The following is a 55,544-nucleotide window of genomic DNA, read 5'->3' as shown; positions in this document are numbered from 1 at the left end:
GTGGCGCCCCCCCCCCCCCCCCCGCCCCCGCGGGGGCCCGGCCCCCCCCCCCCCCCCGGGGGGGGGCCAGGTCTGACATTCGGACACGATCTGGACAGTCGGGCCAGTCGGAATTAGCTGGCAGCGGGCCATGCTAATACCATGTGAGAGATCATTGGAAGTTGCTAAGGCTGAGGCCGTGTCTGAATGTCAGACCTGACCCCGGCTGTGCGGCTGTGTTTAAAGTCGCTAAGGCTGAGGTCGTGTCCGAATGTCAGACCTGACCCCAGCTGTGTTCACTGTGCTTAGCGCATGCCTTCGATCATCACCTTCAGCTTGATCGAATCGGCCACGAACGCGCGGATGCCTTCGGCCAGCTTTTCGGTCGCCATCGCATCTTCATTGAGCATGAAGCGGAACGTCTTTTCGTCGATCGCGATCTTCTCGATATCGGCGCTGTCGTCCTTGACCAGCTTCCGCTCGAATGGTGCGTCGCTGTCGGCCAGCTTTTGCAGCAGGTCCGGCGAGATCGTGAGCAGGTCGCAACCGGCCAGTTCGAGGATCTGCGACGTGTTGCGGAAGCTTGCGCCCATCACTTCGGTGGCGTAGCCGAACTTGCGGTAGTACTGGTAGATGCCCTTGACCGACTGCACGCCCGGATCGTCGGCGCCCTGGTAATCGGTGCCGGTCGACTTCTTGTACCAGTCGTATATACGGCCGACGAACGGCGAAATCAGCTTGACGCCCGCTTCGGCGCAGGCCACGGCCTGGCACAGCGAGAACAGCAGCGTCAGATTGCAGTGGATGCCGTCTTTTTCCAGGATCTCGGCGGCGCGGATGCCTTCCCAGGTCGAGGCGATCTTGATCAGCACACGCTCGCGCGACACGCCGGCCGCTTCGTACAGCGCGATCAGTTCGCGGCCCTTGGCCACCGTGGCCTCGGTATCGAACGACAGCGCGGCGTCGATCTCGGTCGACACGCGGCCCGGCACGAACTTGAGGATTTCCACGCCAAAGGCGATCAACAGGCTGTCGATGATGCCGTCGATCGACGCGTCGGGCGCGTTGGCGATGGCTTTTTCGAGCAGCGGACGGTATTCCGGCTTTTGCACGGCCTTCAGGATCAGCGACGGGTTGGTGGTCGCATCCTGCGGCGTGTACGCCTTGATCGACTGGAAGTCGCCGGTATCGGCGACGACGGTGGTGAATTGCTTGAGCTGTTCGAGTTGGTTCATGGTGGTCTCTTGAATATGCTTAGAAATCGGTGCCCGCGACAAACGCGGCCAGCATGGCTTCCAGGCCGGCGCGGTCTTCGTCGCTGAAGCGCTCGAGCTTCGGGCTGTCGATATCGAACACGCCGATCAGCCGGTCATCCTTGAGCACCGGGATCACGATCTCGGACGCCGACGCCGAATCGCAGGCGATGTGGCCCGGGAATGCATGCACGTCGGCGACCACGATGGTCTCGCGTTTGACGGCCGTGGCGCCGCACACGCCGCGCCCGAACGGGATGCGCGCGCAGGCGGGCTTGCCCTGGAACGGGCCGACCAGCAGATCGTTGCCTTCGCCTTTTTTGGACGGCACGGTGAAGTAGAAGCCAGCCCAGTTCAGGTCGGCGATGGTGTCGTAGACGAGGGCCGAGAACTGCGACGCATTGGCCGTCAGGTCGCGTTCACCTTCGAGGATGCTCGTGACCTGGCGTACCAGCAGGTCGTAATCGGGGCGGTCGCTGCGTTCTGGATTGATGTGCATGGCGTTGCCATTTGGCGGTCAATAAAGGAACTATTTTAGCCCAATGGCTTCGCTTGCGGTTGCGTGCACCCCGGGTTCAGCGCCTGAACGTGGCCAGCGCCCGTTGAAGGACCGGATCAGTGCCGGCGCGGACCGACTTCACGGTCGGGAAGGCTTCGATGTCCGGCGCCAGGCCGCGGCCCACCAGCTTGCCCCCGTCAGGCAGCAGATCGCGCTTGTAGCAAATGCGTCCCCACCCGCCGCCCGGCAACTTGATCCCGATCGGCTGCCCGGTGCTGCCGGCGGTCGTGGCGCCGATCGTCGTGCCGCGTTCGAGCGCGTTGAAGGCAAGGACGAAGTCCTCGGCAGCCGAAAAGGTTTGCTCGCTCGTCAGCACGACGACGGGGCCGGCGAAGATCTTGCCGAACCGGTTGCGCGCGGGTGCTATCGCCGGCATGGGTTCCCACGTCAGTGTGCGTGACGATTCCGTGCTGGCGATGCTGGGGCCGCGCACGAAACTGAGCGCGCGTGGAATCGGCTGGTTGGTCAGGCGCTGCAGGATCGACTCGCCATGGGCGGTGGAGCCGCCGCCATTGCCACGCACGTCCAGGATCAGCCCTTTGGCACGCATGATCTGCGGCGCGTGCATCGCGAACGCGATCACGCCACCGTCGCTTTCGAAGTGGTCGAGCGAGAGATAGGCGATGTCGCCAGCGAGCATGCGAAACGCGAACGGTTCACGCTTGCCAGGGGCGTCTGCGCTGCCGCGCGCGATGGTTTCTTCGCGCTGGCGTCCGGTGCCGTCACGCAGCGTCAAGCGCACCGGCACCCCGGCGTCGCCCGTCAGGAGCTGATAGGAATACATGCGCAGCGCGCGGTCCTGCGCGGTCGAACTGCTGACGTACGGCGCGACTTTTTGCTCGGCATACTGTTTGACCGGCATGCCGTCGATGGCGACGATTTCATCGCCGACGCGCAAGCCCCCAGCCAGTGCGGGATCGTGTACGGCGATGACCAGGACCGCATCCTTCACCAGCGCCGTCATGATCGGCGGACGCGCGTACAGCCGGTCCTTCAACTGATCGGGCGGGAAGATATTGGTGTGGCCGTCGCGCAGCAGCGGCGCAAACTGCATCAGCACCTGGTAATACGCGGCGGTGGTGTCGGCCGCGATCACCTTGGGCAAAAATTCCAGGTAAGCCTGGTTCCAGTCGAGAGTGGGCGCATTGTCGAAGTGGACGAAGTACTGCCTGGCGTCGGCCCAGAATTGGGTGAGGCCGGCGATGCGTTCTTCGACCGTGAGCCGTTCGCGGTAGGTCGAGCCGGCGCCGAAGTCCTTCAGCATGCGCAGAGGCGTCGACCATGTCGCCCGGATGGCTTGAAAGCGCGGCTCTTCCCGCAAGGCTGCAAACGCCTCATCGGCCAGTATCGGCTTGGTGGCGTCGCCAAGCCAGCCATAGCGTCCCATGGTTTCCAGCGCATCGAGCGCTTTGTCGGTCTGGCCCAGCCGGGCGTAGACCACGGCCAGGTCGCGCTGGACATCGAGGCCGCGGAAATACAGATAGCGCGAGCCGGTGCCCAGATCGCGCGTCAGCGGCGTGTCGAGCCAGTCGACCAATCCTTCGAGCCGTTGCGCCGCCTGCTCGAGGGCGACCCGGTCCGATTTGTCCTTGAGCTGCGTGCTTACTTCGTTGCGCACCGTCTGGGCGTAGTCGTAGCCGGCTTGCGCCGGCGACGGTGCGGCGCGGTCGTCAGCGCCGGCAGGCAGCGCGAGGCAGGCGCACAGCAGGGCGGCGAGGGACAAACGTGGCATGCGATTCCTTGTGACGGCGGGCGAGCCGGCCAGTCTACAAGGGTGAAAGGGGGGAAAGGCTCACCCATTATCACGTGAGGGCGCTTAGCCAATAAACGAATCGAACTGCATGTCGAACTCCTGCAGCGCCTTCTGGGCGTTCTGCATTTTCTTGCGAAACTCCGGCCCGCGCCGCAGCGCCAGGCCCACTGCCAGCACGTCGATCACGACCAGGTAGGCCAGGCGCGCCGAGATCGGCGTGTACGGGTCGGTCGCAAACACCAGGTCGATCGGGATCAGTAGCGTGGCCATCTCGGCCAGCGGGGTCCCCGATGGCGCCAGCACGATCACCTGCGCGCCGCCCGCCTTGGCCAGCTTGGCCGACCGGGTCAGTGCCGGGTTGTTGCCGCGCTGCGAAATGGCGACCACCGCATCGCCTTCGCGCAGCAGGGCCGCGGCGATCGAGTGAATCGCCGGGTCGGTGTAGGCCACCGTCGGCACGCCCGAGCGGAAGAACTTGTGCTGCGCATCGGCTGCCACGAAGCCGGACGTGCCCTGGCCGTAGAACTCGATCTTGTTGGCGCGCGCCAGGATTTCGAGGGCCTGCTGCACCAGCTCCGGCTTGAGGTTGTTGCGCAGGTCGAGCAGCGTGTTGATCGAGCGGCTGCAGATCTTGTTGATCAGGTCCGACGCCAGGTCGTCCTGGTGCGGCGCCTCGTTGGCGCCGGGCAGGGCCAGCGCCAGGCCTTGCGCCAGCTTCAGCTTGAACTCGTGCCAGCCGTCGTAACCGAGCGTGCGGCAAAAGCGCACGACGGTCGGCTCCGATACGCCCGCGTTGCGCGCGAGCGCCGTGATGTTCTGGCTCACGGTGCCCGATGGCGCGGCCAGCACTGCGAGCGCCACCTTGCGCTCCGATTTGGAGAGCGTGTCGAGCTGGGTGCGGATCGAGTCGAGCAGCATGGGTTGGCCTCAGTCTTCGGGCAGCGATTCTTCGCGCCATTGCAAGCCGTCGCGCCCGATCAGGGCGCTGGCCGCAGCCGGGCCCCAGGTGCCGGACGTGTACGGGGCGGGGGAGGTGTCGTCCTGCTCCCAGTGTTCCAGGATCGGTTCGACCCATTCCCACGCCGCTTCCAGCTCGTCGCCGCGCATGAACAGCGTCAGTTGGCCGCGCAGCACGTCGAGCAGCAGGCGCTCGTACGCTTCCATGCGAGGCGACGTGAACTGCTCGCGGAAATCGAGTTCGAGTTCGGCCTGTTTCAGGCGCATCGAATCGCCCGGCGTCTTGGCCATCAGATTCATCGACAGTCCTTCATCGGGCTGCAGGCGAATCACCAGGCTGTTGGGCTGGAAGCTCGACGTCGGCTGGTTGAAGATCGAATGCGGGATCGGCTTGAAGCGCACGACGATTTCGGCCAGGCGGTCGGACATGCGCTTGCCGGTGCGCAGATAGAACGGCACGCCGGCCCAGCGCCAGGTGTCGATTTCGGCCTTCATCGCCACGAAGGTCTCGGTGCGCGAACTCTTTGGCGCATCCGGTTCGTCGCGGTAGCCGGGCACCGGCTGGCCGTCGATATAGCCCGAGCGGTACTGGCCGCGCACGATATTGTGGGTCAGCGTCGTCGGCGTGAAGCGTTTCAGCGAGCGCAGTACCTGCAGCTTGGCGTCGCGCACCGCGTCCGGCGCGATCGAGGCCGGCGGCTCCATCGCCACGATGCACAGCAGCTGCAGCAGGTGGTTCTGCAGCATGTCGCGCAGCGCGCCCGAGTTGTCGTAGTAACCCATGCGGTTGCCCACGCCGATCTTCTCGGCGATGGTGATCTGCACGTCCGAAATCCATTCGCGGCGCCACAGCGGCTCGAACAGGATGTTCCCGAAGCGCAGGGCCAGCAGGTTCTGCACGGTCTCCTTGCCCAGGTAATGGTCGATGCGGTAGATCTGCGATTCGGCGAACACCTTGCCCACGTCCAGGTTGATCTGCTTGGCCGAGGCCAGGTCGCGGCCCAGCGGTTTTTCGAGCACCACGCGCGAATTGGGCGTGGCCAGGCCCGTGGCGGCCAGGTTGTCGCAGATCTTGGCGAAGATCTGCGGCGGCGTGGCCAGGTAGTACACGCGCGTGAGCGACGCATCGGCGCGCAGGGCCGCGACCAGGTCGCCGAAGGTGCTCGCGTCGGTGGCGTTCAGTGCCACATAGGTGATGCGGCCGAGGAATTTGTCCCAGTTGGCACCAGACGGCGCTTCCTTGATGTGCGGCTTCGAGTTGGTCTCGACCATGTGCAGGAATTCTTCCTGCGTGGCGTCGTCGCGCCCGACGCAGATGATGCGGGCACTGGCCGGCAGGTCGCCGGCCACGTCGCGCGCGAACATGGCAGGCAACAGCTTGCGCATCGCAAGGTCGCCACTGCCGCCAAAGAATACGAGGTCGAAATCGGGAATCGCCATAATGGGTCGGATCTGCGTCAGTAAAAGGGTTTTGTAAATTTACTACATAATTTATGTAGTATCAAGAAAATCTACTACGTTCGCGCCCTATGACGACCTATGGTGCCATATTCGCCGCGCGCGCAGCGCAGGCAGGCGTGTCACCCGCGGGGCAGGGGTACCTGCCATGTACTTTGCTGCGCATGCACCTGCTGGCCCAGCCAGTCGGCGAACGCGCGCACGGTCGAGGCCAGATGCCGGTCTTGCGGATAAATCAGTGACAGCGGAACGGGCGGCCCCTGGACTGCCGGCAGGACGCGCACCAGGCGGCCGGCTTTCAGGTGCGGCATCGCCACGTAACTGGCGACCCGGATCAGCCCCAGCCCTTCCAGGCCGCAGCCCAGATAGGCGTCGGTGTCATTGACGATGAGCCGCGCGCCGGCCGCAATCGTTCGCTCGGCGCCATCGACCGTGAAGCGCCAGTCGGTCGCGCGGCCGGTGGCGGCTGACTGGTAGCCGATGATGTCATGCCCATCGAGCGCATCGAGCGAGTGCGGCGTGCCGCAGCGTGCCAGGTAATCCGGCGAGGCGCAGGTGATCCAGTCGAAGCTGCCGAGATGACGCGCCACCAGCAGCGCCGATGACGCCGGCGTGCCGGCCCGCACCACGCAATCGACGCCTTCCTGAACCAGTTCGACCGGGCGGTCGCCCAGCGTCAGGGTCAGGTCGATGGCCGGATACCGGGTCTGGAATTCGCGCAGGACCGGCAGCACAACGGCCCGTGCAAACGAGGAGGTCATGTCGATGCGCAGCCGTCCGCGCGGTGCGGCCGTGCCGTCGGACAGCGCTGCCTCCACCCCTTCGATGGCACTCAGGATGCGCTGGCAGTGGTCGTAATACAGGCTGCCGTTGGGCGTGACGTGCAGGGTGCGCGTCGTGCGCTGCAGCAGCCGCACGCCCAGGGACGCCTCGAGTTCCTGGATCGCGCGGCTGATCGTCGAGCGCGGCACTGCCAGGATGTTGGCGGCGCCGGCAAAACTGCGTGCTTCGACGACGCGCGAAAAAATCTGCATTGCCCGTAACTTGTCCATCGTTCCTGCCTCGCTGATCTGCCCCGATCGTCGATTATCCCACCCATCACAATTCTGAAATGCCGGCGGGCGGGCTTACGCGCGGGAGGGCAGGTGACCATACTTCACGCCTTTGATCACGACAGGAGCTCGCATGACGACCCACGACAATGCAAACAATGCCCCGCACACGCTGGTGCTTGGCGCCGGTGAACTCGGCATGGCCATCCTGCGCCATCTGGCGCCGCGCCAGAAGGCTGCGGGGCGCGCGCTGGCCGTTCTGGTCACGCCCGGCTCGATCGACGCGCCAACCGCGCGCCAGCGGCAGGATCACGCCACGCTACGCGCGCTGGATGTGGCACTGGTGCCGTTCGACCTCGCACAGCGCAGCGAAGAAGAACTCGTCGCCTTGCTGCGCCCGTTCGACACCGTCATCAACTGTACCGGCTTCGTCGCCGGCCCGGGCACCCAGCTGCGGCTGACCCGGGCGGTGCTGGCTGCCGGCGTGCGGCGGCATATTCCATGGCAGTTCGGGGTCGATTACGACATTGTCGGCAAGGGCAGTGGCCAGCCCGTATTCGACGAGCAGTTCGACGTGCGCGGCATGCTGCGCGGGCAGGACCGGACCGAGTGGATCATCATCTCGACCGGCATGTTCACCAGTTTCCTGTTCGAGAAGACGGCCGGCATCGTCGACCTGGATGCCGGCATCGTGCGCGGCCTGGGTAGCTGGGCCACGCAGGTGACGGTCACCACGCCCGATGACATCGGCCGGTGTACCGCCGCGATCCTGTTCGAGATGCCCCGCATCGCGAACCAGGTCGTGTATCTGGCCAGCGACACCGTCTCGTACGGGCAGCTGGCGGACATCGTCGAGCAGGTGACCGAGCGCGCCGTCGAACGTACCTTGCTGACCCGCGAAGCGCTGCAGGCCGGTCTCGCTGCACAGCCAGACGACGCAAAGGCGCGCTACCGCCTCGCCTTCGCGCGCGGCGACGGGCTGGCCTGGAGCAAACAGAATACCTACAACGAGCAGCATGGTATCCCGACCTCGGACATCCGCACCTGGCTCACGCAGTTGTCGCGCCGCGCAGACAATCAGCCCTCTGGCATCCATGATGAATGACAGCCCGGTCGAATGGGACTATAGTTTCCACAGGTAAATACCGCAGCCGTTCGAGCTGAGTACGAGGGAGACATGATGGGGTGGATGCAAAGTCTGGGACGGGCGCTGTCGCCGTTCGGTGGACGGGCCGTGGGTGGCAGCGTTGGCGGCAGCATGCGCGCGCTGGTGGTCAAGGCCCGCGATGGCAGCATCCGCACGGCGATCAATGCCGCGCGCCTGCGCAAGGAAGTCGATCAGGCGCAGGCCCAGGCCGCGCGCCAGCACCAGGCGGCCGGCGCGCTGGCCGCCGCAGCGCGCGAAGTCACCGACCTGTCGGCCGATGTCAATGCCGGTACGCTGCGCATCGCCGACACCGCCCAGCGCAACCTGCACACGGCGCGCGAGTCGATGGATGAACTGACACGCCTCGAAGCGCGCATGCGCACCATCGAGGCGCAGGTGCATGGTTTTTCGGACACCGTCTCGCAACTGGTCGGGCACCTGCACGAGATCGGGGAATTCGGCACCGTCATCGAGAACGTCGCCAACCAGACCAATCTGCTGGCGATCAATGCCGCGATCGAGGCGGCGCGCGCCGGCCCGGCCGGGCGCGGGTTCGCCGTGGTGGCGTCCGAAGTGCGGCGCCTGTCGCAGGTGGTCAACGCGGAAGCCGTCAAGATCGCGACCGCCAGCAGTGCGATGCGCGGGCTGGTGGCATCGACCTCCAGCGCGACGGCAAATATCCTCGATGGCGTGAACGTCTCGGCGCGCGAAGCCGGCAGCGCGGCGAGCCACCTGACGACGTTCGTGGCCGATTTTGAGCGCATGACCGCGACCGTGGACCAGATGGCGCTGGCGATGCAGTCGCTCGATGGCGTCAACCAGCAGATCGGGGCGCGCGTCGGCGAGGTGGCGAGCAACGCATCCGGGGCGGCGGCAACGATGCAGGATGCGTCGCGCCGGGTGGACGAGGTGCGGCTGGCCACCGAGGAGCTGCAAGGCGTGCTGGCGGGTTTCCGCACCGGCGGCACGCCGTTCGACGCGCTGGTCGACGCAACCACCGTGCTGCGCGAAGAGGTGCTGGCCTGTCTGAAGCGGCATGCCGCGGGCGGCGCCAACGTGTTCGACCAGAATTACCAGCCGATCGCGCAGTCCGATCCGCCACGCTTCACCACGTCGTACGACCGCATTGTCGAGCGCGACCTGCAAATCCTGTTCGACCGCGTGCTGACCGATTTGCCGGGCGCCGCCTACGCGCTGGCCGTGGACAACCGCGGCTTCGCGCCGACCCACAACACCAAGTTCTCGCGCCCGCCCAACGGGCAGCGCGAGCACGACCTGGTGTATTGCCGCAACAAGCGGATCTTCGACGATCCGGTGGGTATCCGGCTGGCGAAGAACCGCGAGCCGTTCCTGCTGCAGACCTATCTCCGCGATACGGGTGAGGTGATCAACGATCTGTCGATGCCCATCGTAATCGACGGGAAGCACTGGGGTGCGGTGCGGATCGGCTACGATTCGGCCCGCATGATGGGCTGAGGGGGGGCTGCTTCTATCTGCCGGTTCGCGATATAAGCATAGGCAAAATCGATATTGGCAACGTAATTGGAGGTTTGTTAAGCTTCGCGTCCCTTCGGCGGTCGAGGTACCGCCGTCACCGACCAGAAGAAGAGAAGCCCCCATGAGCTGCAAGCACCATCACGCCAACCCGCATCGCGCGGTCCTGATCCTGAGCCTGATCGCGACCCTCGCACCGACCGCCGCGCTGGCCCAGGAGACGCCGCCGCCGGCGCCGGCCGCCCAGGACGTGCAGACGATCGTCGTCACCGGCACCCGTTCACTGAACCGCCGCACGCTCGATTCGGAGTCGCCCGTCGACGTCATCGGCAACAAGGAACTGCTCAGCACCGGCTCGGGCGAGCTGGCCACCGTGCTGTCGCGCCTGCTGCCATCGATGAATTTTCCGCGTCCGAGCGGCGCCGACGCCAGCGACGCGGTGCGCCCGGCGCAGCTGCGCGGCCTGTCGCCCGACCAGACACTGGTGCTGGTCAACGGCAAGCGCCGCCACACATCGGCCGTCGTCAACGTCAACGGTACGCTGGGCCGCGGCTCGGCCCCGGTCGACCTGAATGCGATTCCGCTGGCGGCGATCGAGCGCATCGAAGTGCTGCGCGACGGCGCCGCGGCCCAATACGGCTCGGACGCCATCGCCGGCGTGGTCAACATCATCCTGAAGCGCGGCGCCAAGGGCGGCGAAGCGGAAGTGGTGTATGGCCAGTATGACGCGGGCGACGGCGAGCAGGCCACCGTGCGCGGTTCGGCCGGCTTCGACCTGGGCCAGGATGGCTGGGTGCGCATCGCCGTCGAAGCGGCCGACCGCAACGCCACCAACCGCTCGTTCGCCGATCCGAGGCCGTCCGCCGGTCCACGCCAGGGCCTGAGAACCCAGCGCTACGGCGACCCGGACAGCCGCCCGCGCACGCTGTTCGTCAACAGCGAAGTGCGCATCAACGACGACGTCGACTGGTACGCCTTTGCAAGCTACGGCGAGCGCGACACCTCGTCGGCGGCGACCTTCCGCACCGCGTTCACCGACAACACCCGCACCACGCTGCGCTCGCCCCTGTACCCGGAAGGCTTCCAGCCGCTGCTGGGCAGCACCTCGGTCGATGCCTCGATCGTGACGGGCCTGCGCGGCGTGGCCGCCGGCTGGCGCTGGGATGCGAGCCTGAACCACGGCCGCAACCGCTTCACGCTCGACGTGAATGACACGGTCAACTACAGCCTGGGCGCGGCCAGTCCTACCAGCTTCTATGCGGGCGAACTGACCTCGAAGCAAAGTCTGGCCAACCTGGACGTGGCGCGCGAGATTCCCGTGTCGTTCATGAGCGGCCCGCTGACGGTGGCCCTGGGCCTGGAAGCGCGCCATGAATCGTACGAAATCGGCGCGGGCGAAGCCGGTTCGTACTTCGGTTCCGGCGCGCAGGGCTATTCGGGCTTCCGCCCTGAGAATGCAGGCGAAAACAGCCGCAACAACAAATCGGTGTACCTGAACCTGGAAGGCGACATCACGAGCGCACTGTCGGGCGCCCTGGCGCTGCGCCATGAACGTTACAGCGATTTCGGCAGCACGAATTCGGCCAAGGCATCGGCACGCTATGCGTTCACGCCAGCCTTCGCGCTGCGCGGCACGGCATCGAACGGTTTCCGCGCGCCGTCGCTGGCGCAGTCGTTCTACACGATCACCACCACCAATACGCTGCTCGTGAACGGCGCCAGCGCGCTGGTGGAGACGGGCACGTTCCCGGTCGGCAGCGCTGCCGCCCGTGCACTGGGCGCGCAGCCGCTCAAGGCCGAAAAGGCGCGCAACCTGAGCATCGGTGCGCAGTGGCAGCCAACCCGCAACTGGACCACGACGGTCGACCTGTACCGCATCGATATCGATGACCGCATCGTGTTCTCGTCGAACCTGCAACTGGCCAATGCACCGGCGCTGTCACGCGCGCTTGCGGCCCAGGGCGTGTTCGTCGGCGCGGCGCGCTACTTCACCAACGCGGTCGACACGCGCACCAAGGGTGTCGACGTGGTCAGCACCTACCGCCTGAACTTCGCGCAGGGCGCGCGCGCCGACCTGACGCTGGCCTACAACCATAACGACAATGAGGTGCAGGGTGTGGCGGCGTCGCCAGCCGTGCTGTCGGGGCAGGGATTGTCGCTGGTGGACCGCCAGAGCATCAACCGCCTGACGGTGGGTTCGCCGAAGGACAAGCTGGGCCTGACGGGTGACTTTACGCAGGGTGCGTGGAATGGCCGCGCCGTCGTGACGCGTTACGGCGAATTCACGGTGCCGCAGAACGATCCGGCGCTGGACCAGAACTACGATCCGCAGTGGGTGCTCGATCTGGCAACGAGCGTGCGCCTGAACCAGTGGCGCCTGACGGCCGGCATCGACAATGTGACCAACCGCTATCCTGCGCAGGTCACGTCGCGGGCCAACCTGAACGTGAACGGCACCCAGCCGTACAGCGTGTGGGCGCCGAACGGCTTCAATGGCCGCTACTTCTATGTGAAGGCCGGCTACACCTGGTAAGCAGGTGCGGGCCCGGGTTCAGATAGCGTACTCGGGCTCTTCGCGGCCGGCGACATCGAGCCGCACCGACAGTACCTTGCCAGTGTGCGGATACTGCGCGATTTCTTCGCTCGACCGGCCCTGGCTGGCGCTGGTGATGTACAGCATGCGCAGGTCGGGCCCGCCGAAGCAGACCGACGTCGGGCAGCGCACGGGCAGTTTGATCTCACGCAGGATCTCGCCGGTTGGCGAGATGCGCAGCACGCGACCGCCTTCGAACATCGCGACCCAGTACATGCCTTCAGAGTCGATTGTCGCGCCATCGGGCCGGCCGCCGTAGTCCGGCGCCGTTTTATCGGTCGGGAAGGTGAGGATCGTGCGGCGGTTGCTGTGCTCACCGGTGGCCACATCGAAGTCGTAGCAGTCGATGCGGTGCGTGGTGGTATCGGCATGGAACATCGTGCGGCCGTCCAGGCTCCAGGCCAGGCCGTTCGAGTTGGTCATGCCGCCGCGCCAGGCGCAGCGCAGGTTGTCGCGCGCGAGTACGTACATCTCGGCGGCCGGCTGGTCGCGCGGCTCGTACATGGTGCCGATCCAGAACCGGCCCGCCGGGTCGACGCGGCCATCATTGAAGCGCACCTTCGACGTATCGTAGGGCGCGTCGGCGATCGGGGTTTCCGCGCCGTCGGTCGTGTTCAGGCGCAGCAGGCGCTCGCGTGTGGCCACGACCAGGAAATTGTTGTCGTCGATGGCCAGCGCCGACGGGTTCGACCCCATCTTCCAAGAGCTGAATTTGCCGCTGGCCGCGTGCAGGCGGTTGACGGTCAGGCCTTCGATGTCAACCCAGTACAGGGCCGACTCGACTTCGTGCCAGATCGCCGATTCGCCCACCAGCATCGGCGCATCGTGTACCACTTCAAATTTTTCGGTTGCCATAGTCTTCTTTCGCGTCGCAGGTGCTTCAGCCGGCGTAGGGTGGACGGCTATGCCGTCCACGCGTTCAAATCAAGCTGATTTTGTGGTGTACCAAAGATCGTTGAACGCGTGGACGGGGAACCCGTCCACCCTACAGGATTACGATCAGACGGCGGCTTTCGCGCGCGCGATCAAGCCGTTGGTGGAACTGTCGTGCAGGTTGGGTAGCGGCTCGCCCGCCAGCTCGGCCTCGATCTTCTTGGCCAATACCTTGCCCAGCTCGACGCCCCATTGGTCGAAACTGTTCACGTCCCACAGCACGCCCTGGACGAACGTCTTGTGCTCGTACAGCGCGATCAGGGCGCCCAACGTGGTGGGCGTCAGGCGCTCCATCAGGATCGTGTTGCTCGGGCGGTTGCCGGGGAAGGTCTTGTGCGGCGTGAGGCGCTCGACTTCGTCTGCCGGCAAGCCTTGCGCCATCAGGTCGGTGCGCACTTCGTCGGCGGTCTTGCCCTTCATGAAGGCTTCAGACTGCGCGAAGCAGTTCGCCAGCAGGGCAGTGTGGTGGTGGTCCATCTCGTGCGCCGGACGCAGGGCCGCGATGAAGTCCATCGGCGTCACGTCGGTGCCCTGGTGCAGCAGCTGGAAGTAGGCGTGCTGGCCATTGGTGCCGCACTCGCCCCAGATCGCCGGGCAGGTTGGCGTGTCGACGGGCTGGCCGTCGCGCGTGACGCGCTTGCCGTTGCTTTCCATGTCGAGCTGCTGCAGGTAGGCCGGGAAGCGGTTCAGGTCCTGGTGGTACGGCGCGATCGAGACCGAGCCGCACTCGAGGAACTGGCGGTTCCAGAAGCCGATCAGGCCCAGGAGCGCCGGCAGGTTCTGCTCGAGCGGCGCGCTGCGGAAGTGTTCATCCATGTCGTGGGCGCCGGCCAGGAAGTCCTTGAAGTAGCCGAAGCCCACGGCCAGCGCGACCGGCAGGCCGATCGCCGACCATACTGAATAGCGCCCGCCAACCCAGTCCCAGAACGGGAACATATTGGCCGGGTCGATGCCGAAGGCCTTGATCGCCTCTGTGTTGGTCGATGCGGCGACGAAGTGTTTCGCCAACGCCTCTTCAGGCGCGTGCGCCAGGAACCAGCGGCGCGCGGTCTGCGCGTTCATCATCGTCTCGGTGGTGGTGAAGGTTTTCGAGGCGACGATGAAGAGCGTCGTTTCGGGATCGACCTGGCTCAGGGCGGCGTCCATGTCGTGACCATCGACGTTCGAGACGAAATGCATGCGCAGACGCGGATGCGCGTAATGGCGCAGGGCCAGCACGACCATCTTCGGGCCAAGATCCGAGCCACCGATGCCGATATTGACGATGTCCGTGATCGGTCTGCCGGTGTGGCCCAGCCATTCGCCGCTGCGCACCGCGTCGGTGAAGGTCTTGATGCGATCGAGCACGGCGTGGATGTCGGCATTGATGTCCACGCCGTCGACGACGTGCGACGCACCGCGCGGGGCGCGCAAGGCGGTGTGCAGCACGGCGCGGCCTTCGGTGTTGTTGATGCGCGCGCCCAGGAACATCGCATCGCGCCGCGCTTCGACGCCGCGCTCGCGCGCCAGCTGCATCAGCAGTTCAAGCGTGCGCCCGTCGAGGCGATTTTTTGAATAGTCTAGGAACAGGCCTGCAGCCTCGTCACTGAATCGCTCGAAGCGCTGCGGGTCGGCGGCAAACAGATCGCGCATCTGCCACGTGGTGGCAATGTCGGCGTGCTGGGCGAGGGCCTGGAAGCTGGCGGTACTGGTCAAGGATGGCTGGCGCATGGGGTCCGGGGTGCGTGGCACAATGTTGTCGTTAACAGATTATCGAATAATACAATTATCTGCGCGTAAATTCACTACATAAAAGCGCGTGTGCGCCGCCAGGATACCAACGAACGGCGCTTTTCGGCACGCGCCTCCACGCTCATCCATACAGCATCGGGCATCGCTGAAGAGCGCAGCGGTCCAAATTGTAGTAAAATTTCAGATACTAAATTCAGGAAGGAACGAACATGGCGCTCCACCCCGTAGTCGAACAGGTTACCAATCGCATCATCAAGCGCAGCGGCCCGTCGCGCGCAGCCTATCTGGCGCACCTCGAGGCGGCCCGCATCCAGGGCGTGCAGCGCGGCGCGCTGTCGTGCACGAACCTCGCCCACGGGTTCGCCGCGTTCCCGGCTAACGACAAACTGAAGCTGCGTGAAGTCAAGCAGCCGTCGGTGGCGATCGTTTCTTCCTACAACGACATGCTGTCGGCGCACCAGCCGTTCGAGAGCTATCCGACCATCATCAAGGACGCCGTGCGCGAGATCGGCGCCGTGGCCCAGTTTGCCGGCGGCGTGCCCGCCATGTGCGATGGCGTCACGCAGGGCCAGCCGGGCATGGAACTGTCGCTGTTCTCGCGCGACACCATTGCCATGGCCACCGCCGTCGGCCTGTCGCACAATATGTTCGACGCCAGCCTGTACCTGGGCATCTGCGACAAGATCGTGCCGGGCCTCCTGATCGGCGCGCTGCACTTCGGTCACATTCCGGGCATCTTCGTGCCGGGCGGCCCGATGACGTCGGGTCTGTCGAACAAAGAGAAAGCGCGCGTGCGCCAGCTCTACGCGCAGGGCAAGGCCACGCGCGAAGAACTGATGGAATGCGAAGCCGCGTCGTACCACGACGCCGGCACCTGTACCTTCTACGGCACCGCCAACAGCAACCAGATGCTGATGGAAGTCATGGGCCTGCACCTGCCGGGCGCCGCGTTCATCACGCCGGGCACCGAACTGCGCGATGCGCTGACCAGGAGCGCAGCGCGCCAGGCAGTGGCGATCTCGCAGCAGGGTGGCACCTACATGCCGATCGGCCGCATCGTCGACGAGAAATGCATCGTCAACGCCATCGCCGCGCTGCACGCGACGGGTGGCTCGACCAACCATACGCTGCACCTGGTGGCGATCGCACGCGCGGCCGGTATCGTGATCGACTGGGACGACTTCGACCAGCTGTCGAAGGTCGTGCCGCTGCTCACGCGCATCTACCCGAACGGCGAAGCGGACGTGAACCACTTCCAGGCCGCCGGCGGCCCGGGCTTCATCATCCGCGAACTGCTGGACGCTGGGCTGGCGCACGAAGACGTTAATACGGTGCTGGGCCACGGCCTGCGCGCCCACTGCAAGGAGCCGTTCCTGGGCGAAGATGGCAAGACCATCTGGCGCGACACGCCGGCCCAGAGCGGCGACGAGACCGTGCTGCGCCCTGCATCGAACCCGTTCAGCCCCAACGGCGGCATGGTGCTGGTGCAGGGTAATCTGGGCCGCGCCGTGATGAAGATCTCGGCCGTCAAGCACGACTACCACGTGATCGAAGCACCGGCGATCACGTTCGATTCGCAGGAAGATTTCATGGGCGCCTACAAGGCCGGCCAGCTCAATCGCGATTTCGTCGCCGTGGTGCGGTTCCAGGGCCCGCGCGCCAACGGCATGCCGGAACTGCACGCCCTGACGCCAGCCCTGTCGAACCTGCAGGATGCCGGCTTCAAGGTGGCGATGGTGACCGATGGCCGCATGTCGGGCGCGTCGGGCAAGGTGCCGGCCGCGATCCACGTGTCGCCGGAAATCCTGGCCGGCGGTCCGCTGGGCCTCGTGCGCGACGGCGACATCATTCGCGTCGACGCCACCACCGGCACGCTGCAGGCGCTGGTGCCGGCGGACGAGTGGGCTGCGCGCAAGCAGGCCACGACCGATTTGAGCAAGAGCCACATCGGCATGGGCCGCGAACTGTTTACGATGTTCCGCGCCTCGATCAGCGCCGCGGAGCAGGGCGCGGCGACGTTCCCGCTGCCGTCGCCGATCCCCACCATCGTGCCGCTGCACGAAGGCCTGGACGCCAATGAGGTCGTGCCGGGTTCAGACGAAGACTTTCTCTTTAGGACGCAGAAATGACCTTACTTGAAATTATGCGCTCGGCGAGCGTGATCCCTGTCATCGCCATCGACGATCCGGCCCACGCCGTGCCATTGGCCAGGGCGCTCGTCGCCGGCGGCATCCGCGTGCTCGAAGTCACGCTGCGCACGGAGCACGGCCTGGGCGCGATCCGCGCCATGAGCGAAGTCGAAGGCGCCATCGTGGGCGTTGGCACGCTGACGTCGCCCGAAGAATTCGTCGCCTCGCGCGACGCCGGCGCCGTATTCGGCGTCTCGCCAGGCCTGACGCCAGCGCTGATCGCCGCCGCCAAATCGAGCGGCCTGCCACTGCTGCCGGGCGTCATGACGCCATCCGAAGTGATGGCCGCGCGCGAAGCGGGCTTCCGCCAGGTCAAGCTGTTCCCGGCCATGCAGGCAGGTGGCGTGGGCATGCTCAATGCGATCCGCGGCCCGCTGTCGGACATGACGTTCTGCCCGACCGGCGGCATCACGATCGAGACCGCCCCGGCCTTCCTGGCCTGCAAGAACGTCGCCTGTGTCGGCGGTTCGTGGCTCACGCCGAAGGACGCGATCGAGGCCGGCGACTGGGCCCACATCACCGCGCTGGCCAAAGCCGCCGCGGCGCTGCGCGCCAGCTGAGCGGCGGCGGGCGACACATCGTGCGCTCGTCCTTTCGCCCCCTGAGCGAAGGTGAAATCAGATTGGCGTCGCTGCTGTTCGGCGACGCCATCGATGTCACCCGCGTGCGGATCCACAACCGCCGCTACATGCCGTTCCAGCCACGGAACTGCTGCATGACGCCCAACGGCAGCATGTATTTTCACCATTCCTGTTTTCTCCCCGACTACGCACGCGGCGATCCGCCTGCGATCCACTGGTTCGTGCACGAGATGGTGCACGTCTGGCAGCACCAGCTCGGGTATCCGGTGCGCCTGCGCGGGGCATTCCGGATCGGGCTATCCTATGGCTACACGCTGACCGAAGATGCGACGCTGGAGGACTTCAATATGGAAGCGCAGGGGGATTTGCTGGCGGATTACTTCGTGCTCAGGCACTTGCGCCGGCCGGAGGCGATGCGGCAGCAGCGCTACCGCGACAGCCTGGCGTTGTACGAGAAGGTACTGGCGCTGTTTCTGGCCGATCCCGCCAGCCGCGCCAGTTTGCCCCGTGGGCCGGCGCGCTGGCTGGCGGCATGATGCGCCCATTTTCCTTGGGCGCGATGCTGGCCGCCACGGTCCTGTGCGCGCCCGCGCTGGCCAGCACCTGCTTCGGTAATAACGGGGCAGGGCGCATCGAAGGCGCGGTCGCCTTGCCGCTTGCGGGCGCCATCTTCGCGGCCTACTCGGAACTCGGTCTCAAGCTTGGCCGCACCTGGGTTCATGCGCAGGTAAGTGATGTGGTGCTGGGCGCGTATTCGACACTTTCCCGTAGCACGCCGGACGTGCAGTACGTCTACGGCGAGACCGGCCTGCGCAACGGCGGCCCGATGCCGCCCCATCGCACGCACGAGAACGGGACATCGGTGGACTTCATGGTGCCGGTGCGCGGCCGGGATGGGCGGCCAGCGCCGTTGCCGCGTACCGCGCACAACCACTATGGGTACGATCTGGAATTTGACGACGCAGGCCAGCTTGCGGACTTGCGCATCGACTTCGCCGCCATTGCCGCGCATCTGGCGCAGCTGGATCTGGAAGCACGGCGCCATGGCTTCGGTATCGCGCGCGTCATTCTGGAGCCGGCCTACATCCCGCGTGTACTCGCCACACCTGCAGGCCAGCGTCTCAAGTCGCTGCCGTTCATGAAGACCAGGCCCTGGGTTCGGCATGACGAGCATTACCATGTCGATTTTGCGGTCAAGTGCGTCGGGTAGATCGACGGCGGGAGCTACCGTTGCCAGTTGCGCCATCGAACCGCTCGCCAGCCTGCCTCGCTCAGAACGTATGCCGCAAACCGATATTGAAAGCCCTGTCGCCTGAGCCAGTCTCGGCATTGTTACCCACCGTATAACCAGCCCCGTTCCGGTTGTCGATCATGCCGTACGAGGTATACGCACTGGTGCGCTTGGACAACGCATGCACATAACCCACCGCATACTGCGCTGCATCCTGGTTCAGCGCGGTCTTGTCATTCTTGCGGATATACGAGGTCATGATGGTGCCGGCTGGGCCAACGGGGATGGTGACGCCGACCAGCGTGTCGTCGCCGCGCAGGCTCGGTCGGAACACCTTGCCGTAGGGGAGTGGCGTTGCATTGTTCAGTGGCGCGCTGTTGAGCCCTTTGTCGTTGCTGTAGGCAAAGAAAACCTTGACCACCTTGAAGTCGACGTTGGCCACGAACAGGGTGTTGCGACCGCTGTCGGTACCGGTGAGGGTGGCGCTGTCGTTGTTGCGATGGTTGTGCGCCAGCCGGGCGTTGACCGGCCCCTTGGCATAGTTGATGCTGACGTTGTACTGGCTGCCGGCTTCGCTGTCGCCGGCGGTCTCGCCCAGCGAGTACAGCAGTCCTGCGCTGAAGCCATTCTTCACCGGCGTCGTGTAGATGATCGAGTTGTTCGCGCGCAGATTGGCACCCGCGACCGGGAACAGGTTCTTGGCGCTGCCCGACAGGCCGCTGCCGAATGGATCGCCGACCTGACCGAGGGCGTTGTAGGTCAGCGTGTACTGGCGCCCGACCGTCAGACTGCCGGCGTCCTTGCTGGCAAGTCCCACGAAGGACTGGCGGTTGAAGGCCTGGGTGGACGAGGCCAGCGCACCGGTGTCGATCGAGATCCCGGCCTCGAGCACGAACAGCGCCGAGACGCCGGCGCCCAGTTCTTCCGATCCCTTGAACCCCAGACGTGAGGCGGACGCGACGCCGCTGCTGACTTTGGTGACGTTGCCGGCTGCGCCGCCGCGTTCGGACACGATGCCGGCGTCGGCGATGCCATAGATCGTGATATTGGATTGGGCCGTGGCTGCGCCGCTGGCAGCAAGCAGCATGACGATTGGCATCGCCGAGAATGGTTTCATGTTTGTCTCCGTGTATTTTTATGGGGTACAGCGTGGCGGCTCAGTCGAGTTCCATATCGAGCAGCATTGAGCTGAGCGATTTGCCATGCGCGTCCAGGGCCAGCGAGCGCGTCACGCCCCCGCCCAGCGCCTGCTGCATGACGAAATTCATGGCGCCCAGTTGCGGCAGCAGGTAGCGGGTCACCTCGCCGTGCACGATGCCGGCAAAATGCAGGCGTACCCGTTCGGCGGTGACCTGCTGTTCCAGCAGCGCGTAATCGGCCGCGTGAAACGCGATCAGCGACAGGTTGGAAATGTCGCCCTTGTCGCCGGCGCGCGAATGCGCGATGTCGCGTAGTTTCATGTCAGGTTTCCTCGAAGTGGATCGTCGCGCTGACCTGCGCGGCAGGCAGCAGCGTGGAGCGGATCGCGATCACCTCGCGCGCCGACCGGGTGGCGCCGCCGCCGCCCGCCGGCCCGCAGGTGTACAGGGTTTCGACTTCGTTGCCGATGCGGATCGCTTGCTGCAGGCTGTCGGTACGGCCGATGACGCGCAGCCGCACCTCGCGCGGTTCGGCATCATGGGGCCCGTCGCGGTCGCCATGCAGCGCATTCACGCCGATCAGGTCATAGCGCACTTCGGTCAGTGCGACGCCCGTCAGTGCGAACCGTTCGGCGACAATTGCCTGCGCCAGGCGCGCGCGCGCCAGTGCGCCTGGTCCCGCATACGAGATCTGGCCTTCGCCGATGTAGCTGTCGATGTAGCCGATCGATACTTTCAGCATGCCGCTGCACGGATGGCCGCTGGCGCCCTGCAGGCTGACGCGGTCCGGTGCGCACTCGGTGATCGTCACCGCCGAGAAATCGGCCACGACGTCCGGCGTCTGGTACGCAGCCGGGTCGTGGATTTCGTACAGCAGTTGCTCGGTGCAGGTGGCGCGCGTCACGTAGCCGCCCGAACCGGCCACCTTGGTGATGTCGACGCTGCCGTCCTCGCCGATCACGGCGAGCGGGAAACCCAGCCGCGCCAGGCTTGGTACGTCCTTGACGCCGGGGTCGGCGAAGTAGCCGCCGCACACCTGGCCGGCGCATTCGAGCAGGTGCCCTGCGAGCGTGCCCTGGCCCAGGCGCTGCCAGTCGTCCATCGCCCAGCCGAAGGCGTGGATGGCCGGTGCGAGCACCAGCGCCGGGTCGGCGATACGGCCGGTGATGACGATGTCGGCGCCTTGCGCCAGCGCGTCGACCAGTGGCTGCGCGCCCAGATACGCGTTGGCCGACAGCAGCCGGCTGCCCAATGCCGCCACCGGTTCGCCGGTGTCGTCGAGGTAGTCGCCCTGGCGCAGCTGCTCGAGGACGTCGTCGCCCGTGATGGCGGCGATTTTCAGGTGGCCAAGGCCGAGCGAGACAGCGATCTGCCTGGTTTTGGCGGCCGCCGCGAGCGGATTGGCCGCGCCCATGTTCGTGATGATCCTGATGCCCCTGTCTGCGCAGGGCTTCAGTACTGCCAGCATGCGCGCTTCGAGCAGTGGGTCGTAACCGAGCGCCGGATCTTTCATCCGGGCTTGCTGGGCGAGGGCGATGGTGCGTTCGGCCAGGCATTCGAACACGAGGTAATCGAGGTCGCCATGCTCGGCCAGTTCGAGCGCCGGTTCGATGCGGTCGCCCGAATAGCCGGCGCCGCAGCCGATGCGTAGGGTTTTCATGGTGCAGTCTTTCGAAAGGGTCAGTGGGTTCGTCAGAACGGGAACAGCCCGATCAGCGCGGCGACGCAGGTCATGAATACCGTGGTAGCGAACAGGTAGGGAATCGTGAAGCGCTGGTGTTCCCCGAGGTCGATGCCGACCAGTCCGACCAGCAGGAACGTGGCCGGCGTCAGGGGGCTGACCGGGAAGCCGGTGGTCATCTGGCCCATCAGCGCGGCCTGCGCCAGCTGCACCGGCGGCACGCCGAGCGCCGTGCCGGCCTCGGCCAGTACGGGCAGCACGCCGAAGTAGAACGAATCCGGATCGAAGATCAGGCTCAGTGGCATCGACACCAGGCCGGTGACGAACGGCAGGTGGCTGGCCAGGCTGGCCGGGATGCTGGCAGCGAGCAGCTGGGCCATGGCGGTGAGCATGCCGGTGCCTTTCATGATGCCGGTGAAGACGCCGGCCGCGAACAGGATGCTTGCCATCATCAGGGCCGCCTTGGCATGCGCATCGACGCGGTTACGCTGTTCGGCGACGTCAGGGTAGTTGATCAACAGGGCCAGCACGGTGCCGAACATGAAGCAGGCCACCGGATCGAGCACGTTGGAGATCATCGTGCCCAGAACGACAATCACGAGCAACACGTTGGGGATGAAGCGGCCCGGCCGGCGCAGCTTCAGCTGGGCTTCGTCGATTTCCTGCACATGATAGTCGGGGGCGCCGGAGCCAGAGCCCGCACTGGCCAGCATGGCGCCGGTCAGGCCCAGGCGCCGCTGTTCGCGCACACCCATCATCCAGGCGCAGCCAAAAACGAACAGCATTCCCGCGATCTGCACCGGCACCATCGGCAGGTAGAGTTCGGACATCGGCAGATGCAGCGCCGCCGAAGCGCGCAGTGTCGGGCCGCCCCACGGCAGCGCATTGGCCACGCCGGCCGACATGGCGACGACGCAGGCCAGGATGCGCTTGTCCATCTGGAGCTTGATGTACAGCGGCAGCATCGCGGGCACCACGACCAGGAAGGTCACCGCGCCGGAGCCGTCGAGGTGGACGATTGCCGCCAGCACGGCGGTGCCGAGCGTGATGCGGGCCGGGTGGTTGCCGACGATCTTCAGGATGCGGTTGACGATCGGATCGAGCATGCCGGCGTCGGTCAGCACGCCGAAGAACAGGATGGCAAACACCAGCATGCCGGCGATCGGCGCGATGGCCTTGATGCCATTGGTGATGTACGTGCCGATCTCGGCGCCGAAACCGCCGATGAGCGCGGTGAGCACCGGGATCGCAATCAGCGCGACAAGGGCGGACATCTTCCTGCCAAGGATGACGAACAGCAGGGCGAAAATAGTAAGAAAGCCGAGGAAGGCCAGCATGAAAGTCTCCAATTTATTGTATGTGCTGATCGATGCAGCACTTGAGGCCATTCTGGGGGGCGTTGGTTTTTGTTGTAAAATGGATTTTTCCGATTGATTGTGCGGCTTTTTCGATGAGTGGCCTGTGCGATGCTTCCAAATATCTCCACCAAGCAGTTGCAGGCGTTTCTGGCACTCGAGCAGCACCGGCATTTCACCCAGGCGGCCGAGCGTTGCCACCTGTCGCAATCGGCGTTCAGCGCGGTGATCCAGAAGCTCGAAGCGACCGTCGGCGCCAAGCTGGTCCAGCGCGACACGCGCAACGTCACCCTGACCACCGAAGGCGAACTGTTCGTGGAAGTGGCGCGCGCCTTGCTGGCCGACCTCGACGCGGCCTTCACCGACATGGGCGACTTCATTGCGCGGCGCAAGGGCAGGGTGGCGCTGGCCGTGCTGCCATCGCTGGCGGCCAATGGCATACCCGAGGTCATCGCGCACTACAAGGCCACCTATCCCGGCATCACGGTGCAGCTGTTCGATGCATTGTCGGACCAGTGCCTGCACCTGCTGCGCCAGGGCAGGGTCGATCTGGCGCTGACGGCGCCCGGTGCGAATCTGGCTGAATTTTCAACCCGCACCCTGTGCAGTGATCCGTTTTTCTTCGTCTGCCGGCGCGACCATCCACTCGCGCGCAAGCGCAAAATCCGGATGCCGGATCTGGTGGGCTGCGAACTGATTCACCTTGCGCCATCGACCAGCGTGCGCCAGCACGTCGACCAGCTGACGCGCGGTCTGGATGTGCGCCATTCCGGTCTTGAGGTCGAGCACCTGGCCACGGTGGCGGGTTTGATCGGGCAGGGACTCGGGGTGAGCCTGGTGCCGGAACTGACGCTGTTCCAGTTCCGCAGCCTGGACCTGATCGCCATTCCACTCGATGCGGCGGCCGTGGTGCGCCCGATCCTGATCGTCCAGCGCAAGGACCGGGCGTTATCGCATGCCGCCCAGGGCATGCTTGAATTGATCGAAGCGCGGCTGTCTGCCAATGGCAGGCAGCGTGGTGCGAAGCCGGTCGATGCGGGGTTGCGACTCTAGCCAACGCGCCGCGGCAAGCCAGGGCGGCTTGCCGCGGCAGACGCCATCAGGCGATGGCGACTTCGTGTTCCTTGATCAGCTTGGCACCGGCACGTGCCGGCGTTGGCGCACGCAGCACCAGCGAGCGGCTACCATCAGCGCGCGGCGCGTCGCCATGCCCCACATTGAACACGCTGACCAGTTGCGCCAGCGCTGTCGCCTGCTCCTGCAACGCCGCCGCCGCCGCTGCTGCCTCTTCGACCAGCGCCGCATTCTGCTGCGTGACGCCATCCATCTGCGTGATGGCTTCGTTGACTTGTTCGATGCCAGTGGTCTGCTCGGCACTGGCCGACGCGATGTCGGCCATGATGTCGGTCACACGCCCGATGCCCTGCACGATTTCCTGCATCGTCACGCCGGCTTCGTCGACCAGGTGCCCACCGGCCTCGACCTTCGTGACCGAGTCGCTGATCAGGCCGCGGATTTCTTTCGCTGCAGCGGCCGAGCGCTGCGCGAGGTTGCGCACTTCGCTCGCCACCACCGCAAAACCACGACCCTGTTCGCCAGCACGCGCCGCTTCGACGGCGGCATTCAGGGCCAGAATATTGGTCTGGAACGCGATGCCGTCGATGACGGCGATGATGTCGCCGATCTTCTTTGATGACGCGTTGATCGACGCCATCGTGGACACCACCTGCGACACCACCTCGCCGCCATGCGCGGCGATCTGGGAGGCGTTCCTGGCCAAGACATTGGCCTGGCGTGCATTGTCGGCGTTCTGGCGCACGGTGCTGGTGAGCTCTTCCATCGAGGACGCGGTTTCTTCCAGCGAGCTGGCTTGCTGTTCGGTACGGGAAGACAGGTCCATATTGCCGGATGCGATCTGGCGCGATGCGGTGACGATGTTTTCAGTACCGGCGCGCACTTCGGTGACGGTCTTGTGCAGGCTCCCGTTCATCGTCCGGAGTGCGTCCAGCAGGTCGCCGATTTCATCGCGTGAATCGACCCGGATATCGGCCGTCAGGTCGCCGGAAGCAACCCGGCGCGCCAGCCCCACGGCGCGAACGAGCGGAATGGTGATGCTTCGCGCCAGCAGCACACCCAGCACGATACTGACGATCAGTGCGACCAGGGCCAGTCCGATCAGGAAGCGTTGCGCTGACTGGTCAAGCAAATTGATGCGATCATTGGCTGCCTGGAACAGGCTCTGCTGGTAGGCAGCGACTTTCAGGACGCTGTCGAGATAGGCGCGCATCTCGGGCATCACTTTCTGTTCGAAATGCGCCTGAGACTGCGGATTGTCCTGACCCAGCTCATGCTTCAACTTGAAAGCGGTGTTGCGTGCCGCGAGATATGCGGCGCGGCGCGTTGCGACGGCGGTAATCAGTGTCTTGCCTTCGGCACTGTCCACGAGCGATTCCAGTTCTTCCTGCACCTTGCTCACATTGGTGCTGACCACCTTCATTTCCTGTTCATGGTACTTCTCGTCTTCAGCAGAAGGGCTCCTGAACCGGGCAATGGTGCTGACCCGGTTGACTGCAACACCCTGGCTCCAGTCCTTGGCCAGCATGTATTTGTGCGAGGCTTCCGCCATGTCGACTTTGGCATCCTTGATTCGAGATAGTTGCCAGACTGCGTTTCCTGCCATCGTGATCATGAGGCTCACGATGATGGCCAATGTAATACCCAGACGCGTTGAAATCTTGAGATCGTTGATTTTCATTTTTTTATTCCATTCCTGACGATAGGAGACACGATCCAGGTTGCGCTTGCGTATATTTTTGTAAATACGCTGCAACCGTGTCACAGGATAGGCTCAGTGCTTGTCGTAAAACAGGAATGAGGAAAAAATGGATAGAATTGTTGCTGTAAGTAAACGAAACAATGTGTGAGTATTACGCTTTCCGTCGCAATGCCCATGCTGGCGTTGTCGAAAAATACATAACTGGATCACCGCCAGGCACGGGATGCCACGCACAATCGCCGCAGCAAGCCAGGGCGGCTTGCTGCGGCAGACACCATCAGGCGATGGCGCCTTCGTGTTCCTTGATGAGCTTGGCCCCGGCACGTGCCGGCGCCGGCGCACGCAGCGCCAGTGAGCGGCTGGTGCCAACGCGCGGTGCGTCGCCGTGTCCCAGATTGAACACGCTGACCAGCTCGGCCAGCGATGTCGCCTGCTCCTGCAGCGCCGCCGCCGCGGCTGCCGCTTCCTCGACCAGCCCCGCATTCTGCTGCGTCACGCCGTCCATCTGCGTGATGGCTTCGTTGACCTGCTCGATGCCGGTCGTTTGTTCGGCGCTGGCCGACGCGATCTCGGCCATGATGTCGGTCACGCGCCCGATGCCCTGCACGATTTCCTGCATCGTCGTGCCTGCCTCACCGACCAGGCGGCCACCGGCATCGACCTTCGCGACCGAGTCGCTGATCAGGCCCCGGATTTCCTTCGCCGCAGCGGCCGAGCGCTGCGCAAGGTTGCGCACTTCGCTGGCCACGACCGCAAAGCCGCGACCCTGTTCACCGGCGCGCGCCGCTTCCACGGCGGCATTCAGGGCCAGGATATTGGTCTGGAAGGCGATGCCGTCGATGACGGCGATGATGTCGCCGATCTTCTTCGACGAGGCGTTGATCGACGCCATCGTGGACACCACCTGCGACACCACGTCACCGCCATGCAGCGCGATCTGCGAGGCGTTCTTGGCCAGCACATTGGCCTGACGCGCGTTGTCGGCATTCTGGCGCACGGTGCTGGTAATTTCTTCCATCGACGACGCCGTTTCCTCCAGCGAGCTGGCCTGCTGCTCGGTGCGCGAAGACAGGTCCATATTGCCCGACGCGATCTGGCGCGATGCGGTGACGATGGTTTCCGTACCAGCGCGCACTTCGGTCACGGTCTTGTGCAGGCTCGCGCTCATCGTCTTGAGGGCGTCCAGCAGGTCACCGACCTCATCACGGGACTCGGTGCGGATTTCGGTGGTCAGGTCGCCGGCGGCAACCTGACGCGCCAGGCTCACGGCACGTTTGAGTGGCGTGGTGATGCTGCGCGCCAGCATTATCCCGAGCACGATACTGACGACCAGCGCGACCGCAGCCAGTACGATCAGCGAGCGTCGTGCAGCCTGGTCGAGAACCTCGATATGATCATTGGCGCTCTTGAACAGCATCTGCTGGAAGGCCGCGACTTTATTGACGCTCTCGGTGTAGGCGAGCATCGCCGGCATCACTTTTTGTTCAAAGTATGTCTGGACCTGCGGATTGTCCGGGCCCAGTTCTCGCTTGAGCTTGTAAGCCGCATTGCGCGCGTCGATGTAGGCGGTGCGGCGGGTTGCCACGGTAGCGATCAATGCCTTGCCTTCGTCACTTTTGATCAGCGATTCCAGTTCGTCCTGTACCTTGCTGACGTTGGCGCTGACCGCCTTCATTTCCTTCTCGTGGTAGGTCTCGTCTTCGGGGGAGGTGCTCTTGAAGCGGGCAATGGTGCTGACCCGGTTGACCGCTACACCCTGGCGCCATTCCGTGGCCAGCATGAATTTTTCAGAGGCCTCGGACATCTCTGTTTTCGCATTTGAAATCTGGAAGAGTTGCCATAGTGCGATGCCCGCCATGAGAGCCATGAGGCCCACGATGATGGCGAGCGTCGCACCCAGACGGGTACCAATCTTGAGGTCCTTGATGTTCATTTCTATTCCATTCCTGACAATAGGGGAGACGATCGTGGGGCCTTCAAGTAATCGTACTTACAGGCAACCCTTGTTGCAGAATAATCTCGGATTGAGGGGAATTGTCAGCGGGAATGAAAAATTCGTTGAATGTGTTGCTGGGAGTAAACGAAATAATATGTGAACATTACCTTGGGGCAGGTAACACGCATAATAACGTTGTAAAGATGATTATTTCAGGCGCCACAACGGGCCAGGGCGGCCCGTTGTGGCAGACACCATCAGGCGATGGCGTCTTCTTCGTCCTCGATCCGCTCCACATCGGCGCGCGATGGCGCGGCGCGGCGTACAGCCAATGAACGCCCGGCCACTGCCGGCTGCGCAGCCTGGCGCACATCCCCCGGCCTGCCATTGCCGACATTGAACACGCTGACCAGCTGTGCCAGTGTCATCGCCTGCTCCTGCAGCGATGCGGCGGCAGCGGCGGCTTCCTCCACCAGCGCCGCATTCTGCTGCGTCACGCCATCCATCTGCGTGATCGCTTCGTTGACCTGCTCGATGCCGGTCGACTGTTCGGCGCTGGCCGACGTGATGTCCGCCATGATGTCCGTCACGCGCCCGATGCCCTGGACGATTTCCTGCATCGTCACACCGGCCTCATCGACCAGGCGGCCACTGGCCTCGACCTTCGTGACCGAGTCGCTGATCAGGCCGCGGATTTCCTTGGCCGCCGCGGCCGAGCGCTGCGCGAGGTTGCGCACTTCGCTCGCCACCACCGCAAAGCCGCGACCCTGCTCACCGGCGCGCGCTGCTTCGACCGCTGCATTCAGGGCCAGGATGTTCGTCTGGAACGCGATGCCGTCGATAACGGCGATGATGTCGCCGATCTTCTTCGATGACGCGTTGATCGACGCCATCGTGGCCACCACCTGCGACACGACTTCGCCGCCATGCGCCGCGATCTGCGAGGCATTCTTGGCCAGCACATTGGCCTGGCGTGCATTGTCGGCGTTCTGGCGCACGGTGCTGGTCAGTTCTTCCATCGACGATGCCGTTTCTTCGAGCGAGCTGGCTTGCTGCTCGGTGCGCGACGACAGGTCGAGATTGCCCGAGGCGATCTGCTGCGATGCCGTGACGATGGTCTCGGTGCCGGCGCGCACTTCGGTCACGGTCTTGAGCAGGTTGTCATTCATGGCCTTGAGCGCCAGCACCAGGTCGCCCACTTCGTCACGCGATTCGGCGCGGATATCCGCCGTCAGGTCACCCGAGGCCACCTGGCGCGCCAGGCCCACCGCGTGTGCCAGCGGTCGCGTGATGCTGCGGGTAAGCAACCAGCCGCAGGCCGCACCGATGGCCAGCGCCGCGATGCCCAGGCCGATCAGGATATGCGTTGCCGACACGACGATGGCGTCGATGCTGGTGTCCGCATCAGTGAACAACTGCTCCTGGTAGGCCGCGAGTTTTTCGATGGTGGCAACGTAGATGCGCATTTCTGGGATGACTTTGGTCTCGAAGAACGCCTTGACTTCGGCGCTGTCGGCGCCAAGCGCGCTCTTCATCTTGAAGCCTTCGTTGCGCATCGCCGAATACTTGGCGCGTTCGGTCGCGATTTCCGCCAGCAGCGCCTTGCCCTGGTCGCTCTGGACGAGGGATTCGAGCTCTTTCTGCAGCTTGCCGGCCCTGTCGCTGATGACTTTCATCTGCGCGTCGTGGTACTTCTCGTCAGCCGGATCGATGCTCTTGTATTTGGCAACGGTGCTGACACTGTTGGTGACGGTGCCCTGGCTCCATTCCTTGGCCAGCTTGGCGCGGTAGGACGTTTGCGCCATGGTCTGCTTGGCGTCGGCGATCCGTTCGAGCTGCCAGAAGGCGACGCCCAGCATCAGGACCATCAGGGCGAGCACGGCGGCAAAAGCGCCGCCGAGGCGGACGCCTATTTTGAGATCGTTGATTTTCATAGTATCCGTTCAGGTAGCAAGTGAGGCCCCGACAACCTGGTGAAGCCGGGGCGTGCATCGTGCCGGGAACGCAAGTGCACAGTGGCAAGCGTAAACGCAGGCAAGCTGATTGGACATCAAAAAATCCGGCAATATCGATAATTGTTGCTTGTGCGAAACAATATGATACTTGGTTGTTATTATCCGATAACGATTGCATATTGGAGTTGTCGACGAGCCAATGCTGATGGATCGACCGGCCATAACGCGGGGCTATGGCAGGGCGATCTGTTCACTGCGCCGCCTTGGCTGCCGCGTCCAGTACACGCAGCAGATTGCCGCTCCACAGCTTGCCGAGATCTTCGTCCGACATGCCGCCCACCTTGAGCCGCGCCGTGATGCGCGGTAGCAGCGACACATCGGCCAGCCCCGGGAAACCGCCGCCCCCGTCGAAGTCCGCGCCCATGCACACGTGATCGATGCCGGCGACGTCGATCAGGTGCCGCAGCGAGGCCATGTATTGGTCGAAGCTCGTACTCCACATCGGCGTGGCCGCTTCGAGCGCGAGCCACTCCTTGCCCAGCGCCGCCTGCTGCGCCGGGGTCATGCCGCCGATGTGATCGATCTGGTCGAACAGTTCGCCCCGTCGTGGACTCATGCGCATCGTGCCCAGGTAGATGGTCGACGCGCAGACCGCGCCGCCGGCCGCAGCGATGCGGCGGATGCGCGCATCGTCCAGGTTGCGCGGATGGTCGAAGCTCGTGCGCGAACTGGTGTGCGACAGCAGCAGCGGGGCGCGCGACAGGTCCAGCAACTGATCGACGACGGCATCGGACGCATGGCTCGCGTCGATCACCATCCCGAGCCGGTTCATCTCGGCCACCCAGTCGCGCCCCAGCGGGCTCAGACCATTCCAGCGCGGCTTGTCAGTCGACGAATCGGCAAACTGGTTGTTCAGGCTATGCACCACGCCGACCAGGCGCACGTCCTGGCGCTGGAATTGCGCCAGCGCAGTCACGCTCTCGCCGAGGGGATAGCTGTTCTCGATGCTCTTGAATGCCACCAGCTTGCCGGTCGCGTCGAGGCGGCGTGCTTCGTGCGCGCTCGTGGCCACGCCGATGCGGTCCGCATGGCGCGCGAGCGTGGTGTCGATCAGCGCCGAACGTGCCAGCGCGTGACGGCGCGCGGCGGCAAAGCCGTCCGCCGTCAGCGGCCCCTGTTCGGTATAGATCACGAAGAAACCGCCATCGAGGCTGCCGTCGGCCATGCGGGGCAGGTCGAGTTGCGCGATCTCGGTGGCCGGATCGTGACGCGCGCCAAAATCCCAGCCGGCGCGGCCGAAATGCACGGGCGTGTCGAGGTGCGCGTCGAGTGTCAGCAGCTTGCGGTGTGTCGGATCGATTGGACCCGGCGTCGGCACTGGCGTGGCGCAGCCGGCCAGCAGTGCGCAGGCCAGTGCCATGGTGGACGTCATGGTGCGGTTCATTCGGGCGCCTTGATCGGGGTGAAATTCAGGTCCGCGTAATCCCAGCTGAAATCGGCAATGGGCGAGACGGGCTTGAGGCTGATGCGTTCGACCTTGCCGTCCTGGTCGAATGCAAAGCTCAGGTACGCAGGCTCAATGGTCTCGTCGTCGAAGCGCGCGATCCAGGTATCGTATTGCCAGTGCACGAGCGGGCCCGCCATGCGCGGCGTCGAGCCGAAGTCGACCCGCAAACCATTCTTCGCTGCCGCGATGGTGATCTTGCCATACCACGGGTCGGCATACGTTCCCGCCAACGCCGCTGGCGCCACCAGTGGCGTTGAACGCACCGGTTTGGCAGCGCTGCTTTTGAACAGCGCGACGCCTTCCGCGATCTTCTTTGCCTTGTAGGCTTCGAACGCGGCCGGCCAGTCGGCCTTTGGCTTGGCCAGGTAGTGGTCGGCCAGCTCGTACATCAGGCCCCGCACCAGCTCCCCGTCTTCGCTGTTGATCGCAATCGCAAAGCCCACCTTCTGCTCGGGCAGCATCACCACGGCCGTACCGAAGCCCAGCACCGCGCCGCCATGCCATACCATGCGCGCGCCGCGGTAGTCCACCAGGTCCCAGCCCAGGCCATAGTTGGCGAAGGTCGACTCGATGAGTTTCAGTTCCGGCGGCATCTCGTCGAGCGGCACGGTCATCGACGGCGCCCACATCTGCGCGTGCGTGGCCTTGCTGAAGACGCGCTTGCCATCTGGCGCGACGCCGCCGGCCAGCTGCGTGTGCAGCCACGCCGCCAGGTCGTTGGCGCTGCTGGCCACGCCGCCGGCGGGCGCCGCGTTGCGGCCCAGGTCATCGCGTTCGTCCAGGCGCACCTGGGTGCCGGCGCCACGCAGCCCGCCGTCCATCCGCGCGTGCGGGAAGGCGCGGTTGGCGGTGGCGAAGTTGTCGACGTTGTCGGTGGTGGACAGTCGCATGCCGCTCGGGCGCAGCACGTGCTCGCGCGCATAGGCCTCCCACGGCTGGCCGCTCACTTGCTCGATCAGCTGGCCCGCCACGACATACATCAGGTTTGAATACGCGTAGGTGCTGCGAAAGCTGGTGGCCGGCTTCAGGTAGCGCACGCGGCGCACGGTCTCGGCGCGCGACAGGTTCGTGCGCGGCACGAACAGGAGGTCGCCCGCGCCGTAGCCCAGGCCGGCGCGGTGTGTCAGCAGGTCGCGGATCGTGAGTTCGCGCGTGACCCACGGGTCGTACATCTGGAAGGCGGGCAGGTGGTCGGTTACCTTGTCATCCCATGTGAGCTTGCCGGCATCGACCAGCGTGGCCAGTGCGGCCGTCGTCATCGCCTTGGTGGTCGAGCCGATCGGGAACAGCGTGTCGCCGTCGACGGGCGCCGGCGCGCCCAGCTGACGCACGCCGAAGCCGCGCGCCAGCGTCGTCTTGCCGTCTTCGACGATGGCAATGGCCAGGCCCGGCGTGCCCACGCGCTGGCGCAGCGTCTCGACGCGGGCCTCGAAGCCGGCCGGCGGCGCGGCCAGCGCAGGAGTGCAGGCAAGCGCCAACAGGATGGAAGGAACAAGGCGAGGGCAGTTCATGGCATCTCCAGGCAAGCATCGAGCAGGCGCTCGAAATCGGCGCCGCCGCGCATCGGGTCGGCAACAGGGTACGGCAAACGGCGGGCATGTGCCTCGATGGCGGCCTGCGCGGCGATGGCGTCCATGCCGCCGGTATTGAGCGCGATGCCGATGCAGCGGATCGCCGGATTGGTCACGCGGCCGAGCACGATCGTCTGTTCGATGACGGTCTCGATCGACGGCAATGGCGAACCCGGATACCCAAGCTGGTGGCTGCGCGCCGGGTCGTGGCAGACCACGAACATGTCGGGCTGGCTGCCATGCAGCAGGCCGAGCGAGACACCGGCAAATGCGGGATGAAACAGCGAGCCCTGGCCCTCGATCACGTCGATGTGTCCGGGCGCCGCAGCTGGACTGAGGATCTCGGCCGCGCCGGCCACGAAATCCGACACCACCGCGTCGATCGGCATCCCGCTGCCGGCGATCATGATGCCGGTCTGGCCGGTGGCGCGAAAGGTCACGTCCAGGCTGCGTGCGGCGAGGCCGCGACTGAGCGCGAGCGCCGTGTATTTCTTGCCCAGTGCGCAGTCGGTGCCGACCGTGAGGATGCGCCGGCCCGCGCGTGGCCGCCCGCTGGCGATGGGGATGTCGGCGGGCGGCGTGCGCACGTCGATCAGGCGCCGGCCGTGGCGCGCTGCGGCGTCCTTCAGCACGGCGAACTGGTCGAGGCGTACGTGCATGCCCGAGACGATGTCCAGGCCTGCCGCCAGCGCCTCGGCCAGCGCCGGCACCCAGCTTGCGGGGATCGTGCCGCCCGGCGCTGCCACGCCGATGACCATGGCGGTTGCTCCTTTCGCCGCGGCCTGTCTGGCGGTCAGCGCGGGCAGGCCGGTGGTCACCGTGGCACCTGGCAGGCGCAGTTCGCCCACGCAGCGCTCACCGGCCCAGTCGCGCAGCCCGAAGGCAGTCTTGGCGAAACCGGATTCGGTCACGTCGCCGAGAAACAGCAGGCAGCGGCCAACGGCGCGTGCGTCGTTCGGTGCGGGCGCCATCAATACTCCCTGGTCAGCGTGAAGCCGAGCGTGCGCGGCGCGATCACGCCGGTGCCGAGTGCGCCATTCGGATAGACGAAGCCGCCGTTGGCCAGCAACGATGCGGTGGACGTCCTGCCGTCGATGTTGCCCAGGTTCTTGCCGTACAGTTCAACCGTCCAAGTGCCCAGTTCGACGCCGGCATGGGCATCGAACACGTTATAAGACGGGATCTCGCGCTGGCGGCCATTGGCCGTGCGGTAGTCGAAGTCGAACGATGCGAACTGCCCCGCGATGCGGCGCACCGAGACGCCGGCGTAGGCGGGCGTGGTGTCGCGGATCGTCCAGCGATAGTCGGCCAGCAGCGCGGCCGTGTACTTCGGCGAGAAGGGCAGGCGGTCGCCCTTGAAACCGCCCACCAGTGGATCGGTCGCACCATCGAGGCGCGCCTTGTTCCAGGCGCCGTTGGCCGACAGGCGCAGGCCGCGCATCGGGCGGAAGCCCGCGCTGATCTCGACGCCGTCAGCGGTGGCGCCGGCCCCATTGGTGTTCACGCCAAACCCGTTGACCACCGCCAGCAGCTGGATGTCCTTCCATTTGATGTGGAAGGCCGACAGGTCGAGGGACCACATGCCGTCCACCGTCTGGGTCTTGATGCCGGCCTCGTAGCTCATCACGCTGTCCGAATCATAGGTGGCGGGCGTGCCGGGTCCGGGATTGGGCGGCAGCACGTTCGGCCCGCCGGGCCGGAAGCCCTTGGCCGCGCGCGCATACACGGCGCTGCGTTCGCTGAACTTGCGCTTGAGCGCCACGGCATAGGTAAACACGCCTTCGGACGAATCGGCGCGGTTGTCGGCCGGGCCGCCGGCCAGGGCGCCGTCGCCGATCTGGCGGGCGTCCTGCTTGTTGTGGCTATAGCGCCCGCCGACATCGAGGTCGTAGACGGGCGTGAGGTGAATGGTCGTGTTGGCAAACGCCGCCACCTCGCGGTAGTTCGAGCGCAGGCGGATGTCGGCCAGCAGCGGCAGGCCGGTTGCCGGTGTCATCGAGCCTGGCACGACAGCGTGGTAGCGCTGCGCAATCGCGCCTTTTTCATCGGTGTAGTACAGACCGGCCAGCCAGTCGAACGTCTTGCCGGCGTTGGAACTCAGGCGCAGCTCCTGCGTGAATTTTTTCAGTTCGGTTTCCTGGCCCAGATAGAGCTCATTGGGTACGCCGAACACACCTTCGACCAGCTCGCTCAGGTTGAAGCTGACGTCTTCGCGCGCGAACTGCTTTTGCGTGCTGTAGCTGGTCGACGAGGTCAGGCTGGCTGCGCCCAGGTTCCAGTTGGCGGTGCCATTGAAGACGCGGTAGTGGATGTCGCGCATGTGCGGTATGAACTGCGATTGCGTCGGGCGGCCATACAGCGTCTCGAGCGTGTCCGCGTCGCTCTCCACGGTGCCGGGTGCATCGGTGGCGATGTTCTGCGCCACGGCGCTCAGGCGCAGGTCGAATGTGGTACTCGGCTTGTACAGCAGCGACGCGCGGCCCCCGTAGTTGCGGGCGCCATTGATGTTGCGTTCGATGTCCGAGCCGGCGGTGCCGATCGAATCGATGAAGCCCGGCTCCTTCTGGTACGAGCCGGACATGCGCAGCGCCACCGTGTCGCTGAGCGGCGTATTGACCACCAGGTTCGAGCGGTACGACACCTTGCCGCCGTCGACGGTCGCCGCGCCCAGCCGCGCGCGCAGTGCAAAGCCATTCAGGTCTGGTGCATTGGTCACGAACTTGACCAGGCCACCGAGCGAGCTGGCGCCGTACAGCGCGCCCTGCGGGCCGCGCAAGACCTCGATGCGGGCCAGGTCGAACGTGTCGAAGTCGCCCGCCAGGATCGCGCCATTGGCCAGGCCACTGCTCGAACCGAACGGCGTTTCGTCGAGATAGACCGCGACGGTGGACGCCACGCCGCCCGTGTCCAGCCCGCGCAGCACCAGCCGGCCTTCGCCGGGCGTGCTTTGCACCAGCTGCAGGCTGGGCACGAGTTTCAGGTAATCGGCAAAGCCGGTGGCCTGGTGCTTGTCGAGCGTGTCGCCGCCCACCACCGACATCGACTGCGGCACGTCGACCATCGTCTGTGCGCGTTTTTGCGCCGTCACGACGACTTGCTGGACGTCGTCCTGCGGCGCGGCCTGGTCTGCGGCGAAGGCGTCCGATAAGGCACTCGATATGGCCAGCGCCATGGAAGTCACTGCGATGCGGCCTGCTACTGTTGCCATGAATTTCTCCCGGTAGTCGTTGTGATTAGGGTGCGGATGGTGCGGGCGTCATTGCGTGCAGCCGGTCCGCCGCCTGCATCGGCTGGTGCAGACGCCACAGCAGGCCGGCGGCGATCGCCGACAGCAGCGCGAGCAGGGCGAAGAACGCGCCAGGGGTGAAGCGGCTCCACAGGCTGCCCACCAGGCCGGCCGCCAGGCTGCCGGAGAAGGTGACGAGGAACCACGCCGCCACCGTCGTGCTGCCCAGATGGCGCGGCGCCAGGCGGGCAAACAGGCCCAGGCCAGTCGGCAGGATGAACAGCTCGCCGATCGTCAGCACCAAAAAGAACAGCACGAGCCAGATCCAGCCCGTAACCTGGCCATTGGCGGTCCAGCCCACCGCCGCCAGCAGCAGATAGGCCAGCGCCACGATCAGCGCGCCACACGCCATGCGCCGCAGCGGTGCCTGGTCGATGCCGGCCGCCGCCCGGCGGTGCCAGTAGGCCAGCAGGGGCGGCGTGAGCAGCATCACGAACAGCGGATTGAGCGACTGGAACCAGGTCATCGGAATCAGAAAGCCCCCGGCCGCACGATCGACGCCGCTGTCGGCCCATAGCGCGACCGTGTTGCCGACCTGCTCGTAGGCGGCGCGAAACACGGTGACGGCCAGGCCGATCCCGATCAGCACCAGGATTGTTTCGCGACCCAGGCCGCGCGGTGCGTCGGTCGTCGCGGTGGACCTGGCGGGCAGGGTCTCGGACGGCAGGTAGCGCGCCCCGCCGACATAGATGGCAAGGCCGAGCAGCATGCCGATGCCGGCCAGGCCGAAGCCGTAGTGCCAGCCATACAGCTCGCCCACCGTGCCGCAGATCAGCGGCGCGAGGAAGCCGCCGATATTGATCCCGACGTAATACACGTTGAAGGCCCAGCCACGGCGCGCATCGCCGCGCGCATACAGGTCGCCGACCTGGCTTGGCAGCGTGGGCAGGAACAGCCCGTTACCGAGCGCGATGGTGGCCAGCGCCAGGTAGAACAGGGCGTCGAAGGTCATCATGAAGTGGCCGGCCGCCATGACCGAGGCGCCAATGATGATGGCGCGCCGCTTGCCCAGGACGCGGTCGGCCAGCATGCCGCCGAGGATCGGCGTGAAATAGGCGGCGGCCGTGTAGGCGCCGTAGATGAACGAGGCGTGGGCCTGGCCGAACAGCAGTTCCTTGGTCATGAAGTAGACCAGCAGCGCGCGCATGCCGTAGTACGAGAACTGTTCCCACATATTCGTCAGGAACAGCACCGTCAGGCCGCGCGGATGGCCGAACCACGTGGGCTGGATCTGTGTGCCGGTCATGCCGTGGCCTTTGCCGTGCTACCGCCCCAGACGTCGGGACCTGACCAGACATTGCCGGCAACGTACTCGACGCCCGGACGGCGATCGGCCGCCAGGAAGATCGGGCCATCCAGGTCGACGATGTCGCATTCCTGGCCCAGCACGAAGCTCGGGGCCATCGCGAGGCTCGAGCCGCCCATATTACCGACCATGACCTGCAGGCCCAGGCGTCGCGCTTCCTGCGCCATCAGCAGGCCCTCGGTCAGGCCGCCGCATTTGTCGAGCTTGATGTTGACGATGTCGTAGCGCCCGACGCTGGCGGCGATGTCGTCCAGCGACTGGATGCTTTCGTCACCCGCGAGGGGAATCGGCGAGCGCAGGCCTTCCAGGCTGGCTTCGTCACCGCGCGCCAGCGGCTGTTCGAGCAGGGCCACGTCCTGTTCCACGAGGCCGGTAATCAGCGCATCGAGCTGGCCTACCGTAAAACCCTGATTGCCGTCGACGCCGAGCCAGACCTCGGGCCGCGCGGCGCGGATCGCCGCCACGCGCGCCAGGTCGAGTGCCAGGTCGCCCGTCAGCTTGATCTTGATCGAGCGTGCCTGCGCGTGGCGCTGCGCAGTGGTGGCCATCGCCGACGGCGTGTCGGCGCCCAGCGTGAAGGTCGTGCGCAGCGGCCGTGGCGCGGTTTTGCCGGCCAGCTGCCAGACCGGCACACCGGCGCGCGCTGCTTCGAGCTCCCACAGCGCGCAGTCGACGGCATTGCGCGCGCCGCCAGGTGGCAGGATCGCGCGCAATGCGTCGCGCGTCGGGCCGGCGGCGATCGCGGCGCTGGCGCCCTCGAGCTGCGCCAGCATGTGCGGCACGTCGTCGCCCAGGTAGTACACGCCGCCGCCTTCGCCGCGCCCGCTGTGGCGGCCATCGCCCAGCGTCACGACGACGACGTTAAACGCGTCGAACAGATAGCCCGAGATGCGAAACGGCGTGGTCAAGCGCAGCTTCTCGACGGCGACCGTCACGGTGAGGCGGGCCATCAGTAGGCCACCGTCATGGACAGCAGGCCAAAGCGCAGGCAGACATAAGCGATCAGCAGTGCGGAGGCCAGGAACAGCACGCTCCACACGCGGCGCAGGCGCCCCTGGCCAGGTGCGAACGCCAGTTGCAGATTGCGCGCGCCGGCCAGCAGCGCCGCCACGAAGGCCAGCAAGCCGCCGATCTGCAGGAGCCACAGCCACGGGTCGAGCGAGGCGGTGGCATATTTGAGGCTGATATCGAACACCGACACGATGCCGACCCAGCCTGCCAGCACCGCCAGGCAGGCCGCAGCCGCAATGCGCGTGGCCAGCGCCGCCTTGCGCGCTGGTCCCGTCAACGCATGCTGCAGCTTGAAGCGGCGGCGCACGATCCAGCCGGCCGGCATGGCCAGCACCGCGAACACGAACACGGCCAGCGCCACGTACAGTGCAGGCAGCAGCCAGGCGCCGTTCTTCCCGGCCGGGACGGGTTCCATGACCATGAACGGCGACATGAAGTCCATGCTCCAGCGGACCACGCGATCGTTGACCACATGCGCCGCGAGACGGTCTTCGCCATTGCGGTCGCGCCAGACGAACGGCGCGATCTCGACCCATTCGCGGGGCCGGCCATTGGTCCCCACCATGGCCGGGATGACGAGCGCGCCCTTGTCGTCAACGGTCACCTTGACCTGGCCGAGCAGGTCGAACACGGCGAAGAAGTTGGTCTCGGCGCGGCGGCTGCTTTCCCACGAGCCGGTCATCATCCGTGCGTGCTGCGCGGCGAGCTTGGCGTCGACGCGGCCATCGGGCGGCAGGGTAGAGGGGAAGTAACGGTCCGAGAAGTCCTGGAACACGGCGCTGCGCAGCGGGTTGGAGCCGCCTTCGCGCCCGCCGCTGTTGACCGACAGGTACAGGCCGACGCCATCGTCCATGTACAGGTGCAGCGACGTGTGGAACGCTTCGGTGTCGCCCAGGTGGGCGATCACGCTGCGGCCATTGACGTTGGTTTCGAAAAAGCCCAGTTCCATGCGGTTGAGCGGTGGCAGCAGGGACGCGGGGTTGACCTTGTCCAGCGAACTGCTGTGCATCGCGTTGGCGGTGGCCTCGGACAGGATGCGGGCGCCATTGAACTGGCCTTTCTGCAGGTGCGCGATCATGAAGTTGGCCATGTCGGTGCCGCTGGCCGACAGCCCCCCGGCCGGCGCCGAGTTGACGACCTCGAAGCCTAGCGACGGTTCGCCTGGCTTGCTGTAGCCGGTGGCCGCCAGCGGCGCCAGTGCAGGCGGCAGTGGCTGGCGGAAGCTCGCGGTGCGCATGTTCAGCGGCGCGAAGATGCGCTGCTCGACGTAATCGTCGAACGACATGCCGGCGATGCGGCCGACGATGTAGCCGGCCAGCGACGTGGCGTAGTTGGAGTAGGCGGGCGTGGTGCCGGCGTCAAAGATGCGCGCCGGGACGCGTTCCTTGAGCAGTTCGCCGAGCGGGCGGATGTCCGCCTTGTCGTAGACGATCAGGTATTTCACCGACTCTTCGAAGCCGGCTGTGTGGGTCATGATCTGGCGCATCGTGACAGGCTTGCCGGCGCGCGGGGCGATCTTGAAATCGAGGTATCCGTTGATGTCGGCATCCAGATCGAGCTTGCCCTGTTCGACCAGTTGCATGACAGCGGTCCAGGTCACGAGCTTGGAGACCGAGCCGGGCCGGAACAGCGCGCGCTCGGGGTCGACCGGCGTGCGCTTGTCGACATCGGCGTAACCGAAACCGCGCGCGGTGAGAATCTGGCCGTCCTTGACCACGACAACCACCGCGCCGGGGATGTCGCTCTTGTTCAGCGCAAACGGCATGTAGCCGTCGAGCCAGGTGTCGACATCCGTCTTGTCGAGCGTTTTGCCATTGCCGGCACGCGGCGCCGCAACCAGCGTTGGCGGCGGCCCGGATGGCGGCGTCGCCGCCGGCTTGGTGCCAGCAGGCGAGGGCGGCACGGCCGGGGCCTGGGGCGCCTGCTGCGCGGCGGCGCCGGCGCTCCAGCAGGCAACGCTCATCAAGACCATCTTCAGAAATCTCATCAAGGCTCCCTATCCATACGGTTGATTGCGGTCGATCGGGCCAGCCTATAAAATAAAGCTTGATCCGAGTATTTTTCTCTGATTAGAGAAATATCTACCCAATCGGAAACCATGTCAACACTTTATGAATGCCGTCCATGACCTCTGAATCCCCGACCCTTGGCGCGTTGATCCGCGGCCTGCGCAGCCGCAAGGGGTGGACGCTGAAAGAAATGAGCACAAACAGCGGCATCCCGGTCTCCACGCTGTCGAAGGTGGAGCACGGCCAGCTGACGCTCAGCTACGACAAGCTGTACCAACTGAGCCAAAAGCTCGGCATGCGCATGTCCGAGTTATTTGCCGAAGAAGACAAGGGGGCAGACACGCCAGTGACGGCGCGGCGCAGCATCGGCGATCTGGCCAGCGCGGTGCGGGTGGAGACGCCCAACTACGACTACCACTACCTGTGCGCGGAGCTGCGCCGCAAGCGGATGATTCCCGTGATCGCGCGCATCCGCGCCAAGTCGGTCAAGCAGTTCGGGCAGCTGGTGCATCACTCGGGCGAAGAATTCACGTACGTGCTCAAGGGCGCGGTCGTGCTGCACAGCGAGTTCTACGATCCGGTGGTGCTCAGGGAAGGGCAGTCGATCTACTTCGACTCGAGCATGGGGCACGCGTACCTGGCGCCGGAAGGGTGCGACGAGGCCGAGGTGCTGACCGTGATGTCGAGCGAGGATGAGGAGCAGATGCAGGCGATCATGTCGTCGCACGTGCACGAGAACACGCACACCCCGGCGCAGTCGACGACCGACAGCGCGCCAGCGGTGGCGGCAAAGCCGGTCAAGCCCCGCAAGCGCAGCAGGCAGGATGGGTAGCCTGCTGCGCTGCGGTCATTCGTAGCGCAGGCAATCCACCGGCAGCAGGCGCGAGGCGCGCCGGGCCGGATAAAAGCCGAAGAACACGCCCACCGCCGTGGCAAACCCGCACGCCACCATCACCGCGCTGATGGTGAGATAGACCTCAAAGTCGGCAAACTTCGTGATCAGCGCCGCGCCGCCGGCCGCGATCGCGATGCCGACCAGGCCACCGGCCAGGCAGATCACCACTGCCTCGGCCAGGAACTGCATCAGCACGTCGTTGGGGCGCGCGCCGATCGCCATGCGGATGCCGATTTCGCGCGTGCGCTCGGTCACCGACACCAGCATGATGTTCATGATGCCGATGCCGCCGACCAGCAGCGAGATCGCGCCGATCAGGCCAAGCAGCAGCGCCACGCCGGCCGTGATCTTGTTGGCCGTTTCGGCGATCGTGTTCAGGTTCTGCACCCGGAAGTCGTCAGGATCGTCGACGCGGATCCGGTGCCGGCTGCGGATGACTTCCTTGATGTCCTCGATGGCGTCCGTCATCGCCACCCCGGGCCGCCCCTGCGCATTGATGTAGTGGACGTTCTGCGGAAACGGCGACTTGACCAGGTTGGCGCTGGCCGCCGTGATCGGCACGAGGATCTGTTCGGCCAGGTCGGTGCCGTCGGTCTGGCGACCTTCGCCGGCCAGCACGCCCACCACCTGGAACGCGACGTTCTCGATGCGCAGAAACTGGCCGAGCGGGTCGGCGCGGTAAAAGAACTGGTCCGCCACCTTCTGCCCGATCACCACCAGGCGCGCGCTGGCGCGCACGTCGCTTTCGCTGAACAGCGTGCCCTGGTCGACTTTCCAGTTGCGGATCGTGAACATCGCCGGCGTCACGCCCATGACCATGCTGCTGGCGTTCTCGTTGCCGGCGGTGACCTTGAAGCTGCCCTGCAGCGCCGGCGCGGCGCCGGTCAGGCTGGGTAGCGCATTGAGTGCTTCGGCATCGTCCAGCGTCAGCACCGCGACCTTGCCTTCACGGGCACGCTGGGCGGCCGTGCGGTCCCCCCCCGGCATCACGTAGACCATATTCGTGCCCAGCATCTGCAATTGCTTGCCGATGAAGCGCTGCATGCTGTCGCCCAGTGCCAGCAGCAGCACGACCGACGCGATGCCGATCACGATGCCCAGCATCGTCAGGGCAGTGCGCAGCCGGTTGGCTGCCATCGAACGGAACGACTCGATCAGGACCTGGACCAGGTTCATCGCGCTACTCCGGCGTGGCTGCTTGCCAGTTGCAGGCCTTCGGCCGCCGGGCCGTCGTACAGCACGCGGCCATCCTTCAGGCGCACCAGACGCCGGCTGTAGGCAGCGACATCGGGTTCGTGCGTCACCAGCACGATCGTGATGCCGCGCTCGCGGTTCAGGGTGCCGAAGCTGGTCATGATGTCGTCGCTCGTATGGGTGTCGAGGTTGCCGGTGGGTTCATCGGCCAGCAGCAGCGGTGGATCGGTCACCAGTGCGCGCGCGATCGCCACGCGCTGCTGCTGGCCGCCCGATAGCTGGCTTGGCGTGCGTTTGGCAAATTCGCCCAGGCCCACGCGCTCGAGTTCCTGCACCGCGCGCGCCTGCGCCTTGGCGCGGCCCATGCCACCATAGATCAGGGGCAGGGCGACGTTCTCGGCCACGCTCATGCGCTTGATGAGATTGAAGCTCTGGAACACGAAGCCGATCGTGCGGTTGCGGATGTCGGCCAGTTCGGCACGGCCCAGCGTGCGCGTGTCGACGCCATTGAGCAGGTAGGTGCCGCCGGTGGCCTGGTCGAGGCACCCGAGGATGTTCATCAGCGTCGATTTGCCGGAACCCGACTGGCCCATGACCGAGACGAAGTCGCCGTGCTCCACGCGCAGGTCGACGCCGTGCAGTACCGGGGTTTCGACTGCGCCGCTCAGGTAGGTCTTGACCACGCCGCGGATGTCGATCAGCGGCCCTGTCATGGATTCTCCGGTGTGACCAGCGAGCGGGTGACGACGCGGTCGCCCGGCTTCAGGTCGCCCGACACGACTTCGGTATAGCGGAAGTTCGACAGGCCGGCGCGGATGTCGACGGGCTGCGGGTGGTTCATCGCGTCCAGCTTGTAAATCTTGAACATGCGCGTGGTGTCGCTCGCGCTGCGGAATGCGACGTCGTCGTCCTTGACCGGCGCTGGGGTGGCCGCAACGGCGGCCGGCTTGGCGTCCTTGTTGCGCTTGCGCTCGGCCTCCTGCTCTTCTTCCGACAGCCGGAAGCGCAGCGCGGTGGTCGGGATGCGCAGCACGTCCGGGCGGTTTGCCACCACCAGCCGCACCTGCGCCGTCATGCCGGGCTTGAGCAGTTCGTCGACGTTGTCGACGTCGAGCACCACGTTGTACGTGACGACGTTCTGCACGACGTTCGGCGCGAGGCGGAACTGGCGCATGGTGGCGGCGAACTCGCGGTCGGAATAGGCATCGACGACGAAGCGCGCCGGCAGGCCGTCCTTGAGCTGGCCGACGTCGGCTTCGGATACGCTGGTATCGATCTGCATCTTGGTCAGGTCTTGCGCGATCTGGAACAGGTTCGGCGTGTTGAACGACGCCGCCAGGGTCTGGCCCAGGTCGATCGTGCGCTTGATGACGACGCCGTCGATCGGCGAGCGGATCACGCTGTTGTTCAGGTCCGCCCTGGCGCGGTCGTGCTGCGCCTGCGCCAGCGTCAGATTCGCCTGGGCGACCTGCATCTCGCGCTTGGACTGGTCGAGCGCGAGGCCGGACAGGAAGTTCTGCGCCACCAGCTGCTCGTTGCGCTCGAACGTGGCCTGGGCCAGGCGCAGGCTGGCGCGCGCCGACGCGATATTCGCTTCGGCCTGGCGCACCTGGGCATTGAAAATGGTCGGCTCGAGCTTGAGCAGCACCTGGCCTTTTTTCACGCGGTCGTTGAAGTCGGCATTCAGCTCAGCCACGGTGCCCGACACCTGCGAGCCGACATTGATCAGCGCGACCGGATTGATGGTGCCGGTGGCGGTGACGGTCTGGTTGATGGCGCCGCGATCGACGACGGTGCTGCGGTATTGGGATGGTGGTACGGCGTCGTCCTTGCGCTTGACTACGGCAACGGCGACGGCGACAGCGGCGAGGACGGCAACGGCGATGACAACGCGCTTCCTGGTGAAGATGTTCATTGTATGTATGCCAGATAAATACCAAGTAAAGGCCGAGTTTGATGCACCGGTGCGCGAATGGCAATGCATGGCGCATTGGCAGGCCTGAATTTGGCGGCGAAGCCCCGCCAATTTTGGAAAAAGGAGGGCGCCGATCCGCTAGAATGACGTATTCCCTTTTTACCGAAGCATCATGACTCAAGACGAACTGAAACAAGCCGTAGCGCGCGCCGCCATCGATTACGTGGTCGAGGGTGAAATCATCGGCGTGGGCACCGGCTCGACCGCCAACTTCTTCATCGACGAACTGGCGAAGATCAAGGACCGCATCAAGGGCACCGTTGCGTCGTCCGAAGCCACGGCAAGCCGCCTGCGCGGCCACGGCATCCCGGTGTTCGACCTGAATGACGTCGAATCGATGGCGGTCTACATCGACGGCGCCGACGAAATCAACGCGCAGGGCGCGATGATCAAGGGCGGCGGCGCCGCGCTCACGCGCGAAAAGATCGTCGCGTCGGTGGCCAAAAAATTCGTCTGCATCGCCGACGGCTCCAAGCTGGTCGAGACGCTGGGTGCATTCGCGCTGCCGGTCGAAGTGATCCCGATGGCGCGCGCGTCGGTGATGCGCCAGCTGGCGGCACTGGGTGGCCAGCCGAAGCTGCGCCTCAAGGCCGGTACCGATCAGGCGTTCATCACCGACAACGGCGGTGAACTGATCGATGTGGCGGGTCTGAAGATTACCGATCCGGTGGCGCTGGAAGAAAAAATCAACCAGATCGTCGGCGTGATCGCCGTTGGCCTGTTCGCCAAAGCCGGCGCCGATGTCTGCCTGCTCGGCACGGCGGACGGCGTCAAGACCCTGTCGCTGTAACCGGAAACCCGACCATGAATCATGCGCTGCTGCTGTCCGCTCCTTCGCTCGCTGCCTTGCTGGCAGGTTGCTCTGTCTTTGGCAGTTCGATCAATTTGTCCGAGCCTGCCGTTGTGGCGCCGGCGGCGTCGACCGACGTGACAGCAATCCAGCGTACGCCGTTCAAGGTCGGAGAATCGTCGCACACGGTCGAGAAGCTGGCCAAGGCGCAGGCCTGCACCAGCATGCAGGGCGCGGGGCTGGTGACCGAGCCGGGACCGATCGAGGTCTACCGGATGCAGTGCCAGAATGGCCAGGTGTTCATGGCGCGCTGCGAGCTGCGCCAGTGCAAAAAGATGTAAGACACCAGGCGTAAAAAATCCCGCTCGCGGCCAATGCCCCGAGCGGGATTTTTTTTACGTACAGCGCGCGGGGTGCTTACACCGGTGGCGGCACGTAGCCCATCGCCTGGTCGGCGCCTTCGCCAAAGAAATGCTTCTCCAGTTGCGTCGCCAGGTACTTGCGCGCGCGGTCGTCGGCCAGGTTCAGGCGGTTTTCGTTGATCAGCATGGTCTGATGCTTGAGCCATGCCTGCCAGGCTTCTTTCGACACCTGCAGGTACAGCTTCTTGCCCATCTCGCCGGGGACCGGTGGGTAATCCAGGCCTTCGGCTTCCTTGTTCAGTTTGATGCAGTGGACGGTGCGGGCCATCGAGTACTCCTGTTATTCGTTCGGTGATTCGGTCGTTAAGACGCGTATTATAAAGTCTTGATCAAGACCTGTGAGCGGCGCTGCCAGTTGTACATGTGCTGCCGGTCTTTCGGCAGGTCGTCCACCGTGGCCGGCACGAAGCCGCGCTTCTTGAACCAGTGCGACGTGCGCGTGGTCAGCACGAACAGCTTGGTCAGGCCAGCCGCGCGGGCGCGGTTTTCCATGTGCTTGAGGATGCGCTCACCGTCGCCCTGCGTCTGCGCGTCCTGGCTCACGGTCAGGCAGGCCATCTCGCCCATCTTCGATTCGGGGAACGGATACAGCGCGGCGCAGCCGAAGATCACGCCATCGTGGTCGATGACGGAGAACTGGTCGATCTCGCGTTCGATCAGCTCGCGGCCGCGATACACCAGCGTGCCGTCGGCTTCGAGTGGCTCGATGAGCTTGATAATTCCGCCAACGTCCTCAATTGTGGCCTGACGCAGGCTTTCGAGGTTCTCGTGGCTGATCATCGTGCCCACGCCATCGTGCGTGAAGACCTCGAGCAGCGCCGAGCCGTCCATTTCGAACGGAATGATGTGGGCGCGATCGACGCCGGCATTGCAGGCCTTGATCGCATGCTCCATGTAGAACGCGGCCGAGTCGGATAAAAAGCCCGCCTGCAGCACGGCTTCGGCCATGTGCGACGACAGCTCGCGGATCTCGGTGCCGGCCGCGTCGACGATCATCGGCGTTTCGGTAATGAAGATCAGCTTGTCGGCGTGCAGCGCGATGGCGGCCGATGCGGCAACGTCTTCCAGCGTCAGGTTGAAGATTTCGCCGGTGGGCGAGAAACCCAGCGGCGAGAGCAGCACCAGGTTGTCTTCGGTCTGCAGGATCGGGTGGATTTTTTCAGCGGCGATCTTGCGCGTGACGCCCGTGAGTTCGAAGTCGACGCCGTCGATCACGCCAAGCGGGCGGGCGACGACGAAGTTGCCCGAGACGATGCTGATCTGGGCATTGGACATCGGCGTGTTGGGCAGGCCCTGGCTGAAGGCGGCTTCGATATCGAGACGCAGTTCGCCGGCGGCTTCTTTCGCGCATTCGAGGGCGGCGGTGTCGGTGACGCGCACGCCGTTGTGAAAGCGCCCCTCGACGTTACGCAGTTCGAGCTGTTCGGCCACCTGTGGACGCGAGCCGTGCACCAGCACGATCCGGATGCCCAGGCCAACCAGCAGTGACAAGTCCTGCGCCAGTACTGGTAGTGCGCCGGCAGCAACGAGCTCGCCGGGGAAGGCGACCACGAAGGTCTTGCCGCCGAATGCGTGAATGTACGGCGCGACCGAGCGCAGCCACTGGACGAATTGGGTAGGAGTTTCCATTTGCCGCATTATAATTCGCTGCGCGATGTGCGCACCAAAACCTTGTAAAAATCAATGTCTGAACAGAGTAACAAGCCTTCGCAACGACCGGCGCGCGCCGTAGACGCCACTTCCAATGCCACTGCGGCCCCTGCACCTGCCCAGCCACGTCCACGCCGCGCGCGTGGCGAGGGGCAGCCACGCCAGCAGCGGCCGCACCGCGAGGATGTGCCACGCGAGCGCAATCCGCTGCCGCCGATTACCTTTCCCGAAGACTTGCCAGTCTCGGGCCGGCGCGCTGAAATCGCCAGGGCGATCCAGGAAAACCAGGTCGTCATCGTCTCGGGCGAAACCGGTTCGGGCAAGACGACCCAGCTGCCGAAGATCTGCCTGGAGCTGGGCCGCGGCAGCAATGGCCTGATCGGCCACACGCAGCCACGACGGATCGCCGCGTCGTCCACCGCCAAGCGCATCGCGCAGGAACTGGGGACGCCACTGGGCGAGCACGTGGGCTTCAAGGTGCGCTTCAACGACACGCTGCAAAAGGGCGCGTCGGTCAAGCTGATGACCGACGGTATCCTGCTGGCCGAAACGCAGACCGATCCGCTGCTGCGCAACTACGACACGATCATCATCGACGAGGCGCACGAGCGCAGTCTGAACATCGACTTCTTGCTCGGCTACCTGAAGCAGCTGATGCCGCGCCGGCCGGACCTGAAGATCATCATTACGTCGGCGACGATCGACGCCGAGCGCTTCGCGCGCCACTTCGGCAAGGGCGATGGCGCCGACTTGAAACCGGCGCCGGTGATCGAAGTATCGGGTCGCCTGTATGCTGTGGAGGTACGTTATCGCGCGGTCGATCGTGATCCGGTCGTGGGTGTTAATACGCCCAAGCCCGGCGAGACGCCGAATCTCGCGCCAAAGGCACAAGCCGCGCGCGACAAACGCGACCTGATGGATGCGGTGGTCGACGGCGTCGATGAAGTGTGCCGCCTGGGGCAGGGCGACGTGCTCGTGTTCCTGCCGGGCGAGCGCGAAATCCGCGATTGCGCCGAGGCGCTGCGCAAGCACCATCCGCCGCATGTCGAGATCCTGCCGCTGTTCGCGCGCCTGTCGGTCGAAGAGCAGGATCGCGTGTTCCGCACGACGAATGCGCGCCGCATCGTGTTGTCGACCAACGTGGCCGAGACGTCGCTGACCGTGCCGGGCATTCGCTATGTGGTCGACACGGGTCTGGCGCGTGTAAAGCGCTACAGCTTCAGGAACAAGGTCGAGCAGTTGCAGGTCGAGCCGATCGCGCAGTCGGCCGCCAACCAGCGCGCGGGCCGTTGCGGCCGCGTGGCCGATGGCGTCTGCATCCGCCTGTTCGAAGAAGACGATTTCCTCAAGCGTCCCAAATTTACCGAACCCGAAATCCTGCGCTCGTCGCTGGCCGCCGTCATCCTGCGCATGAAGGCGCTGCGCCTGACGGACGTGGAGACCTTCCCGTTCATCGAGGCGCCGCAGGGCCGCGCGATCGCTGACGGCTACCAGCTGCTGCAAGAGGTTGGTGCGGTCGACGACACCAATGAACTGACGCCACTGGGCCGCAAACTGGCCAAGCTGCCGCTCGACCCGCGTGTGGGCCGCATGATTCTCGCCGCGCTCGACAACGGCTGCCTGACCGAGATGCTGATCGTGGCCTCGGCTTTGTCAACGCAGGACCCGCGCGACCGTCCCATCGAGTACCAGCAGCAGGCCGACGAGAAGCACAAGAAGTTCGCCGACGAGCGCTCGGAGTTTCTGAGCTACCTGAAGATCTGGGCCTGGTTCGAAGACGCGATCGAGCACAAGAAAACCAATCGCCAGTTGCAGGAAAACTGCCGCGCCAACTTCCTGTCGCAGGTGCGCCTGCGCGAGTGGCGCGATGTGCATTCACAGCTGCTGACGATCGTGCGCGAGCAGGGCTGGCGCCTGAACGAGTCGCCGGCGACGTACGAACAGCTGCACATCTCGCTGCTCACCGGCCTGCTGGGCAATATCGGTTTCAAGGCCGAGGACGAGCAGGCCGGCATCTATCTGGGCGCACGCGGCATCAAGTTCCACATCTGGCCCGGCTCGACGCTGGGCAAGAAGGCAGGGCGCTGGATCATGGCGGCCGAACTGGTCGAAACGACGCGCCTGTATGCGCGCACGATCGCGCAGATCCAGCCGGAGTGGGTCGAGAAGGTCGGCGCGCACCTGCTGAAAAAATCGTGGGGCGAGCCGCGCTGGGAGAAAAAGCAGGCGCAGGTCACGGCGCTCGAACGCGCGACGCTGCACGGCATCGTCATCTACGGCGCGCGCCGCATCAACTACGGCCAGCGCAATCCGACCGAGGCGCGCGAGATCTTCATTCGCGACGCGCTGGTCGCGGGTGACTATGAAACGCGCCTGCCGTTCTACATCCACAACCACAAGCTGGTGAAGGACATCGAGAACCTCGAGCACAAGTCGCGCCGCCAGGACGTGCTGGTGGACGACCAGCTGATCGCGGCCTTCTACGACAGCGAGATCCCGCGCGACATCGTCAATGGCGCCGGCTTCGAGAAGTGGTACAAGGACGTCGCGCGCGAGAACCCGAAGCTGCTGTACCTGAACCGCGAAGAACTGATGCGGCACGAAGCGGCCGGCATCACCACCGAGTTGTTCCCGAAGACGATGACCGTCACCGGCATCGAGATGGGGCTGTCGTACCACTTCGAGCCGGGCAGCGTGCGCGATGGCGTCACGCTCGCCGTGCCGCTGTTCGCGCTGAACCAGATTCCGCAGGAGCGCGCGGCGTGGCTGGTGCCGGGCATGATCAAGGAAAAGGTGCATCTGCTGCTCAAGTCGTTGCCGCAAAAGCTGCGCCGTCACTGCGTGCCGCTGCCGGACTATGCGGCCAAGTTCGTCGAGCGCATCCACGCGGCCGGCACGTTCGGACGGGGCGACCTGATCGACGTGCTGATCGCCGACGTGCGCGCGCAGACCGGCACGCTGGTGCTGACGGCTGACTTCAAGATCGAGACGCTGCCAGCGCACATGTTCATGAACTTCAAGGTGATCGACGAGCATAGTCGCCAGCTGGACATGGGCCGCAACCTGGCCACGCTGCAGGCCGAGTTGGGCGGGCAGGCGCGCGAGAGTTTCCAGAAGATGGCCGAGTCGGCGCCGGCATCGAGCAGTTCGCTCGCGCGGCTGGCGCGGCCTGGCGCAATTGGTTCCGGCGCAGCGGCTACTGCTTCTGCTGCACCCGCCGCGGCGCCAACGGCCAAGGGCAAGGGCGCCCAGCCGGCCGCGCCGGCGGTGGCCTCGGCCAAAGGTGCATCGACGAGCAGCCAGCACACGGGCCTGACCGCCTGGACGTTTGGCGACTTGCCCGAGCTCCTGGAGATCAACCAGGGCAAGCTGACGCTGATCGGCTTCCCGGCGCTGGTCGACAAGATCACGCACTGCGATCTGGAAGTCTTCGACGACCCGAACGTGGCGGCGCGTACGCACCGCGTGGGCCTGCGCCGTCTGTTCGCGCTGCAGTTCAAGGAGCAGCTCAAGTTCGCCGAGAAGAACATCCCCGGCCTGCAGGGCATGGGCATGCAGTTCATGAGCCTGGGTTCGCAGGAAGACTTGCGCGACCAGATCGTGGCCAAGGCGATCGACATCGCCTGCCTGCAGGATCCGCTGCCGCTCAATGCGGCGCAGTTCAACGCGCGCCGTGACCAGGGCAAGGGCCGCATTGGCCTCTTGATCAACGAGGTGGCGCGCCTGGCGGGCCAGGTGCTGGCCGAATTCCACGGCATGCCCAAGCGCGTGCAGACCCTGCCGCAGGCAGTGTCGGCGGACATCATGGGGCAGTTGCAGGCGCTCGTGCACAAGCGCTTCATCGCGGACAACGAGTACAGCCAGCTGGCGCACTTCCCGCGCTACCTGAAGGGGATCAACGTGCGGCTGGAGAAGCTGCGCGGTAATCCGACGCGCGATGCGCAGCTGATGGCGGAGTGGCAGTCGGCAGCAGCGCAGTTCCAGCGCACACTGAAAAACATGGGGTCGAAGAACAACGATCCGCGCATGATCGAGTTCCGCTGGATGCTGGAAGAGTTGCGGGTGTCGCTGTTCGCGCAGGAGCTGAGAACGCCGATGCCGGTGTCGGCCAAGCGCTTGCAGAAGGTGTGGGAGTCGATGCAGCGGTAATGACGGTGCATGGTTGACAGCTTGGTTGACAGCTTGGTTGTCAGCCTGGCGCAGCCATGCAGCGTCGTCGTTCAGTTACCCGATATTGCTGCCCCGGATCCGGCTCAGATCGTCGTCGTCGCCCAGGTTGCCGGCGCGTGGATCCAGGCTTGCGCCCGAGCCCTGATTGAGCGACGAGTTGCTCATGCTGCTGCCCGATCCGGCAACACTCGCCGAACCGGTCGATCCTGCGCCCATGCTCGAGCCCATTGCGCCGCCGGCGTAGGTGCTGCTGCCGGTGGCCGCGCCGCCCATGCCAGCCGTTGGCACACCCGGGCCCATGGTTGGTGCGCCCGAACGCTGCGGGTCGGTGCCATAGAAATCGTGGACGTCGCCGGCCCAGATCGAGTCAGCCATGTCGGGCCACGCGTCCTTGTCGAAACCGGGCGCGGATTTCAGGCGGTCTTTTTCGATGCCCAGCACGAAACGTTTGTTGACCGTGTCGAGGTGCAGCGCCTGCCATGGCACGGCGAACAGTTTTTCGCCCATGCCCAAAAAGCCGCCGAAGGCCAGCACGGCGTAGGCGACCTGACCGGTCTGCATGTCGAGCATGATTTCCTTGATCTCACCAAGGTCTTCTTCGTTGGCATTGACAACATTTTCGCCAATCAAGGTATCAGCCCCCATCAGCGATGGTCCCGGACCTGCGATGGAGCTGTCCTTGTACATGCCATATTTGTCGCGATCTGCGTAGCCCATATGTTCCTCCATGTGACGTTGTGAACAGTGCCCGCGGCCAACCCGATCTGGACCAACCGTCGCCCTGTCACGCCATGGTAGGACGCTATTGGATTGGGGCGCGCGCGCCAGCGCTTCGGGCCGGGTGCATTCTCTGGCGATGGCAAAATGCAACAAACAATACTAATGCGTTGCGGAAATACTATTTTTACCGGTTTGCCCTGGAACGATCGGCTACATTGACGGATCGACAGGAATACGTTAATGGCAATTCTCATCCCATCACTCAGCGCCTGCACGGCGCGCATGACCTCTGGTGAACGGCGCTTCGCTGTGCGCCTCGAAGACAAACTCGAAGATGACTATCTGTGCTGGTATGACGTGAGCATCGGCGCGCGCAACCAGCATCCCGACTTCATCGTGTTTCATCCTGCACGCGGCTTGCTGGTGCTGGAAGTAAAGGACTGGCGCCTCGGCACCCTGGTCAGTATCGACAAGCAGCACGCCGTGATCGTTACCGATGCGGGTACCAGGCAGGTCTTGAATCCACTGGAGCAGGCGCGCCAGTATCTGTACGCCGTCACCAACAAGCTGGAAGGCGATCCGATGCTGATCTGGCCATCGGGTAGCTTGAAAGGGAAATTCTTCTTTCCCTATGGTTGTGGGGTCGTGCTGAGCAATATCACGCGCAAGCAATTTGACGATGGCGCGTTGGGCGAGGTTCTTCCGGCGCACCTCGTTATTTGCCAGGACGAGATGACGGAGAGTGTGGACGACGAAGCGTTCCAGGCGCGGTTATGGGGGATGTTCCCGATCAAGTTCAAGATGAAGCTGTCGTTGCCGCAAATTGACCGTGTGCGCTGGCATATGTTTCCTGAAGTGCGTATTGGCGTTCAGGCCGATCCGTGCGAAGAACACGGCCAGATCAGTACGGAAATCCCGGACCTCATCCGTGTCATGGACCTGCAGCAAGAGCAGCTGGCGCGCAGCCTGGGTGAAGGGCATCGCGTGATTCACGGCGTGGCGGGTTCGGGCAAAACGCTGATCCTGGGTTATCGCGCCGAGCACCTCGCAAAGCTGAGCCAGCGGCCGATTGCGATCCTTTGCTACAACAAGACCCTGGCAGCCAAGCTGGCCGCCATGATCGAGCAAAAAGGGTTGGGCGATAAAATCGTGGCCATCAATTTCCACGCGTGGTGCATGCGCCAGCTTGACACCTATCACGTCGACAAGCCCGCTAAATCAGCCGATCTGGATGCTTATTTCGAGGCGTGCATCGATAGCGTGATCCGGGGCGTGGACAGCGATCTGATTCCCCGGGGGCAGTACGACGCCGTACTGATCGACGAGGGGCATGACTTCAAACCGGCCTGGTTCAAGCTGATCGTTCAAATGGTCAATCCTGAAACCAAATCGCTGCTGGTCTTGTACGACGATGCACAGTCGATTTATCACACGGCAAAGAAGCTGAAATTCTCGTTCTCGAGTGTTGGCGTGCATGCAGCAGGGCGCACCACCATCCTGAAACTCAATTATCGGAACACGGCTGAAATCCTGGCGGTGGCGCGCGCCTTTGCCGCCGAGCTGCTCACCGCGCACAATACCGAGGATGATGAAGCGCCGACGGTCCAGCCGATGAGCACAGGCCGGCATGGTCCGAAGCCGATTCTGGTGCAACTGCCAAGTCTGCAGAAAGAAGCTGAATTCCTGGCCGATAAACTCGTTGCGGCCAGCAAGACCGGCACGCCATGGGGCGAGATGGCGCTGATCTATCGGCGTTATGGCGTCGGTAAAGTGCTGGCCGAGGTATTGCAGCGTCGCGACATCCCGTTTCAGTGGCAGCAGGCAAAAGGCGCGGCCTATTCGCCGGTACACGACAGCGTCAAGCTGATCACCATGCACAGCAGCAAGGGGCTGGAGTTTTCACTGGTGGGCATTCCCGGCCTTGGCGCCGAGTTGAAAGAAGAGGACATCGTCGAGGACGAGGCGCGCCTGCTGTATGTGGCGATGACCCGCGCCACGCATGAGCTGGTAATGACGTGCGATGGCATCACACCCCACACAGACAAGCTCAAGCGCGCAATGACGGTGCTGGAAACAATGTAAGTGTTGCGTAATCGCACGTCATGGAGCGGCCTGATGCCAGCAGGTAAGACTATGCGAACCAGCGTACAGAAGAGCTAAACGGCAATGGTTAATCTGCAAAGCAATACTTTGGAGAACAATCATGACCGTCACCTCACGCTGCAACAACGCGGGGCCGCTGGGCCGCCGGATCCCGACCCGCCCATTCGCAGCGCTGCTGGTGCGTCTGCTGCGCCGTCGCTGAGCACGCAAGTTGACTAGTCCACCCGGTGAGACCGGGTGGACATGCTAGTAGGCGCTTACGGCTGCCCGCCGCCACCTGCCACGCCATACACATGGCCGGTGGTGTAGCTCGATTCATCCGACGCCAGCGTGACGTAGGTCGCCGCCAGTTCGGCTGGCTGGCCTGGACGCTTCATCGGCGTGTCTTCCCCGAACTTTGCGCGGCCCTCCGGTGAATTGCCGCCCGCCAGTTGCAGCGGTGTCCATACCGGGCCCGGTGCTACCGCGTTGACCCGAATCCCTTTTGAGGCCATCTGCTTGGCCAGCGACTTGGTGAATGCCACCTCGAACGCCTTGGTCGACGCATAGTCGAGCAGTTTTTCCGGCGGATCGTAGGCCGTCTGCGACGACGTGTTGATGATCACGCTGCCTGGCTTCATGTGCGGAATCGCTGCCTTGGTGATCCAGAACACCGCATACACATTGGTCTTGATCGTCCAGTCGAACTGTTCGCTGGTGATGTCGAGGATCGAATCGTGGTTCTGCTGGCGCGCGGCATTGTTGACCAGGATGTCCAGGCCGCCGAGTTCGCGCACGGCGGTTTCCACCATCTTCTTGCAGAACGCTTCATCTCGGATATCGCCCGGCACAGCCACGGCCTTGCGGCCGGCGTCACGGATCAATTGCATCACTTCGCGTGCATCCGGCTCTTCGGCCGGCAGGTAGCCGATCGCCACGTCCGCGCCTTCGCGCGCATACGCGATCGCGGCAGCGCGGCCGATGCCCGAGTCGCCACCCGTGATCAGTGCCTTGCGGCCAGCAAGGCGGCCACTGCCGCGATAGGTGGTTTCGCCATGGTCAGGGCGCGGTGTCATCTTGCTGGCCAGGGCAGGCCATGGCTGATCCTGATTCGGAAACGGTGGACGCGGATAGCGCTTGGCCGCTTCGCGCGCGGCGCCGGCGGCCGGCTGGTTGCCGCCCGCGGCTTGCTGGGCCAGGGCCG

The 55,544-nt window shown here is 64.9% G+C and carries 42 protein-coding genes (1 of these 42 cut by a window edge); 13 read left to right on the top strand and 29 right to left on the bottom strand.

Features of this window, described 5'->3' with window-relative positions; genetic code table 11:
• Nucleotides 1–284: 284 nt before the first annotated feature.
• The 6 genes from tal to AC56LW_RS03495 all read right to left on the bottom strand — a co-directional run bounded on the left by tal (nucleotide 285) and on the right by AC56LW_RS03495 (nucleotide 7,011).
• Nucleotides 285–1,214, bottom strand: coding sequence for a transaldolase (gene tal / locus AC56LW_RS03520; RefSeq protein WP_183555665.1), 930 nt, complete (start codon nucleotides 1,212–1,214; stop codon nucleotides 285–287).
• A gap of 19 nt (nucleotides 1,215–1,233) precedes the next feature.
• Nucleotides 1,234–1,731, bottom strand: coding sequence for a free L-methionine (R)-S-oxide reductase MsrC (locus tag AC56LW_RS03515; protein ID WP_332531379.1), 498 nt, complete (start codon nucleotides 1,729–1,731; stop codon nucleotides 1,234–1,236).
• A 76-nt stretch (nucleotides 1,732–1,807) separates the two neighbouring features.
• Nucleotides 1,808–3,523 carry a S41 family peptidase gene (locus AC56LW_RS03510; RefSeq protein ID WP_499631688.1) on the bottom strand — a complete coding sequence of 572 codons (1,716 nt, stop codon included), beginning with the start codon at nucleotides 3,521–3,523 and terminating at the stop codon, nucleotides 1,808–1,810.
• Between the two features lie 84 nt (nucleotides 3,524–3,607).
• Nucleotides 3,608–4,462, bottom strand: a complete 855-nt coding sequence (locus AC56LW_RS03505) for an SIS domain-containing protein (RefSeq protein WP_183555662.1) — start codon at nucleotides 4,460–4,462, stop codon at nucleotides 3,608–3,610.
• A gap of 9 nt (nucleotides 4,463–4,471) precedes the next feature.
• Nucleotides 4,472–5,941, bottom strand: coding sequence for a glucose-6-phosphate dehydrogenase (gene zwf / locus AC56LW_RS03500; RefSeq protein ID WP_332531381.1), 1,470 nt, complete (start codon nucleotides 5,939–5,941; stop codon nucleotides 4,472–4,474).
• A 140-nt stretch (nucleotides 5,942–6,081) separates the two neighbouring features.
• The gene (locus tag AC56LW_RS03495; RefSeq protein ID WP_499631684.1) at nucleotides 6,082–7,011 is read right to left on the bottom strand and encodes a LysR family transcriptional regulator; all 930 of its coding nucleotides are present in this window, start codon (nucleotides 7,009–7,011) and stop codon (nucleotides 6,082–6,084) included.
• Nucleotides 7,012–7,144: 133 nt separating this feature from the next.
• Here AC56LW_RS03495 and AC56LW_RS03490 point away from each other — a divergent pair, with 133 nt between their 5' ends.
• The 3 genes from AC56LW_RS03490 (at nucleotide 7,145) to AC56LW_RS03480 (ending at nucleotide 12,185) form a co-directional block, all read left to right on the top strand.
• Nucleotides 7,145–8,116 (top strand): aromatic alcohol reductase, encoded by a 972-nt coding sequence (locus AC56LW_RS03490; protein WP_499631681.1) that lies wholly within the window; start codon nucleotides 7,145–7,147, stop codon nucleotides 8,114–8,116.
• 72 nt (nucleotides 8,117–8,188) lie between these two features.
• Nucleotides 8,189–9,634, top strand: coding sequence for a methyl-accepting chemotaxis protein (locus AC56LW_RS03485; RefSeq protein WP_499631678.1), 1,446 nt, complete (start codon nucleotides 8,189–8,191; stop codon nucleotides 9,632–9,634).
• Nucleotides 9,635–9,776: 142 nt separating this feature from the next.
• Nucleotides 9,777–12,185, top strand: a complete 2,409-nt coding sequence (locus AC56LW_RS03480; protein WP_499631675.1) for a TonB-dependent receptor plug domain-containing protein — start codon at nucleotides 9,777–9,779, stop codon at nucleotides 12,183–12,185.
• A gap of 18 nt (nucleotides 12,186–12,203) precedes the next feature.
• On the opposite strand, the gene AC56LW_RS03475 is transcribed toward AC56LW_RS03480, so the two are convergent.
• Together AC56LW_RS03475 and pgi are read right to left on the bottom strand one after the other, a co-directional pair.
• The gene (locus AC56LW_RS03475) at nucleotides 12,204–13,100 is read right to left on the bottom strand and encodes an SMP-30/gluconolactonase/LRE family protein (RefSeq protein ID WP_499631671.1); all 897 of its coding nucleotides are present in this window, start codon (nucleotides 13,098–13,100) and stop codon (nucleotides 12,204–12,206) included.
• 144 nt (nucleotides 13,101–13,244) lie between these two features.
• Nucleotides 13,245–14,888, bottom strand: coding sequence for a glucose-6-phosphate isomerase (gene pgi, locus AC56LW_RS03470; protein ID WP_499631668.1), 1,644 nt, complete (start codon nucleotides 14,886–14,888; stop codon nucleotides 13,245–13,247).
• Nucleotides 14,889–15,118: 230 nt separating this feature from the next.
• On the opposite strand from pgi, the gene edd reads away from it, so the two are divergent.
• From edd to AC56LW_RS03450, 4 genes are read left to right on the top strand one after another with little or no spacing between them, the layout of a single operon-like run.
• On the top strand, nucleotides 15,119–17,038 hold the full coding sequence (edd, locus tag AC56LW_RS03465) for a phosphogluconate dehydratase (RefSeq protein WP_499631666.1): 1,920 nt from the start codon (nucleotides 15,119–15,121) through the stop codon (nucleotides 17,036–17,038).
• The gene (gene eda, locus AC56LW_RS03460; protein ID WP_343025066.1) at nucleotides 17,035–17,658 is read left to right on the top strand and encodes a bifunctional 4-hydroxy-2-oxoglutarate aldolase/2-dehydro-3-deoxy-phosphogluconate aldolase; all 624 of its coding nucleotides are present in this window, start codon (nucleotides 17,035–17,037) and stop codon (nucleotides 17,656–17,658) included. Before edd ends, eda begins: the two co-directional genes overlap by 4 nt.
• Nucleotides 17,659–17,678: 20 nt before the next feature.
• Nucleotides 17,679–18,215 (top strand): Rhs element Vgr protein, encoded by a 537-nt coding sequence (locus tag AC56LW_RS03455; RefSeq protein ID WP_499631663.1) that lies wholly within the window; start codon nucleotides 17,679–17,681, stop codon nucleotides 18,213–18,215.
• Nucleotides 18,212–18,889, top strand: a complete 678-nt coding sequence (locus AC56LW_RS03450; protein ID WP_499631660.1) for a penicillin-insensitive murein endopeptidase — start codon at nucleotides 18,212–18,214, stop codon at nucleotides 18,887–18,889. The genes AC56LW_RS03455 and AC56LW_RS03450 overlap by 4 nt, the downstream gene beginning before the upstream one ends.
• Before the next feature lie 61 nt (nucleotides 18,890–18,950).
• On the opposite strand, the gene AC56LW_RS03445 is transcribed toward AC56LW_RS03450, so the two are convergent.
• The 4 genes from AC56LW_RS03445 to AC56LW_RS03430 are packed head-to-tail and all read right to left on the bottom strand — an operon-like array spanning nucleotide 18,951 to nucleotide 23,067.
• Nucleotides 18,951–20,027: a porin gene (locus AC56LW_RS03445; RefSeq protein ID WP_499631657.1), complete on the bottom strand. Its 1,077-nt coding sequence runs from the start codon at nucleotides 20,025–20,027 to the stop codon at nucleotides 18,951–18,953.
• Between the two features lie 40 nt (nucleotides 20,028–20,067).
• Nucleotides 20,068–20,370, bottom strand: coding sequence for an AtuA-related protein (locus AC56LW_RS03440; protein ID WP_332531397.1), 303 nt, complete (start codon nucleotides 20,368–20,370; stop codon nucleotides 20,068–20,070).
• Nucleotide 20,371: 1 nt separating this feature from the next.
• Nucleotides 20,372–21,709 carry an acyclic terpene utilization AtuA family protein gene (locus tag AC56LW_RS03435; protein WP_499631654.1) on the bottom strand — a complete coding sequence of 446 codons (1,338 nt, stop codon included), beginning with the start codon at nucleotides 21,707–21,709 and terminating at the stop codon, nucleotides 20,372–20,374.
• Nucleotides 21,710–21,741: 32 nt separating this feature from the next.
• Nucleotides 21,742–23,067, bottom strand: coding sequence for a CitMHS family transporter (locus AC56LW_RS03430; RefSeq protein WP_499631651.1), 1,326 nt, complete (start codon nucleotides 23,065–23,067; stop codon nucleotides 21,742–21,744).
• A 129-nt stretch (nucleotides 23,068–23,196) separates the two neighbouring features.
• Between AC56LW_RS03430 and AC56LW_RS03425 the strand changes: the two genes are divergently transcribed.
• Nucleotides 23,197–24,138: a LysR family transcriptional regulator gene (locus AC56LW_RS03425; protein ID WP_499631648.1), complete on the top strand. Its 942-nt coding sequence runs from the start codon at nucleotides 23,197–23,199 to the stop codon at nucleotides 24,136–24,138.
• A 46-nt stretch (nucleotides 24,139–24,184) separates the two neighbouring features.
• On the opposite strand, the gene AC56LW_RS03420 is transcribed toward AC56LW_RS03425, so the two are convergent.
• The 10 genes from AC56LW_RS03420 to AC56LW_RS03375 all read right to left on the bottom strand — a co-directional run bounded on the left by AC56LW_RS03420 (nucleotide 24,185) and on the right by AC56LW_RS03375 (nucleotide 40,420).
• Nucleotides 24,185–25,840, bottom strand: coding sequence for a methyl-accepting chemotaxis protein (locus tag AC56LW_RS03420; protein WP_499631645.1), 1,656 nt, complete (start codon nucleotides 25,838–25,840; stop codon nucleotides 24,185–24,187).
• Nucleotides 25,841–26,138: 298 nt separating this feature from the next.
• Complete coding sequence (locus tag AC56LW_RS03415) at nucleotides 26,139–27,794, bottom strand: methyl-accepting chemotaxis protein (RefSeq protein WP_499631642.1); 1,656 nt, start codon at nucleotides 27,792–27,794, stop codon at nucleotides 26,139–26,141.
• A 260-nt stretch (nucleotides 27,795–28,054) separates the two neighbouring features.
• Nucleotides 28,055–29,731 (bottom strand): methyl-accepting chemotaxis protein, encoded by a 1,677-nt coding sequence (locus AC56LW_RS03410; RefSeq protein WP_499631639.1) that lies wholly within the window; start codon nucleotides 29,729–29,731, stop codon nucleotides 28,055–28,057.
• Nucleotides 29,732–30,002: 271 nt separating this feature from the next.
• Nucleotides 30,003–31,196 carry a dipeptidase gene (locus AC56LW_RS03405; RefSeq protein ID WP_499631636.1) on the bottom strand — a complete coding sequence of 398 codons (1,194 nt, stop codon included), beginning with the start codon at nucleotides 31,194–31,196 and terminating at the stop codon, nucleotides 30,003–30,005.
• Nucleotides 31,193–32,770: a serine hydrolase gene (locus AC56LW_RS03400; RefSeq protein ID WP_499631633.1), complete on the bottom strand. Its 1,578-nt coding sequence runs from the start codon at nucleotides 32,768–32,770 to the stop codon at nucleotides 31,193–31,195. The genes AC56LW_RS03405 and AC56LW_RS03400 overlap by 4 nt, the downstream gene beginning before the upstream one ends.
• Nucleotides 32,767–33,801: an N-acetyltransferase DgcN family protein gene (locus AC56LW_RS03395; protein ID WP_499631630.1), complete on the bottom strand. Its 1,035-nt coding sequence runs from the start codon at nucleotides 33,799–33,801 to the stop codon at nucleotides 32,767–32,769. The genes AC56LW_RS03400 and AC56LW_RS03395 overlap by 4 nt, the downstream gene beginning before the upstream one ends.
• The gene (locus tag AC56LW_RS03390; RefSeq protein ID WP_499631627.1) at nucleotides 33,801–36,038 is read right to left on the bottom strand and encodes a TonB-dependent receptor; all 2,238 of its coding nucleotides are present in this window, start codon (nucleotides 36,036–36,038) and stop codon (nucleotides 33,801–33,803) included. Before AC56LW_RS03390 ends, AC56LW_RS03395 begins: the two co-directional genes overlap by 1 nt.
• 25 nt (nucleotides 36,039–36,063) lie before the next feature.
• Nucleotides 36,064–37,362: a peptide MFS transporter gene (locus AC56LW_RS03385; RefSeq protein WP_499631624.1), complete on the bottom strand. Its 1,299-nt coding sequence runs from the start codon at nucleotides 37,360–37,362 to the stop codon at nucleotides 36,064–36,066.
• Nucleotides 37,359–38,372, bottom strand: coding sequence for a dipeptide epimerase (locus tag AC56LW_RS03380; RefSeq protein WP_499631621.1), 1,014 nt, complete (start codon nucleotides 38,370–38,372; stop codon nucleotides 37,359–37,361). The genes AC56LW_RS03385 and AC56LW_RS03380 overlap by 4 nt, the downstream gene beginning before the upstream one ends.
• A complete protein-coding gene (locus tag AC56LW_RS03375; RefSeq protein WP_499631618.1) occupies nucleotides 38,372–40,420 on the bottom strand; it encodes a serine hydrolase domain-containing protein in 2,049 nt (682 codons plus the stop codon). Before AC56LW_RS03375 ends, AC56LW_RS03380 begins: the two co-directional genes overlap by 1 nt.
• A 137-nt stretch (nucleotides 40,421–40,557) precedes the next feature.
• Here AC56LW_RS03375 and AC56LW_RS03370 point away from each other — a divergent pair, with 137 nt between their 5' ends.
• Nucleotides 40,558–41,274, top strand: coding sequence for a helix-turn-helix domain-containing protein (locus tag AC56LW_RS03370; protein WP_499631615.1), 717 nt, complete (start codon nucleotides 40,558–40,560; stop codon nucleotides 41,272–41,274).
• 15 nt (nucleotides 41,275–41,289) lie between these two features.
• On the opposite strand, the gene AC56LW_RS03365 is transcribed toward AC56LW_RS03370, so the two are convergent.
• Genes AC56LW_RS03365 through AC56LW_RS03355 form a run of 3 tightly spaced genes read right to left on the bottom strand, consistent with a single transcriptional unit; the run spans nucleotide 41,290 to nucleotide 44,446 of the window.
• Nucleotides 41,290–42,513, bottom strand: a complete 1,224-nt coding sequence (locus tag AC56LW_RS03365) for an ABC transporter permease (RefSeq protein WP_499631613.1) — start codon at nucleotides 42,511–42,513, stop codon at nucleotides 41,290–41,292.
• Nucleotides 42,510–43,244: an ABC transporter ATP-binding protein gene (locus tag AC56LW_RS03360; protein WP_499631610.1), complete on the bottom strand. Its 735-nt coding sequence runs from the start codon at nucleotides 43,242–43,244 to the stop codon at nucleotides 42,510–42,512. The genes AC56LW_RS03365 and AC56LW_RS03360 overlap by 4 nt, the downstream gene beginning before the upstream one ends.
• Nucleotides 43,241–44,446: an efflux RND transporter periplasmic adaptor subunit gene (locus AC56LW_RS03355; protein ID WP_499631607.1), complete on the bottom strand. Its 1,206-nt coding sequence runs from the start codon at nucleotides 44,444–44,446 to the stop codon at nucleotides 43,241–43,243. The genes AC56LW_RS03360 and AC56LW_RS03355 overlap by 4 nt, the downstream gene beginning before the upstream one ends.
• 172 nt (nucleotides 44,447–44,618) lie before the next feature.
• On the opposite strand from AC56LW_RS03355, the gene rpiA reads away from it, so the two are divergent.
• Together rpiA and AC56LW_RS03345 are read left to right on the top strand one after the other, a co-directional pair.
• Complete coding sequence (gene rpiA / locus AC56LW_RS03350) at nucleotides 44,619–45,296, top strand: ribose-5-phosphate isomerase RpiA (protein WP_332531414.1); 678 nt, start codon at nucleotides 44,619–44,621, stop codon at nucleotides 45,294–45,296.
• A gap of 14 nt (nucleotides 45,297–45,310) precedes the next feature.
• Complete coding sequence (locus AC56LW_RS03345; protein WP_499631605.1) at nucleotides 45,311–45,637, top strand: hypothetical protein; 327 nt, start codon at nucleotides 45,311–45,313, stop codon at nucleotides 45,635–45,637.
• A 76-nt stretch (nucleotides 45,638–45,713) separates the two neighbouring features.
• Here AC56LW_RS03345 and AC56LW_RS03340 read toward each other — a convergent pair whose 3' ends face one another.
• Nucleotides 45,714–45,986 carry an oxidative damage protection protein gene (locus tag AC56LW_RS03340; RefSeq protein ID WP_183555634.1) on the bottom strand — a complete coding sequence of 91 codons (273 nt, stop codon included), beginning with the start codon at nucleotides 45,984–45,986 and terminating at the stop codon, nucleotides 45,714–45,716.
• Between the two features lie 47 nt (nucleotides 45,987–46,033).
• Complete coding sequence (gene argA, locus AC56LW_RS03335; RefSeq protein WP_332531416.1) at nucleotides 46,034–47,347, bottom strand: amino-acid N-acetyltransferase; 1,314 nt, start codon at nucleotides 47,345–47,347, stop codon at nucleotides 46,034–46,036.
• Between the two features lie 54 nt (nucleotides 47,348–47,401).
• Here argA and hrpA point away from each other — a divergent pair, with 54 nt between their 5' ends.
• Nucleotides 47,402–51,517 (top strand): ATP-dependent RNA helicase HrpA, encoded by a 4,116-nt coding sequence (gene hrpA / locus AC56LW_RS03330; RefSeq protein WP_499631602.1) that lies wholly within the window; start codon nucleotides 47,402–47,404, stop codon nucleotides 51,515–51,517.
• 75 nt (nucleotides 51,518–51,592) lie between these two features.
• On the opposite strand, the gene AC56LW_RS03325 is transcribed toward hrpA, so the two are convergent.
• On the bottom strand, nucleotides 51,593–52,255 hold the full coding sequence (locus AC56LW_RS03325; protein ID WP_499631599.1) for a PRC-barrel domain-containing protein: 663 nt from the start codon (nucleotides 52,253–52,255) through the stop codon (nucleotides 51,593–51,595).
• 243 nt (nucleotides 52,256–52,498) lie between these two features.
• Between AC56LW_RS03325 and AC56LW_RS03320 the strand changes: the two genes are divergently transcribed.
• The gene (locus tag AC56LW_RS03320; RefSeq protein ID WP_499631596.1) at nucleotides 52,499–54,340 is read left to right on the top strand and encodes a DEAD/DEAH box helicase; all 1,842 of its coding nucleotides are present in this window, start codon (nucleotides 52,499–52,501) and stop codon (nucleotides 54,338–54,340) included.
• Nucleotides 54,341–54,618: 278 nt separating this feature from the next.
• On the opposite strand, the gene AC56LW_RS03315 is transcribed toward AC56LW_RS03320, so the two are convergent.
• Nucleotides 54,619–55,544: the 3' portion of an SDR family oxidoreductase gene (locus tag AC56LW_RS03315; protein WP_183555629.1), read on the bottom strand. The gene runs 115 nt beyond the window's last position; the window shows 926 of its 1,041 coding nt (coding positions 116–1,041); the start codon falls outside the window, past its right edge; the stop codon is at nucleotides 54,619–54,621.

It is taken from the genome of Telluria sp. LT2P80 (assembly GCF_059685955.1).
Note: the sequence above shows the minus strand (reverse complement) of the source record. Positions and strands in the feature narration are given on the sequence as shown.

Coding starts and splice junctions, on each gene's coding strand:
- tal (WP_183555665.1), bottom strand. CDS start 1,214: ATGAACCAACTCGAACAGCTCAAGCAATTCACCACCGTCGTCGCCGAT.
- AC56LW_RS03515 (WP_332531379.1), bottom strand. CDS start 1,731: ATGCACATCAATCCAGAACGCAGCGACCGCCCCGATTACGACCTGCTG.
- AC56LW_RS03510 (WP_499631688.1), bottom strand. CDS start 3,523: ATGCCACGTTTGTCCCTCGCCGCCCTGCTGTGCGCCTGCCTCGCGCTG.
- AC56LW_RS03505 (WP_183555662.1), bottom strand. CDS start 4,462: ATGCTGCTCGACTCGATCCGCACCCAGCTCGACACGCTCTCCAAATCG.
- zwf (WP_332531381.1), bottom strand. CDS start 5,941: ATGGCGATTCCCGATTTCGACCTCGTATTCTTTGGCGGCAGTGGCGAC.
- AC56LW_RS03495 (WP_499631684.1), bottom strand. CDS start 7,011: ATGGACAAGTTACGGGCAATGCAGATTTTTTCGCGCGTCGTCGAAGCA.
- AC56LW_RS03490 (WP_499631681.1), top strand. CDS start 7,145: ATGACGACCCACGACAATGCAAACAATGCCCCGCACACGCTGGTGCTT.
- AC56LW_RS03485 (WP_499631678.1), top strand. CDS start 8,189: ATGATGGGGTGGATGCAAAGTCTGGGACGGGCGCTGTCGCCGTTCGGT.
- AC56LW_RS03480 (WP_499631675.1), top strand. CDS start 9,777: ATGAGCTGCAAGCACCATCACGCCAACCCGCATCGCGCGGTCCTGATC.
- AC56LW_RS03475 (WP_499631671.1), bottom strand. CDS start 13,100: ATGGCAACCGAAAAATTTGAAGTGGTACACGATGCGCCGATGCTGGTG.
- pgi (WP_499631668.1), bottom strand. CDS start 14,888: ATGCGCCAGCCATCCTTGACCAGTACCGCCAGCTTCCAGGCCCTCGCC.
- edd (WP_499631666.1), top strand. CDS start 15,119: ATGGCGCTCCACCCCGTAGTCGAACAGGTTACCAATCGCATCATCAAG.
- eda (WP_343025066.1), top strand. CDS start 17,035: ATGACCTTACTTGAAATTATGCGCTCGGCGAGCGTGATCCCTGTCATC.
- AC56LW_RS03450 (WP_499631660.1), top strand. CDS start 18,212: ATGATGCGCCCATTTTCCTTGGGCGCGATGCTGGCCGCCACGGTCCTG.
- AC56LW_RS03445 (WP_499631657.1), bottom strand. CDS start 20,027: ATGAAACCATTCTCGGCGATGCCAATCGTCATGCTGCTTGCTGCCAGC.
- AC56LW_RS03440 (WP_332531397.1), bottom strand. CDS start 20,370: ATGAAACTACGCGACATCGCGCATTCGCGCGCCGGCGACAAGGGCGAC.
- AC56LW_RS03435 (WP_499631654.1), bottom strand. CDS start 21,709: ATGAAAACCCTACGCATCGGCTGCGGCGCCGGCTATTCGGGCGACCGC.
- AC56LW_RS03430 (WP_499631651.1), bottom strand. CDS start 23,067: ATGCTGGCCTTCCTCGGCTTTCTTACTATTTTCGCCCTGCTGTTCGTC.
- AC56LW_RS03425 (WP_499631648.1), top strand. CDS start 23,197: ATGCTTCCAAATATCTCCACCAAGCAGTTGCAGGCGTTTCTGGCACTC.
- AC56LW_RS03420 (WP_499631645.1), bottom strand. CDS start 25,840: ATGAAAATCAACGATCTCAAGATTTCAACGCGTCTGGGTATTACATTG.
- AC56LW_RS03415 (WP_499631642.1), bottom strand. CDS start 27,794: ATGAACATCAAGGACCTCAAGATTGGTACCCGTCTGGGTGCGACGCTC.
- AC56LW_RS03410 (WP_499631639.1), bottom strand. CDS start 29,731: ATGAAAATCAACGATCTCAAAATAGGCGTCCGCCTCGGCGGCGCTTTT.
- AC56LW_RS03405 (WP_499631636.1), bottom strand. CDS start 31,196: ATGAACCGCACCATGACGTCCACCATGGCACTGGCCTGCGCACTGCTG.
- AC56LW_RS03400 (WP_499631633.1), bottom strand. CDS start 32,770: ATGAACTGCCCTCGCCTTGTTCCTTCCATCCTGTTGGCGCTTGCCTGC.
- AC56LW_RS03395 (WP_499631630.1), bottom strand. CDS start 33,801: ATGGCGCCCGCACCGAACGACGCACGCGCCGTTGGCCGCTGCCTGCTG.
- AC56LW_RS03390 (WP_499631627.1), bottom strand. CDS start 36,038: ATGGCAACAGTAGCAGGCCGCATCGCAGTGACTTCCATGGCGCTGGCC.
- AC56LW_RS03385 (WP_499631624.1), bottom strand. CDS start 37,362: ATGACCGGCACACAGATCCAGCCCACGTGGTTCGGCCATCCGCGCGGC.
- AC56LW_RS03380 (WP_499631621.1), bottom strand. CDS start 38,372: ATGGCCCGCCTCACCGTGACGGTCGCCGTCGAGAAGCTGCGCTTGACC.
- AC56LW_RS03375 (WP_499631618.1), bottom strand. CDS start 40,420: ATGAGATTTCTGAAGATGGTCTTGATGAGCGTTGCCTGCTGGAGCGCC.
- AC56LW_RS03370 (WP_499631615.1), top strand. CDS start 40,558: ATGACCTCTGAATCCCCGACCCTTGGCGCGTTGATCCGCGGCCTGCGC.
- AC56LW_RS03365 (WP_499631613.1), bottom strand. CDS start 42,513: ATGAACCTGGTCCAGGTCCTGATCGAGTCGTTCCGTTCGATGGCAGCC.
- AC56LW_RS03360 (WP_499631610.1), bottom strand. CDS start 43,244: ATGACAGGGCCGCTGATCGACATCCGCGGCGTGGTCAAGACCTACCTG.
- AC56LW_RS03355 (WP_499631607.1), bottom strand. CDS start 44,446: ATGAACATCTTCACCAGGAAGCGCGTTGTCATCGCCGTTGCCGTCCTC.
- rpiA (WP_332531414.1), top strand. CDS start 44,619: ATGACTCAAGACGAACTGAAACAAGCCGTAGCGCGCGCCGCCATCGAT.
- AC56LW_RS03345 (WP_499631605.1), top strand. CDS start 45,311: ATGAATCATGCGCTGCTGCTGTCCGCTCCTTCGCTCGCTGCCTTGCTG.
- AC56LW_RS03340 (WP_183555634.1), bottom strand. CDS start 45,986: ATGGCCCGCACCGTCCACTGCATCAAACTGAACAAGGAAGCCGAAGGC.
- argA (WP_332531416.1), bottom strand. CDS start 47,347: ATGGAAACTCCTACCCAATTCGTCCAGTGGCTGCGCTCGGTCGCGCCG.
- hrpA (WP_499631602.1), top strand. CDS start 47,402: ATGTCTGAACAGAGTAACAAGCCTTCGCAACGACCGGCGCGCGCCGTA.
- AC56LW_RS03325 (WP_499631599.1), bottom strand. CDS start 52,255: ATGGGCTACGCAGATCGCGACAAATATGGCATGTACAAGGACAGCTCC.
- AC56LW_RS03320 (WP_499631596.1), top strand. CDS start 52,499: ATGGCAATTCTCATCCCATCACTCAGCGCCTGCACGGCGCGCATGACC.